Source organism: Acidobacteriota bacterium (assembly GCA_018268895.1).
Taxonomy (GTDB): domain Bacteria; phylum Acidobacteriota; class Terriglobia; order Terriglobales; family Acidobacteriaceae; genus Edaphobacter.
In genome coordinates, this window is the sequence record JAFDVP010000001.1 from 401,872 (window position 1) to 458,651 (window position 56,780).

General features: G+C 59.3%; 51 protein-coding genes (2 of these 51 only partly in view). 24 read left to right on the forward strand and 27 right to left on the reverse strand.

Annotated elements, in window-relative coordinates; all coding sequences use genetic code 11:
- Positions 1-920 carry the 3' portion of an FAD-dependent oxidoreductase gene (locus JSS95_01740; GenBank protein ID MBS1798526.1) on the forward strand. 637 nt of this gene lie to the left of the window's left edge, so the window shows 920 of its 1,557 coding nt (coding positions 638-1,557); its start codon lies beyond the left edge, outside the window; its stop codon occupies positions 918-920.
- Between the two features lie 39 nt (positions 921-959).
- Here the strand turns inward: JSS95_01740 and JSS95_01745 are convergent, their stop codons facing one another.
- Positions 960-2,348 (reverse strand): dipeptidase, encoded by a 1,389-nt coding sequence (locus tag JSS95_01745; GenBank protein ID MBS1798527.1) that lies wholly within the window; start codon positions 2,346-2,348, stop codon positions 960-962.
- A 244-nt stretch (positions 2,349-2,592) separates the two neighbouring features.
- Here JSS95_01745 and gnd point away from each other — a divergent pair, with 244 nt between their 5' ends.
- Positions 2,593-4,053 carry a decarboxylating NADP(+)-dependent phosphogluconate dehydrogenase gene (gene gnd / locus JSS95_01750; protein ID MBS1798528.1) on the forward strand — a complete coding sequence of 487 codons (1,461 nt, stop codon included), beginning with the start codon at positions 2,593-2,595 and terminating at the stop codon, positions 4,051-4,053.
- A gap of 100 nt (positions 4,054-4,153) precedes the next feature.
- Here the strand turns inward: gnd and JSS95_01755 are convergent, their stop codons facing one another.
- Both JSS95_01755 and JSS95_01760 read right to left on the reverse strand, forming a co-directional pair.
- Positions 4,154-4,426, reverse strand: a complete 273-nt coding sequence (locus tag JSS95_01755; protein ID MBS1798529.1) for a hypothetical protein — start codon at positions 4,424-4,426, stop codon at positions 4,154-4,156.
- Positions 4,427-4,610: 184 nt separating this feature from the next.
- The gene (locus JSS95_01760) at positions 4,611-4,787 is read right to left on the reverse strand and encodes a hypothetical protein (GenBank protein ID MBS1798530.1); all 177 of its coding nucleotides are present in this window, start codon (positions 4,785-4,787) and stop codon (positions 4,611-4,613) included.
- 253 nt (positions 4,788-5,040) lie between these two features.
- On the opposite strand from JSS95_01760, the gene JSS95_01765 reads away from it, so the two are divergent.
- Both JSS95_01765 and JSS95_01770 read left to right on the forward strand, forming a co-directional pair.
- On the forward strand, positions 5,041-5,427 hold the full coding sequence (locus JSS95_01765; protein MBS1798531.1) for an iron-sulfur cluster assembly accessory protein: 387 nt from the start codon (positions 5,041-5,043) through the stop codon (positions 5,425-5,427).
- Positions 5,428-5,573: 146 nt separating this feature from the next.
- Positions 5,574-6,773, forward strand: coding sequence for a type II secretion system F family protein (locus JSS95_01770; protein MBS1798532.1), 1,200 nt, complete (start codon positions 5,574-5,576; stop codon positions 6,771-6,773).
- A gap of 174 nt (positions 6,774-6,947) precedes the next feature.
- On the opposite strand, the gene JSS95_01775 is transcribed toward JSS95_01770, so the two are convergent.
- A complete protein-coding gene (locus JSS95_01775; GenBank protein ID MBS1798533.1) occupies positions 6,948-7,880 on the reverse strand; it encodes a cupin-like domain-containing protein in 933 nt (310 codons plus the stop codon).
- Between the two features lie 237 nt (positions 7,881-8,117).
- Positions 8,118-8,678: a DUF308 domain-containing protein gene (locus JSS95_01780; protein ID MBS1798534.1), complete on the reverse strand. Its 561-nt coding sequence runs from the start codon at positions 8,676-8,678 to the stop codon at positions 8,118-8,120.
- Positions 8,679-8,980: 302 nt separating this feature from the next.
- Here JSS95_01780 and JSS95_01785 point away from each other — a divergent pair, with 302 nt between their 5' ends.
- The 6 genes from JSS95_01785 to JSS95_01810 are packed head-to-tail and all read left to right on the forward strand — an operon-like array spanning position 8,981 to position 14,668.
- Positions 8,981-10,615: a type II/IV secretion system protein gene (locus JSS95_01785; protein ID MBS1798535.1), complete on the forward strand. Its 1,635-nt coding sequence runs from the start codon at positions 8,981-8,983 to the stop codon at positions 10,613-10,615.
- A 48-nt stretch (positions 10,616-10,663) separates the two neighbouring features.
- Positions 10,664-11,689 (forward strand): hypothetical protein, encoded by a 1,026-nt coding sequence (locus JSS95_01790; GenBank protein MBS1798536.1) that lies wholly within the window; start codon positions 10,664-10,666, stop codon positions 11,687-11,689.
- Positions 11,689-12,438, forward strand: a complete 750-nt coding sequence (locus JSS95_01795) for a PilN domain-containing protein (protein MBS1798537.1) — start codon at positions 11,689-11,691, stop codon at positions 12,436-12,438. The genes JSS95_01790 and JSS95_01795 overlap by 1 nt, the downstream gene beginning before the upstream one ends.
- Before the next feature lie 5 nt (positions 12,439-12,443).
- On the forward strand, positions 12,444-13,130 hold the full coding sequence (locus JSS95_01800; protein ID MBS1798538.1) for a hypothetical protein: 687 nt from the start codon (positions 12,444-12,446) through the stop codon (positions 13,128-13,130).
- Entirely contained in the window at positions 13,127-13,723 is a 597-nt protein-coding gene (locus JSS95_01805) for a hypothetical protein (protein MBS1798539.1), read from the forward strand. Before JSS95_01800 ends, JSS95_01805 begins: the two co-directional genes overlap by 4 nt.
- Positions 13,724-13,735: 12 nt before the next feature.
- On the forward strand, positions 13,736-14,668 hold the full coding sequence (locus JSS95_01810; GenBank protein ID MBS1798540.1) for a type II secretion system protein: 933 nt from the start codon (positions 13,736-13,738) through the stop codon (positions 14,666-14,668).
- A 7-nt stretch (positions 14,669-14,675) separates the two neighbouring features.
- On the opposite strand, the gene JSS95_01815 is transcribed toward JSS95_01810, so the two are convergent.
- From JSS95_01815 to JSS95_01830, 4 genes are all read right to left on the reverse strand, one after another.
- Positions 14,676-15,035, reverse strand: coding sequence for a VOC family protein (locus JSS95_01815; GenBank protein MBS1798541.1), 360 nt, complete (start codon positions 15,033-15,035; stop codon positions 14,676-14,678).
- 322 nt (positions 15,036-15,357) lie between these two features.
- Complete coding sequence (locus JSS95_01820; GenBank protein ID MBS1798542.1) at positions 15,358-15,702, reverse strand: MmcQ/YjbR family DNA-binding protein; 345 nt, start codon at positions 15,700-15,702, stop codon at positions 15,358-15,360.
- Between the two features lie 18 nt (positions 15,703-15,720).
- A complete protein-coding gene (locus JSS95_01825) occupies positions 15,721-17,307 on the reverse strand; it encodes a DHA2 family efflux MFS transporter permease subunit (protein MBS1798543.1) in 1,587 nt (528 codons plus the stop codon).
- 211 nt (positions 17,308-17,518) lie between these two features.
- Entirely contained in the window at positions 17,519-17,854 is a 336-nt protein-coding gene (locus JSS95_01830; GenBank protein ID MBS1798544.1) for a hypothetical protein, read from the reverse strand.
- A gap of 289 nt (positions 17,855-18,143) precedes the next feature.
- On the opposite strand from JSS95_01830, the gene dnaK reads away from it, so the two are divergent.
- From dnaK to JSS95_01860, 6 genes are all read left to right on the forward strand, one after another.
- Entirely contained in the window at positions 18,144-20,054 is a 1,911-nt protein-coding gene (gene dnaK / locus JSS95_01835; GenBank protein ID MBS1798545.1) for a molecular chaperone DnaK, read from the forward strand.
- Positions 20,055-20,308: 254 nt separating this feature from the next.
- Positions 20,309-20,479, forward strand: coding sequence for a hypothetical protein (locus tag JSS95_01840; GenBank protein MBS1798546.1), 171 nt, complete (start codon positions 20,309-20,311; stop codon positions 20,477-20,479).
- Positions 20,480-20,603: 124 nt separating this feature from the next.
- On the forward strand, positions 20,604-21,488 hold the full coding sequence (locus tag JSS95_01845; protein ID MBS1798547.1) for an Fpg/Nei family DNA glycosylase: 885 nt from the start codon (positions 20,604-20,606) through the stop codon (positions 21,486-21,488).
- An 86-nt stretch (positions 21,489-21,574) separates the two neighbouring features.
- Positions 21,575-22,792, forward strand: a complete 1,218-nt coding sequence (locus tag JSS95_01850) for a J domain-containing protein (protein MBS1798548.1) — start codon at positions 21,575-21,577, stop codon at positions 22,790-22,792.
- A 41-nt stretch (positions 22,793-22,833) separates the two neighbouring features.
- Entirely contained in the window at positions 22,834-23,238 is a 405-nt protein-coding gene (locus tag JSS95_01855; GenBank protein MBS1798549.1) for a helix-turn-helix transcriptional regulator, read from the forward strand.
- A 59-nt stretch (positions 23,239-23,297) separates the two neighbouring features.
- On the forward strand, positions 23,298-24,485 hold the full coding sequence (locus JSS95_01860) for a glycosyltransferase (protein MBS1798550.1): 1,188 nt from the start codon (positions 23,298-23,300) through the stop codon (positions 24,483-24,485).
- A 210-nt stretch (positions 24,486-24,695) separates the two neighbouring features.
- On the opposite strand, the gene JSS95_01865 is transcribed toward JSS95_01860, so the two are convergent.
- Positions 24,696-26,537, reverse strand: coding sequence for a glycosyltransferase family 39 protein (locus tag JSS95_01865; protein ID MBS1798551.1), 1,842 nt, complete (start codon positions 26,535-26,537; stop codon positions 24,696-24,698).
- 130 nt (positions 26,538-26,667) lie between these two features.
- Positions 26,668-28,554 carry a glycosyltransferase family 39 protein gene (locus tag JSS95_01870; GenBank protein MBS1798552.1) on the reverse strand — a complete coding sequence of 629 codons (1,887 nt, stop codon included), beginning with the start codon at positions 28,552-28,554 and terminating at the stop codon, positions 26,668-26,670.
- A 167-nt stretch (positions 28,555-28,721) separates the two neighbouring features.
- Here JSS95_01870 and JSS95_01875 point away from each other — a divergent pair, with 167 nt between their 5' ends.
- Positions 28,722-30,287, forward strand: a complete 1,566-nt coding sequence (locus tag JSS95_01875) for a Ppx/GppA family phosphatase (protein ID MBS1798553.1) — start codon at positions 28,722-28,724, stop codon at positions 30,285-30,287.
- On the opposite strand, the gene JSS95_01880 is transcribed toward JSS95_01875, so the two are convergent.
- The 7 genes from JSS95_01880 to JSS95_01910 form a co-directional block, all read right to left on the reverse strand.
- On the reverse strand, positions 30,239-30,775 hold the full coding sequence (locus JSS95_01880; GenBank protein ID MBS1798554.1) for a histidine phosphatase family protein: 537 nt from the start codon (positions 30,773-30,775) through the stop codon (positions 30,239-30,241). The genes JSS95_01875 and JSS95_01880 overlap by 49 nt on opposite strands.
- 77 nt (positions 30,776-30,852) lie before the next feature.
- On the reverse strand, positions 30,853-32,049 hold the full coding sequence (locus JSS95_01885) for a hypothetical protein (protein ID MBS1798555.1): 1,197 nt from the start codon (positions 32,047-32,049) through the stop codon (positions 30,853-30,855).
- Positions 32,050-32,081: 32 nt separating this feature from the next.
- A complete protein-coding gene (locus tag JSS95_01890; GenBank protein MBS1798556.1) occupies positions 32,082-34,106 on the reverse strand; it encodes a M1 family metallopeptidase in 2,025 nt (674 codons plus the stop codon).
- Between the two features lie 65 nt (positions 34,107-34,171).
- Positions 34,172-34,831 (reverse strand): class I SAM-dependent methyltransferase, encoded by a 660-nt coding sequence (locus JSS95_01895; protein MBS1798557.1) that lies wholly within the window; start codon positions 34,829-34,831, stop codon positions 34,172-34,174.
- The gene (locus tag JSS95_01900) at positions 34,828-35,655 is read right to left on the reverse strand and encodes a hypothetical protein (protein ID MBS1798558.1); all 828 of its coding nucleotides are present in this window, start codon (positions 35,653-35,655) and stop codon (positions 34,828-34,830) included. The genes JSS95_01895 and JSS95_01900 overlap by 4 nt, the downstream gene beginning before the upstream one ends.
- 51 nt (positions 35,656-35,706) lie before the next feature.
- Positions 35,707-37,626, reverse strand: coding sequence for a DUF1957 domain-containing protein (locus JSS95_01905; protein MBS1798559.1), 1,920 nt, complete (start codon positions 37,624-37,626; stop codon positions 35,707-35,709).
- A gap of 108 nt (positions 37,627-37,734) precedes the next feature.
- Positions 37,735-38,856 (reverse strand): BON domain-containing protein, encoded by a 1,122-nt coding sequence (locus tag JSS95_01910; GenBank protein ID MBS1798560.1) that lies wholly within the window; start codon positions 38,854-38,856, stop codon positions 37,735-37,737.
- 460 nt (positions 38,857-39,316) lie between these two features.
- Between JSS95_01910 and JSS95_01915 the strand changes: the two genes are divergently transcribed.
- The gene (locus tag JSS95_01915) at positions 39,317-39,706 is read left to right on the forward strand and encodes a YtxH domain-containing protein (protein ID MBS1798561.1); all 390 of its coding nucleotides are present in this window, start codon (positions 39,317-39,319) and stop codon (positions 39,704-39,706) included.
- A 76-nt stretch (positions 39,707-39,782) separates the two neighbouring features.
- Positions 39,783-40,340, forward strand: coding sequence for a hypothetical protein (locus tag JSS95_01920; GenBank protein MBS1798562.1), 558 nt, complete (start codon positions 39,783-39,785; stop codon positions 40,338-40,340).
- A 9-nt stretch (positions 40,341-40,349) separates the two neighbouring features.
- Here the strand turns inward: JSS95_01920 and mnmA are convergent, their stop codons facing one another.
- The gene (gene mnmA, locus JSS95_01925) at positions 40,350-41,471 is read right to left on the reverse strand and encodes a tRNA 2-thiouridine(34) synthase MnmA (protein MBS1798563.1); all 1,122 of its coding nucleotides are present in this window, start codon (positions 41,469-41,471) and stop codon (positions 40,350-40,352) included.
- 106 nt (positions 41,472-41,577) lie between these two features.
- Between mnmA and JSS95_01930 the strand changes: the two genes are divergently transcribed.
- Both JSS95_01930 and tsaE read left to right on the forward strand, forming a co-directional pair.
- Positions 41,578-43,164, forward strand: a complete 1,587-nt coding sequence (locus JSS95_01930; GenBank protein MBS1798564.1) for an NAD(P)H-hydrate dehydratase — start codon at positions 41,578-41,580, stop codon at positions 43,162-43,164.
- A complete protein-coding gene (tsaE, locus tag JSS95_01935) occupies positions 43,161-43,628 on the forward strand; it encodes a tRNA (adenosine(37)-N6)-threonylcarbamoyltransferase complex ATPase subunit type 1 TsaE (GenBank protein ID MBS1798565.1) in 468 nt (155 codons plus the stop codon). The genes JSS95_01930 and tsaE overlap by 4 nt, the downstream gene beginning before the upstream one ends.
- A gap of 119 nt (positions 43,629-43,747) precedes the next feature.
- Here tsaE and JSS95_01940 read toward each other — a convergent pair whose 3' ends face one another.
- From JSS95_01940 to JSS95_01965, 6 genes are all read right to left on the reverse strand, one after another.
- Entirely contained in the window at positions 43,748-44,320 is a 573-nt protein-coding gene (locus JSS95_01940) for a redoxin domain-containing protein (protein MBS1798566.1), read from the reverse strand.
- 117 nt (positions 44,321-44,437) lie between these two features.
- Complete coding sequence (locus JSS95_01945) at positions 44,438-45,172, reverse strand: class I SAM-dependent methyltransferase (protein MBS1798567.1); 735 nt, start codon at positions 45,170-45,172, stop codon at positions 44,438-44,440.
- A 57-nt stretch (positions 45,173-45,229) separates the two neighbouring features.
- Positions 45,230-45,601, reverse strand: coding sequence for a metal-sulfur cluster assembly factor (locus JSS95_01950; GenBank protein MBS1798568.1), 372 nt, complete (start codon positions 45,599-45,601; stop codon positions 45,230-45,232).
- 27 nt (positions 45,602-45,628) lie between these two features.
- Complete coding sequence (locus tag JSS95_01955; protein MBS1798569.1) at positions 45,629-46,567, reverse strand: polyprenyl synthetase family protein; 939 nt, start codon at positions 46,565-46,567, stop codon at positions 45,629-45,631.
- Between the two features lie 40 nt (positions 46,568-46,607).
- Complete coding sequence (locus tag JSS95_01960) at positions 46,608-48,386, reverse strand: hypothetical protein (protein MBS1798570.1); 1,779 nt, start codon at positions 48,384-48,386, stop codon at positions 46,608-46,610.
- Positions 48,387-48,399: 13 nt separating this feature from the next.
- The gene (locus JSS95_01965) at positions 48,400-51,165 is read right to left on the reverse strand and encodes a penicillin acylase family protein (GenBank protein MBS1798571.1); all 2,766 of its coding nucleotides are present in this window, start codon (positions 51,163-51,165) and stop codon (positions 48,400-48,402) included.
- A 115-nt stretch (positions 51,166-51,280) separates the two neighbouring features.
- Between JSS95_01965 and JSS95_01970 the strand changes: the two genes are divergently transcribed.
- Positions 51,281-52,885, forward strand: a complete 1,605-nt coding sequence (locus JSS95_01970) for a Na+/H+ antiporter (protein ID MBS1798572.1) — start codon at positions 51,281-51,283, stop codon at positions 52,883-52,885.
- Here JSS95_01970 and JSS95_01975 read toward each other — a convergent pair.
- Complete coding sequence (locus tag JSS95_01975; protein ID MBS1798573.1) at positions 52,878-53,912, reverse strand: CPBP family intramembrane metalloprotease; 1,035 nt, start codon at positions 53,910-53,912, stop codon at positions 52,878-52,880. The genes JSS95_01970 and JSS95_01975 overlap by 8 nt on opposite strands.
- Before the next feature lie 148 nt (positions 53,913-54,060).
- Here JSS95_01975 and JSS95_01980 point away from each other — a divergent pair, with 148 nt between their 5' ends.
- Both JSS95_01980 and JSS95_01985 read left to right on the forward strand, forming a co-directional pair.
- Positions 54,061-55,050, forward strand: coding sequence for a phosphoesterase (locus tag JSS95_01980; GenBank protein MBS1798574.1), 990 nt, complete (start codon positions 54,061-54,063; stop codon positions 55,048-55,050).
- A 48-nt stretch (positions 55,051-55,098) separates the two neighbouring features.
- Positions 55,099-55,254, forward strand: coding sequence for a hypothetical protein (locus JSS95_01985; protein ID MBS1798575.1), 156 nt, complete (start codon positions 55,099-55,101; stop codon positions 55,252-55,254).
- Positions 55,255-55,465: 211 nt separating this feature from the next.
- Here the strand turns inward: JSS95_01985 and rseP are convergent, their stop codons facing one another.
- Positions 55,466-56,780 carry the 3' portion of an RIP metalloprotease RseP gene (rseP, locus tag JSS95_01990; GenBank protein ID MBS1798576.1) on the reverse strand. 38 nt of this gene lie beyond the right edge of the window, so 1,315 of the gene's 1,353 nt are visible here — the last part of the coding sequence; the start codon falls outside the window, past its right edge — the gene reads right to left on this strand; the stop codon is at positions 55,466-55,468.

Here is a 56,780-nt window from a genome sequence, read left to right on the forward strand (position 1 = left end):
ACAGCGGCAGCAAATACAAGGGCTCCGAGCGTTCCCAGATCACTCGCTATCCCGGAGCCGGCCCTCGGACGCTCATCGTCGACGAGAACATCCTCGGAATCCACGACCTTCTCGACGGCAACTTCTGGGACGCTGAACTCTACGAAGAGGCGATCGACTGGCAGGCAACCATGTTTCAGCCGGTCAATGGAATGCAGCAAATATCCTTTGCATTCGCCCGGTTGCTTAATCCTGCCATCGTCTACGACGCTCCTGTCACTGAGATCGCCAAAACCGGCAAGAGAGTTCGAGTCGGATATTCCAGAAAAGGGACGACGAAGTACATCGATGCGGACTACGCCGTATGTGCGATGCCGCTGACAATCCTCAAGAAGATCAAGGCAGACCTCGACCCTGAACACCGTGGAGCCGTCGATCGCGGCGGCGATACCTATCAGGCTGCCTGCAAGATTCCCTGGGAGTCGCGACGCTTCTGGGAGATGGATTACAACATCTACGGCGGCCTGTCCTTCCTTGCCAGCGGGCCCAGCCCCGTCTGGTATCCCAGCGCAAACCTATTCTCCGACCGCGGTATCGTCGTGGCGGGTTACATGATGGAGAGCGAAGGAGGCTTCGACAAACTCTCCCTGCAGGAGAAGCTCGATGCCTCGCGCGCCTCGATCGAAAAGCTGCATCCCGGCCACGGGAAGGAGCTTGAGAAGCCCATTTTCTGCGGCTGGAAGCACGTCAAGTGGAACGAAGGCTCATGGATCGGTCAGATCTCACAGGCTGACTACGACACCATCACGCAACCCGACGGCCCAATCTACTTTGCCGGCGACCACACCAGCCACGTCGTTGGATGGCAGGAGGGTGCAGCCCTGAGCGGCAAGCGGGCTGTGCAGATGATCTGCGACAAAGTAAAAGCCGCTCGTGCTTGAGAGTAAGCTGCCGCTACCTCCAGCCCGCGCGATGTCTCCCTACTTTTTCGCTACGTCCGACTCAATCGCCGGAGTCCCCTTCAACTCCCGCGCCCGTTGTTCCACTGCGCGCATCACACGCAGCAGATTGCCCCCATAGATCTTCTTGATGTCCTGAGCGGAGTAGCCCTTTTCAAGCAAAGCCCGCGTCAGGGCAGGGAACTTGTTATAAGAATCAAGGTCCGGCGGGACGCAGCTCACGCCATCGAAGTCCGTGCCGATGCCGACATGGTCGATGCCGCCAACCTTGACTCCGTGATCGATCTGGGCCACAACATCCGCCAGCGTTGCGGGAGGAACCTTCTCTTTGAACTCGGCCTGTAGCTTCTCCATCGCAGCCGCTTTAGCGGCAGGGTCCTCGATCTTGCGCGCAGCCGCATACTGGTCGCGCATCGACGCCCGCACCGACTTCGACTCGTCGTAGTAGCGCTCCGAAAGAAACTCGCAGCCGAAGTTAATCTGCATGACGCCCCCCTTCGCCGCCAGTGCCTTAATCATCTCGTCAGTCATGTTGCGCGTGTAGTTCACAACGGCCCGGCACCCCGAATGCGATGCAATCAGCGGTGCCGTCGAGGTTTCAAGCGCATCCCAGAATGTCTTGTCCGCGGTGTGAGAGATATCGACCATCATGCCGAGGCGGTTCATCTCTCGCACGACATCTTTGCCAAACGGTGTAAGCCCATTGTGGTGCGCCACCTTGGGGTTGTCGGCATCGCCCTGGGAGTCGGCCCAATTGTTTGTGTTGAAGTGCGTCAGCGTCATATAGCGCACACCGAGCGCATAGTAGTCCCGCAGCAGCCGCAGCGAATCCTCGATGGCATGGCCGCCCTCAATGCCCATCAGTGCCGCGATCCTATGCTCCTTGTGGGCGCGAACAATGTCCGCTGCTGTTGTCGCAAAGACGAACTCGTTCGGGTGCTTGGCGATGACGTCGGTCCGCACGGTGTCGATCATCTGCAGAGCGCGATTGGCGGAGTGGTTCCCGTTGACGTAGTCCGCGCTCACGTACACGGCAAAAAACTCCGCCCCAAGAAACCCCTTCATGCGCGGCAGGTCAGTCTCACCCTCCTTGTTTGGCGTGGCAATGTCGTAGCCATCCACCGTGAGCGATGGAATGTCGTTATGCGTGTCGATCAGGATGGCGTCGCGCGTAATGCGATCGACCTCTGCCTGCGTGACCTTGCGCTGCTGCGCGGCAAGGGGAAGTGCAACGAGCGAGAGAACGGCAAAGCTGTACACATGGCGGCTAATCGGCAAGGCGAAACCTCTTCCGTTGAAGTGAGTACCTTCCACAATAAAAGCAAAACGTCTGTCTGAGGCGGGCGCGGAAGAAAAGATATCTGCTCGCCAAAAGATTTCTCTCTGGAACAATCGTTCGTGCAATTCCATGGTGAATCGATAAGGTTCTCGTTTCAGTGCCGATTCGTAAGCGCTTCAGTTGACAGTGGTAGAACCTGTTGGCTAAAGTCGCAATCTAACGGGTTCCGCGAAAAGAACAACGCATAAACGGGGCATCGAGCTTTGAAAGCGAAGCCTCCGCGGGGCCGTCTATGCAACATCATGCAGGTATATTCCAACTAAGACCACATTGTGGAGCAGTTGCCGGAGTTGATCTCCCGCACGGAGGAGTTTGATGTCTGAAGGAACTTGCGATATCGGTTTGGTGGGTTTGGCGGTCATGGGCCAGAACCTGGTTCTTAACATGAATGACCATGGCTATAAGGTTGCGGTCTTCAATCGGACGACCTCGAAGGTCGATGACTTCGTCAACAACGAGGCCAAGGGAACTCAGGTTGTCGGCGCACACTCGGCAGAGGAACTATGCAAGCTCTTGAAGCGCCCTCGCCGCGTCATGCTGATGGTCAAGGCCGGTGACGTCGTCGACCAGACGATTGAACATGTGCTGCCCTATCTCGAGAAGGGCGACATCATCATCGATGGCGGAAACTCGCTCTTCACCGACACCAACCGTCGCACCAAAGAGCTCGCCGACAAAGGCATCCTGTTCATCGGCACCGGCGTGTCGGGCGGAGAAGAAGGGGCCCGTTTCGGCCCATCGATCATGCCCGGAGGAAACGCCGCTGCCTGGCCTCACGTAAAGGAGATCTTCCAGGCCATCTCGGCCAAGGTCGAAGACGGCACTCCGTGCTGCGACTGGGTCGGCCAGGATGGCGCCGGCCACTACGTGAAGATGGTGCACAACGGCATCGAGTACGGCGACATCCAGCTCATCTGCGAGGCATATCAGCTCTTGAAGGAAGCGCTCGGCCTCTCCGCCGACGAACTTGCAGAGATCTTCGCCGAGTGGAACAAGGGCGAACTGGACAGCTACCTCATCGAGATCACCGCCGAGATCTTCGCCAAGAAGGACGACGACGGCAAGCCTCTGATCGACAAGATCCTCGACACCGCCGGACAGAAGGGAACCGGAAAATGGACCGCAATCTCCGCGCTCGATCTTGGTCAGCCGGTTACGCTGATCGGCGAGAGCGTCTTTGCGCGCTGCCTGTCGGCGCTCAAGGACGAGCGAGTTGCGGCTTCCAAAGTCCTCGAAGGGCCGAAGAAGGTCCTTACCGTCTCCGAGAAGAAGGAGTTCATCGAAGACGTTCGTCGCGCTCTCTACTGCTCCAAGATGGTCAGCTACGCTCAGGGTTACATGCTGCTGCGCGCGGTTGAGAAGGAGCAGAACTGGGACCTGAACATGGGCGGCATCGCGCTGATGTGGCGCGGCGGCTGCATCATCCGCAGTGTCTTCCTGGGCAATATCAAGGCGGCGTTCGACAAGAACCCCAAACTCGAGAACCTGCTGCTCGACGGCTTCTTCTCCGGCGCGTTGAACAAATACGGCTGGTCGTGGCGCAAGGCCGTCATCCACGCCATCGAGATCGGCATCCCCATGCCGGCCTTCTCAACCGCGCTCTCCTTCTACGATGGCTACCGGACAGCGAGCCTTCCTGCAAACCTGTTGCAGGCTCAACGCGACTTCTTCGGTGCGCATACCTACGAGCGTGTCGACAAGCCGCGCGGCGAGTTCTTCCACACCAACTGGACAGGCCGTGGTGGAAGAGTGTCGTCAACCACCTATAACGCGTAAACGAGAGACGTCCCAACAGACAAAGGGCGGGCCATGGCGGCTCGCCCTTCTGTTCAGCTCATCAGGCCTGGGCTCCTGATATCTCTAAAATTCTTTCGAGTTACTGCAAACGCTGCCAGGCGTCGTAGGTAAAGATGCCCACAATGGCAACCGTCATCGCGGCTGCTGCAACACCCAGCACACGAACGATGGGTTGAATCTGGTTGACCTTCCGAACGATCTCGTTCTGTTCGTGTTGTTCATGAGATTCGGTATCGCTCAGAAAGAGTTGGTCTTCTTCATAACGTGTAAGTTGACCGCGGTAAGCGAGTAGCGCGAGAAAACAGGCTGCCACTACTCCCCAGATGATGAGCATGATTGGAATTGCACTCATAGATGCTTCCTCCACCCTTAAGGGTCGAACGACATTGGGCGATCCCGGAACTGGCGGGTACGGGCCGGCAGCATGCTCGTATCGACAGCGGGGGTAGCCGTCCGACGGAATCATACGCCTGCCGGGAAACAATGAACCAGCTTTTTACAACCAACGAACTCAGGAAGTGACAGTTCGGCGCCTCCTAGTGACGGGCCAGCAGGTAGATAGCGATACCTGCAATCGCCGCCACCAGCAGGATGACCAGACCCATCAAAGTAGCGATAAACTTCGCCGCGCGATCCCGCGCCTCCGCAGAGGGCTGCGTGATGCCAAAGGTATTGATAAAGGCATTTGCGAGAAAGAGCAGCGGTTTCATCATCTTCCATTCCAGACCTGCGCCATGTTTTTGCGGTCGTTTGTTGCACCTGCATCCCCTTACAGGGTGGCGCATCTATTTAAGATATCAGGCAGATTCCGCTATGGAACAGTTGCCTGGCAGCTCGGTAGCGGGATCGGCTCGGTTTTGTTAAGGGCACGGCTTCAGCCATGCCGCAAAGACCTGGTGGTTTTCGACTTGCTCCTCCCAATAGCTGGGGCATACACTTAAGAAGGTTCTGAATTAAGGAGATTCAATGTCTACTGCAACCGTTACCCCTACCGCTGAAGTTGTTACCGGTGCCCCTGTTTCGACGCAGCCGGTCACCCTTACCCCTGCGGCAATCGCCAAGGTGAAGGAGATCATGGGCGGGCAGGATCCGGTTCCAGCCGGCCTGCGGATCGGCGTTGTAGGCGGTGGCTGCTCCGGCTTCCAGTACTCCATGTCGTTCGAAAACCAGGCTGGCATGATGGACAAGGTCTATAAGTTCGACGATCTGAAGGTCTTCGTCGACGCCACCTCGGCCATGTATCTGCAAAACTGCACGGTCGACTACGTGGAAACCCTCGAAGCGGCGGGCTTCAAGTTTGAGAATGCAGCCGTGAAGTCAACCTGCGGTTGCGGATCCAGCTTCAGCGTCTGAATGATTGAACGCTTTGATCGAAGCGGGGCCCCGGCGATGCCGGGGCTTTTTGCTGCCCTAAAAGTGCAAGCGGCGAATCTGTTACGTCAACGTCTAAGATTGGGACAAGGCAATATCCTGCTGACAGGAGCTTTTAATCACACGGTATGAATGAGTTTGTCGTTCGGCTGTCGGATGAGCGGGGTCGCATTCAGGAGCAGACCTATTCGGCTGCGACCGCCGAGGAGCTGCGCGCGCGCTTCACCCAGGCAGGCTACTATGTCTACTCGGTCAAGGCGAAGGGCGCACTGTCTTCCGCCGGACGCAAAAAGGTCAAACTCGATAACTTCCTCATCTTCAACCAGCAGTTTCTGACGCTCATCCGCGCCGGCCTTCCCATTCTCGGTTCGCTGGAGTTGCTGGGACGGCGGCAGAAGGTGGCGCACTTTCGCGCTCAGCTTGAAGACGTCGCCGCGCGCGTAAAAACCGGCGAGTCGATCTCTCAGGCATTCGAGGCGCAGGGCGGGTTCCCGGTCGTCTACACGACCACGCTTCTGGCAGGGGAGCGCTCAGGCAACCTCGAGGAGGTCCTCGATCGCTACCTCAGCTTTCAGCGTGTCTCCCTCACCTTCCGCAAGAAGTTAAAGGCGAGCCTAATCTACCCGGCTCTACTGGTCATCGTCGTTATAGGGCTGTTTATTTTTCTCATCACATTTGTCGTCCCACGTTTCGCGCAGCTCTATGAGCAGCTCGGAACGCAGCTTCCTGCGTTGACGACTTTTCTCCTCAGTCTCGGCCAGAACGCCCAGCGCTACGGCATCTACTTCGCAGCCGTGCTCGGCGGTCTCGGCTTCCTCTTCTACCGCTGGACAAAGACCGATGCAGGGGCCAACGCTGTGGACAGAGTGCGCATCGGTCTTCCAATCTTTGGCCCTGTCTGGCTCAAGTACCAGGTAGGACTCTTCTCTCGCACGCTCTCCACTCTGCTGACCGGCGGCCTTCCCCTGGTCCCCTCGTTGGAGACGGCCGCCAAATCCATCGACTCGCGCCAGGTTGCGAATGCCGTCTTCAAGTCGGTAGAGACCGTCCGCGAGGGCAAAGGCCTTGCAAGAAGCCTAGAACAGACAAAGGCATTCCCTGAACTTGCAATCGAGATGATTGAGGTCGGCGAATCGACCGGAGCGCTCCCGCAGATGTTGAACTCCGTGGCGGAGTTCTTTGAAGAAGATGTCCAGACCAACCTGACTGCGGCAATGAGCCTGATCGAGCCGCTGATCCTCATCGTCATGGGCGTTGTGGTCGTAACAATTTTGATTGCCCTCTATCTGCCCATCTTCAGCCTAAGCGCCGGTGGAACAACAAACTAGAGCAGTTTCCCTTGAGGTGCAATCGCCCGTTTTATATCAGCCCAGGCCGAAGGCCTGGGTCACTGGCAAATCACGCACTGAGGGCTGAAGGTCCGCCCCAAGAACCCTTCAAATATAGAAATGCCCGCCAAGGTTCATCTTCGGCGGGCATTTTATTCATTGGGGACAGCACAGTCAGCGAGCGCGCACCGGATTCCCCTTCAACTTATGGACAAACCGGTTGGCGGCTCGCGCCGGGGCATACGTCACCGCCATGAAGGTATTCTTCATTCCATCGCTCAGCGCCGATTCAAAAGGCGGGCGCGGATTGAAGTTGAGGGGCTTCAGAAACCGGCGCAGGTAATGATTCGCGCGGTAGATGTTGCCCCGCTCTGAGTCGTGCCATGTGAAGTTCACGCTCAACGAGACGGAGATATTGTTGTCGTTCTTCAACCAGTGCGGCCAGTTGATCGGAATATGGACACCGTTGCCCGGCTCAAGCTGGTACGACGTCGCCCTGTCCTGCAACTCCGGCTTGTACCGGGGAGCGTTGTTGTCCACCGTCCAGAAACGCTCAATCTCCTCCTGCGGCAACACCTCGCTGTCCTTGCTGTCGAAGATATGAATCACCTTCGAGCCATGAATCTGGAGCAGGAAGTTGCACTCGCGGTCGATGTGGTAAGTTGTTACCCGATTCGGCGACGTAATAAAAATCAGCGCATCTTTTACCCGAATGACTTTCTTGAAGTCCACTCCGCTCAGATCCGAGAACTCCGACATGCACTGGTCGTAGACCGCCGCATATTCAGGGTCGTGCTGTGCCTGGTGTATGGCGATCCATGCGCCATTGTTCTCAATCCTGTCCAGTGCCTCGTCCAGCGGGGGAGCCGGTGCAAACTCATCCCACCGGGCTCCGATTGCAACATCCTTGCCGGCGTCGTAGTAGAGATCCTGCTTATGGGTCCGCTGCGTCTCTTTGGCCAGCTCCATCAAGCGGGGCAGCTTGAACAAAGGGTGCTCCGAAAGTTTGTGATGGAACATGAATGCTTCGCGATTGAACTTTTGCGGAAACTCAGCGCTCGGAATAATTGTTTGTGCGGAAGAGGTTGCCTCTGTCAGAACCGGCATAACCGTACACTCCTTCGAAATCGTCGTTCTAGGGCCCAGGGGAGGTGACCTTAATGTCTCACAGTCGTTCATCGCTTGTTAAGCAAGTACCCTGCATCTAAAGTCGTGTGGCGATACTGCGATATCGCCATTGAGTGGTCTGAAACGTGCTCAACAAACTCCCGAATCGAAGAGTGCATTTTGTCTTGCGAGCTGGAATCTCTCTCCAGATAGATCAGGATCGATGTGGCAATTTGTCTAAGCAGTCGCCTTTAAAATCCTCTTTGCGCTCATTGCCAGCATCAACCGAGAAAATCCGCTCAAGAGCATACTGATTCCCACCAGCGTTCCAATGGCCCATACCGAACTGAAGGGCCACGACCTCCAGATCATGAACGCGAGGATAAACGTGATCAAACCATCCACCAGCAACCACCCGGCTCCGTTGCGGGGCCTTACCTGGAAGAACTGAACCACCTCGAAGACTGCCTCGAAAAACAGGTAGAAGGCAAGCAGAAGCGTCAGCGAAGCCAGCCCCGCAAGCGGGTGGGCGATCAGATAGAATCCGGCCGCCAGGTAGACGAGGCCGGCAAGCAGCTCCCACAGCAGGCTCCCTTTCGTATGCGTTTTGAACGCGAAGACGATGTGGGTGATGCCGCTGACAATCATCGCCCAGCCGACAAAGATGGCGACCCCGATACCTCCAACAAAAGGGATCATCAATGTAAAAAATCCCGCCAGAATCAGCAGGATGCTGAGGAAGATCGACCAGTTGACAGTTTTACGCGCGAAATCGTGCATCGTTGCGGCGCTGCTCATCAGAGAGTCCTCCAAAAGATGTAGATTTTCGGGGCCTTATAAATCGGAAAATCAGCTGCGACAGATAGTACGATAAAACAAAGCTGCTATGTATAGCCCTCTGAATGTGCCTGTAAAATGATTGGCGTTGCCATGTAATTTGTTGCAGTTACGGGCCCATGCGCTTCCTTCCCTGGTATCGGCAAATGGGGCTGAGCAGGTTAAGGTCCATAGAGGGTCATTCCTTTAGCACCCGATCGTCTGCAAGATGTGTTCGGAAGCAGGAATGAGTAACGGTTAGGCAGCACGGGAGTCTTACGGATATGGCGAATATTCCGCTGGCAATTCCGGTAGGGGAGCTGGGTGTCGACGAGTTCGAGCGCGCCCAAACCCTTGCGCGCCGGTATCATGCCGAGTTTGTCGATCTGAAGAACTTCAAGATTCAGCACGACCTCTTCAAGCGCGTTCCCGTCGACATGATGTTCCGCTACAGCTTCGTCCCGCTGGAGCAGGTAGGGCAACGACTGGCGATCGCCGTCTCCGACCCCTCGCGGCTGATGGTGCTCGACGAGATCTCCGGCCTGCTCGGTACCCGTCTCGAAACCCGCGTCGCCACCCTCTCGCAGATTAACGAGTTGCTCAAAAAGACCGAGCAATCCCAGCGTGTGCTCGACGAGGCCAGCGAAGGCCTCGCTTTCGACGTCCTCTCCAGCGAGGACAACGCCGACGAGAACATCTCCATCGAGCGCCTCACCAGCGAAGACGACATCTCGCCGATCATCCGCCTGGTCGACACCACGATCTTTACCGCTCTTGAACGCCGCGCCTCCGACATCCACCTCGAGACCTTCGACGACTCGCTCCTCGTCAAATACCGCATCGACGGTGTGCTGCAGCAGGCGATGGCGCCCATCGCGCGAGAGCATCACCAGACGATCCTCTCCCGCATCAAGGTCATGAGCGAACTCGACATCGCCGAACGCCGCGTCCCGCAAGACGGCCGTTTCCGTGTTCGCTACAAAGGCCGCCTGATCGACTTCCGCGTCTCGATCATGCCCACCGTGCATGGTGAAAACGCCGTGCTCCGCGTGCTCGACAAGGAGTCGATGTCGGAGAAGTTCACCAAGCTCTCGCTCGACGTCGTCGGCTTCGCCGAACGCGACCTCGAACGCTTCCGCCGCTACATCAAGGAGCCCTACGGCATGGTGCTCGTCACCGGCCCCACCGGCTCCGGCAAGACGACCACACTCTACGCCGCGCTCAATGAGATCAAGTCGGAAGAGGACAAGATCATCACCATTGAGGACCCGGTCGAGTACCAGATTCGCGGCATCACGCAGATTCCTGTCAACGAGAAGAAGGGCCTCACCTTCGCCCGCGGACTGCGCTCCATCCTCCGCCACGATCCCGACAAGATCCTCGTCGGTGAGATCCGCGACGCGGAGACCGCGCAGATCGCCATCAACTCCGCGCTCACCGGCCACCTCGTCTTCACCACGGTCCATGCCAATAACGTGGTCGACGTCCTGGGCCGCTTCCTCAACATGGGCGTCGAGCCGTACAACTTCGTCTCCGCGTTGAACTGCATTCTGGCGCAGCGGCTGGTTCGTCAGGTCTGCGACTTCTGCGTGCGCGATGTGCGTTACGACGAAGCCACCCTGATCGCCAGCGGACTCGACGTCAATGAGTGGCGTGACTTCCGCTTCCGCGAGGGCGCGGGCTGCATCGAATGCGGCGGCACAGGCTACCGTGGCCGCTCCGCCATCCACGAGTTGCTTGAGCTGGACGACGAAATCCGCGAGATGCTCCTGGCGAAAAAGCCGGGAAGCGAGATTCGCAAGAAGGCGCGCGACAAAGGAATGGCCTTCCTGCGCGACTCCGCGCTTGAGCGCGTCAGGGCAGGCATCACCACGCTCAAAGAGATCAACAAAGTCACGTTTATTGAAGCGGGACGCTAACCGCAGATCGCGGTTTCTATGGCGGAGAACAGGATAAGCTGAGACGGAATGGAGATTCTTCCGAAAAATCTTGGAACCAGGCCCCGGCTGGCCGTGGAGATCAAACCTGAAGGTGTGATCGCCGCCCGCGCCGAGGATGCTGCCGCCGTATTGACGGCTGTCGAGGAACGCCCCCTGCCGCCTGGCACCTTTACCGTTGGCCTGAAGCACGGCAGCATCGCCGACCGCGCGCGCATGACCTCCGCGCTCCGCGAGGCGCTTGACGCGGTTGCCAACCGTGGCGGCGAGCGCATGCGTTACGTCACGCTCGTCGTTCCCGACGCGACCACCCGCGTCCTCCTGCTCGACTTTGACGAACTGCCGGACAAGCCTGCCGAGGCGCTTCCCATCGTCCGCTTCCGCCTGAAGAAGCTCGTCCCGTTCGACGTCGACCACGCCATGGTCAGCTATCAAACAATGTCCGCTGAGCAGGGAGTCGTCCGCGTCCTCGCCATCGCCATGCCCGGCGATGTGCTCGCAGAGTACGAGGGCATCGTCACTGCCGCGGGCTACATCCCCGGGGCCGTGCTTCCCTCAACCCTTGCAGCGCTCGCTGCACTCGATGAACAGACGTCGCCGGTGCTTGTCGTGAACGCCGGCCAGGGCAGTGTCACCACCGCCATCGTGCGCGGCGAGACCCTCTTGCTGCACCGCGCTCTGGAGTTGGCTGCCGATCCCGATCATCCTGATGCACATGCTGCGGAATATCCCGCAGGTTACGAGCGCATCGAAGCCGAAGCCCGCATGGAGGCAAGGGTCGTCGAAGACGCAGCGGCATACATGACGCAGCGTGAGATCGCGCAGTCCGTCAGCGTGGCGGCCGCGTACTTTGAAGACACCCTCGCTTCCACTCCGCAGGAGATCGTCGTCGCCGGTACCATCGGGGCCGATGGCCTCAGGTCACTGCTCGAAGAGAACGGCATCTCCGGCCTGAAGGCGCGCGAGATGGTCGGCGTCGATGCGCTGTCTTCCGGGGCATCCGGCCGTGTGCCGCGCGGATGGATAGCTGGCGTCAGAGGAGCATTGAGAAACTGATGCGTATCTCCGTCAATCTGGCGACGCGCCCCTTCGTTGAGCTTCGACCGTTGTTCGCAAAGCTGCGGCTGGTGGCCGTTGGCCTGGCCCTGCTTGCAGTCGTCCTCGGTCTGACGCTCCGCTCGCTCAATGCCAGGGCGCGCACCGCCGAAGCCCAGATGAATGCGCTCAAGGCCCGGACGCTCGGCTATCAGCAGGAGCGTCAGCGCAACGAGGCCCGTATGCGCCAGCCGCAGAACATGGCCGTCCTCGAGCGCAGCCAGTTCCTCAACGCGCTCTTTGCCGCCAAGAGCTTCAGTTGGACCGCCGTCATGATGGACCTCGAGCGCGTCCTTCCATCCGGCGTCCAGGTCACCAGTATTGAGCCGGCGACCTCCAAGACCGGCGAGGTCAGCATTCGCCTGCGCGTCAGCGGCGACCGTGATCGCACCGTGGAACTGGTGCGCAACCTCGAGCACTCGCAGCGCTTCATCAATCCCCGGATTGCAACAGAACAGACACAGGCTCAGGAGACAAGCGGCCGCGTCGGCTTCCAGCCGGCTGCGCCCGGGGCGGTCGAGTTCGACATCCTCAGCGGATACAACCCCCTGGCCACGGAGACAGCCAGGGCATCGAAGGACGCCGCGAAGGAAGACACTGCTGCGAGTGACGCAGCGACCTCGGCCACTCCCCTCACGGCGCCTCGTCGCGCTCGCGGAGCAAAGGCTGCTCCCCCGAAACAACGGCACCTGATTGGCGGTGCGCGATGACGACCATGTCACGGACCGCAGCTGTGACACAGAGCATTCAGGGGGTCTCCGACCGTACCCGCCGCCTCATCACCCGGCGCAACATCTATTACTCCGCAGTGGCCGTGCTTGCCGCGCTTAATCTTTACCTTCTAGCCCAGATGGCGGTTGCCTGGCGCGCGGCGAACAGCGAGAACGCCGACGCGCTCGCCCAGCAGACCGTCGCCATGAAGACCGCTGAGATCTCCAAAAAGCCGCTCGAAGGCCTCGATGCCAAGCTGGAAGCTGCCACTGCCGACGCCGACAAGTTCTACGAGGCGCGTCTGCCCGTCGCCTACTCCGACGCTTATACCGAGCTTGGCGCACTCTCGAAGAAGCAGGGAGTCAAGCTCACCCGTGTGCAGTATGCGTATGCTCCCGTACTTGAAGGAGGCAAGACCCTCACCGAAGTCCGCATGGACGCCAGCCTGAACGGCGACTACCGCCCACTTGTGCTCTTCATGAACTCCGTTGAGCGCGACAAGATGTTCTTCCTCATCAGCGCCGTCACCTTGACCGGCCAGCAGAGCGGCACCGTGGGCCTGCGCCTGCGCCTCACCACCTACCTCCGTCCGCCTTCGTCCACGGATGCAAAGACCACCACGAGCGCTGCTCCCGCAAAAGACACCAACGCGGTTCCCGTAAAAGAGAACAACAGGAGCGCCGCGCGATGAAGATGACTCCTGACAACCAGAAGAAGGCCATCGCCATGGGCCTCTTTGCGCTGCTGGCCGGGGGCATTCTTTACTACCAGCTAAGCGACAGCAGCCCCGCTCCGCGTCCCGTCGCTCCCCCAGCTCAGACAACACCGCCCAGCGCGTCTGCTGAGCGCTCAGGCACCTCCGCGAAGAGCCTCGGCACAACCTCCGCCCAGCTCGATCCCACCTTGAAGATGGGGCCAATGCTTGTTGCGGAAAAGCTCGTCTACACCGGCAGCGGCAGAAACATCTTCTCCGCCAACTCTGTGCCCGTCGATATCCCCAGGCCCATTGCACCGGCAAGGCCGAAGACACCTGCTCTGCCAGTCATCATGGCCCCGCTGGGGCCACCTCCCCCTCCCCCTATCGACCTGAAGTTCTTCGGCACGGCTACCTCTGCAAACGGCAAGCGGCAGGCCTTCCTGCTGCACGGACAGGATGTCTTCCTCGCCACAGACGGCGAGATCGTCCAGCGGAAGTACCGCATTATCAGCGTCTCGGCCAACTCTGTCGTAGTGGAAGACATGGCCAACGATAACCGTCAGACCCTTCCGCTCGTCGGACGTTAAGAGATCCCCGCGATGTTGAAGAAGGACAGAACAAACAGCGGCAAAGGCGAAGAGGGCTTCATGCTCCTCGGTGCTGTCGTTCTCGTCTTCCTCGTCCTGCTGGCCCTCAGCATCGCCGCGCCCAGGGTCGCACGCGACCTCCGCCGCGATAAAGAGGTCGAAGCGATTCATCGCGGAAACGAATACGTTCAAGCTATCCGGCGCTATTACCTCAAGAACGGCCACTACCCCGGCAACATGGAGCAGCTCGAAAAATCGAACAACATCCGCTTTCTGCGTCAGAAGTACGTTGACCCGCTCACGGGGAAAGCCGACTGGCGGCTGATTCACCAGAACGAGGCGAAGACCACCGTCAAAGGCTTCTTCGGCCAGCCGCTCGCTGGGCTCCCGGGAAGCTCAGGCGGGCTGGGCTCGGCAGCATCCATGGTCTCCTCTGGGCAGGGAGGAGCCGCCACGGTCAGCTCTCCGGCTGGCAGCACGGGGCTCGGCAGCTCAGGCCCGGGCAGCTCTGGCCCAGGCAGCAGTTCAAACTCAGGTGGATTCAGCCTAAGCTCCGGCATGAGCAGCTCGCCTTCAACGGTTTCGGGTACCGGCAGCTCGTCGGCAACAGGATCCAGTTCATCCAGCGGGGTTAGCAGCCAGTCCGCTACCAGCTTTACCGGGGGGGGAGCACCGATCGTGGGTGTGGGTACCTCACGAACCGGCGATTCCATCACCATTCTGAATGAGCAGACTACCTACCAGACCTGGGAGTTTCTCTACGACCCGCGGATCGAGCAGATGAAGGCGAAGGCCGCCCTGCTCGGAGGCGCGCAGAACTCTGGCTTCGGCTCCAGCTCAGGAAGCGGCTTTGGCTCCGGGACCTCAACTCCCGGGGCGACGAGTCCGCTGGGCGGAGCTCCAACTACTCCCTCGCCGACCACGCCCAGCACGACCCCTCGCTAGCGCTGCCCTACTTCGGCTGCCACAAAGCGATATTTGCGCCGGTAGGGTCAACCAGCATCGAAAACCATCCGTGTCCTGGAACCTCCTGCTCGCGCATCATCACCGTTGCGCCCAGCGAGATCGCCTTGTCGGTCGCAGACTTTAGATTTTCGACGCCGATGTAAGGCAGCCATGCTTTCTGCGTAGGAGCGCCGGCCATGACAAAGATACCGCCTCCGGGACCGCTGGACGGCTTGAAGGTGGAGTAGGTGCCGGACGGCCCCATATCCACGTCGTCGAACTTCCATCCGCAGAGTGCGCCGTAAAAGCTCTTGGCCTTGGCAAGGTCCGTTGTGTTGAGTTCCAGATGTACGAAGGGTTGTGACATTTCGATTTCTCCTTGGAGATGTATTCCTGGCCGGGAGATGATGCTACGCGCCGCATGTGTTCGCTGAGTAGGGAACGCACCCTTCCGCGAAAGATTTGTGACGAGCGGAGAGAACGACGCGCGCGCATCTTCTCCATTCGAGGAGCGTAATGGCTCCCTGCTGTCAGCCTTCCGTCAGCAGTCTTAGGGCTGTCTTCTGATTGCTGTGCATGGTAAGACGTCATCGTGATGATAAGACGTCGTCATTCTGCTGAAGGCGAAGAATCCCTGTATTTGCTCACTGCCAACACTTTGACTGCAAGAGACCAATAAGAAAACTGCGCTACGTCTTCTTCGGCCTTCGCGTCGGCTGGTTCTTCCTGAGCCGGAGGTTATAGGCTGCCAGCAAAGCCCCGGCCAACACATCCTCGGACGCAGGTTTCAGACGGATATGGGTCATGCCCATCCTCCCCCACCCCCCTGCGATGGGAAGAAAGACCTCCGGCTGGTCTGCGATAAACGCCTCCTGCAGCTCGGGAGTCAGCATCAGGTTGCCGTAACCCTGTGTTTGCGAGGCTAGCGTAGCGAAGATGCGCCCTCCAACGCGGAAGTCAGGGGAGCCCATGTGTGAGCCCTCCTCGGTGCCTGCAAACGAAAGAGCGATACGGCGAAAATCGGAAGCGGTCATATGGTTATGATGTTGTGTCTAATGGGCCCCGGCCGGGCCCTTGCCCGGTTTGACCTTCTTCAGCATCCAGACGGCAAAGACGCAGAAGAAGCTCAGTAGCGAGAGCCAGCGGAAGACATCGACGAACGCCCAGCTTGAGGCCTGGCGCAGAAGCTCGCGGTAAAGTGTGGCTGCGGCGGGTGCGGCAGCGTTGGCGTGGCCGTAGGCGCCTGTCAGGTATCCTGTGGTGTTCTTGAGCGAATCCTGAAACTGCTGCCCTGTGCGTGGTACAGAGTTGACGATCAGGTTCTGGTGCACTGCTGCGCGCCGGATCAGTAGGGTTGAGGCGACTGAGATTCCGATGGATCCCCCGACGTTGCGCATCAGGTTGAAGAGACCGCTGGCGTTGCCGATCTGTTCGTTGGGAAGCGTGCCATAGGCGGCGGTGGTGATCGGGACAAAGACAAAGCTGAGGCCGAACCCCGTGATGAGGATTGGAACCAGGAGGGTGTCGGGCGAGATGGAGAGGGTGATCTCGCCGAAGTAAAAGGTCATCAGCCCGAAGAGGATGAAGCCGAACGTCAGCAGGTAACGGGGATCGACCTTATTGGAGAGATACCCAATGATCGGCATGCCGCAGATGGCCCCGATTCCGCGCGGGGCGACGACCAGGCCGGCCGTGAAGGCGGTATATCCCATTAGCTCCTGGTAGAAGAGGGGCAGTACCGTAACCGTCGAATAGATCGCCACGCCGAAGAGAAAGATCAGCAGGCAGCCGATCGCGAAGTTGCGGTTCTTCAGCACTTTGAGGTCGACAAGTGGATGCTTGTAGGTCCATGAGCCCCAGCACCACCACAAGAAGGCGGCGATCATGACAGGGAAGGCGATACGGATCCAGGTCGCTCCAAACCAATCATCCTCCTGTCCCTTGTCGAGGATGATCTGGAGAAGGCCGGTCCAGACAACGAGCGTGGCAAACCCCAGATTGTGGAAGGGTGGGACCTTCGCGTTCTTGATATACGGGGGGTCATGGACGAAGCGGGAGATCATAATCACCGCCAGAACACCCACCGGGATATTGATATAGAAGGCGTACCGCCAGGAGTAGGTGTCGGTGAGCCACCCACCCAGGGTCGGCCCGAGAACCGGAGCAACGACCACACCGAAGGCAAAGACAGCCGCCGCGGCTCCGCGTTTGGCTGGCGGAAACGACTCGAAGAGGATGGCTTGCGACAGCGGCTGCAGCGCGCCCCCTCCTGCCCCTTGAACGATCCGAGCCAGGAGCATGAAGCCGAGGGTGGGGGCGGCCCCGCAAGCGAAGCTGGCAATGGTGAAAATGATCACGCAGGCGACGAGGAAGTTCTTGCGTCCGAAGCGGAGCGAACACCAGTTGCTGGCAGGCAGAACGATGGCGTTGGCGACGAGGTAGCTGGTGAGCACCCAGGTCGCCTCGTCATTGGAGGCCGAGAGCGATCCGGCGATGTAGGGGAGGGCGACGGAGGCAATCGCCGTGTCCAACACCTCCATAAAGGTCGCCAGCATGACCGACGCGGCGATCAACCAGGGATTCACCCCTTGGGTGACTTCGGAGGAATGATCCTCAGGTACGGTTGCAGTGCTGGACATGGACGCCTTTCGGCTTCATCGATCTTCTGCTTAGGGTTGATCCTAATGCAGGTAGAAGCAGAATGGACGTTTCAGGATGCTTGCCAGACACTTTGACGATTTCTGGCACAAAAAATACGGCGCGCTCACCCAGGAGTCGCGCCGCGAGTGGAGAAAGTTTGCTTCCGGGCGGCAGGTCAGTGCCTGCCAGCCATCTAATAAAAGCAGAAGGCTATTGCCCACCGTAGTGCGGCGCATCGTAGTGGTGGCCGATGGCGTCGAATTCACCAGCGAGCGCATAGGATGCACTGCTGGAGCGCTGGGGCATCACGGGCTGGTTCCGGTGGGGGGTGGGTGCCCGGCGAATCTCCGGTGTGCGGCGGTAATCGAGATTCTCAAAACGACGCGTGGCGGTCAGGGTACTGCCGTCGTCGTTGCTCCAGGCGGAAAAACGGGTCACTGAGTTGGAAGAACAGCCTGCGAGCAGGCCGAAGAGGAGGCCAGTGAAACCGAGGGTGGCTACTTTGAGGAGACGGCGGGCAGTGCGGGCAGGCTTTCTGGAGGACATGTGAATCTCCCGAGGCGAAATGTCATTCAAAATGCAAGGCTTCAAGGACTTTCAATGGAGGAAGGTTAACTTCAATGGTTCTTGATGGCAATGACCAGATGGTGGCAGAACGTTACCGAGGGTTTGGCTAAGGAATTGAGTCGGGGCAGTTTGCAGATAGTGCATCCTTCGTGAATTCGTTTACATCAGATAGATTGACAGTAAGTGACTCAAAGTGTGAAGATGGTCAGGTGAGTCGCATGATTCGACCCGGGTGGATGCCCGTGGTTTTGTAAGAGGGAGATAAGTGATGGGAAAGATTATTGGAATTGACCTCGGAACGACCAACTCGTGCGTCGCCGTGATGGAAGGCGGCGAGCCGAAGGTGATTCCGAATGAAGAAGGTGGGCGCACTACCCCTTCTATCGTCGCGTTTACGAAGAATGGTGAGCGTTTGGTCGGCCAGGTGGCAAAGCGCCAGGCGATTACGAATCCTGAGAACACGGTCTATTCGATCAAGCGCTTCATGGGTCGTCGTTTTGACGAAGTCAACGATGAGATGAAGATGGTTCCCTACAAGGTCGTCAAGCAGGGCGACCATGTGGCCGTGATGGCCCAGGGCAAGGAGTACACGGCGCCCGAGATCTCGGCGATGATCCTTCAGAAGCTGAAGAAGGCTGCCGAGGACTATCTTGGCACCAGCGTCACCGAGGCCGTCATTACGGTTCCCGCATATTTCAACGACGCGCAGCGCCAGGCGACCAAGGACGCGGGCAAGATTGCTGGCCTCGACGTCAAACGCATCGTCAACGAGCCGACTGCGGCTGCGTTGGCCTATGGCCTCGACAAGAAGAAGGATGAGACCATCGCCGTGTACGACTTTGGCGGCGGTACGTTCGACATTTCGATCCTCGAAGTCGGTGAAGGCGTGATTGAGGTGAAGTCGACCAACGGCGACACCCACCTTGGCGGCGACAATTTGGACCAGCGCATCGTGGACTGGCTCATCAAAGAGTTCAAGGACGAGACCGGTCTCGACCTGACGGCGAAGGGTAATGAGATGGCGCTGCAGCGTCTGAAGGACGCAGCCGAGCGCGCCAAGATCGAGCTTTCGACCGCGCAGGAGACCGAGATCAATCTGCCGTTCATCACGGCCGACGCCAGTGGGCCGAAGCACCTCGTCCGCAAGCTGACCCGCGCCAAGCTCGAGAGCCTGGTCGACGATCTGCTGCAGAAGTCGGTCGGTCCCTGCAAGCAGGCGCTGAAGGACGCAGGCGTGGACGCAAGCAAGATCGACGAAGTTGTTCTCGTCGGCGGACAGACTCGCATGCCCGCGATTCAGGAGCTGGTGAAGAAGCTCTTCGGCAAGGAGCCGCACAAGGGCGTCAACCCAGATGAGGTCGTCGCGATCGGCGCGGCGGTCCAGGCGGGCGTTCTGGCAGGCGATGTGAAGGACCTGCTTCTGCTTGACGTGACGCCACTGACCCTCTCAATTGAGACGATGGGCGGAGTCGCGACTTCGATGATCGCCCGCAACACGACGATCCCGACCAAGAAGACGGAGACCTTCTCGACGGCTGCCGACTCGCAGACCGAGGTTGAGGTGCACGTGCTTCAGGGCGAGCGTCCGATGGCGGCGCAGAATCGCACTCTGGGCAAGTTCAAGCTGAGCGGCATCCCGCCTGCACCGCGCGGCATCCCCCAGATCGAGGTGACCTTCGACATCGACGCCAACGGTATCCTGAACGTGACCGCGAAGGACAACGCCACCGGCAAGGACCAGAAGATCACAATCACCAGTTCTTCGGGTCTGAGCAAGGACGAGGTCGAGCGCATGGCCAAGGAGGCCGAGTCGCACGCCGCCGAGGACAAGGAGGCGCGCGACACGATCGAGGCCCGCAACGGTCTTGACTCGCTGGTCTACAACGTCGAGAAGATGCTCAAGGACGCCGGCGACAAGGTCTCCGGATCGGACAAGAGCGAGGTCGAATCGGCTCTCGAGGAAGCAAAGAAGACGCTTGGCGGAACTCCCGGTGCAAGTGAGCTGAATTCGGCCAAGGAGCGTCTAACCACAGTGAGCCACAAGCTCGCCGAGGCGATGTACAAGGCAAACGCGGCTGCCCCAAATGAGGCCACCGCTCAGGCCGCAACCCCGGAGGAGCCGAAGAAGGACGAAGGTGTTATCGACGCGGAGTATGTGGACGTCGACGATAAGAAGTAAGTCGAAGTCCACATCGGGAAACAGAGCAGAATCCATAACCGTGGAGTCTGCGTAGATGGAGTAAAAGAGGGGCGTTCCTCAGCGGGTGCCCCTCTTGCTTTACAGGGTCCGATGGATGGCATGACGTGTAGCATTGCGGCTTACTCCCAGGAAAGGTGTTGAACGTGAATAGCAGTAACCGAAGTGAAGAAGAAGTCTCCGATCTGTTGTGGCTAGAGGACCTGGAACTCAATCGATATACAGGAGGCAAGGCAATGACCGAGACGATGTGGAGATGCGATCAGGTTCGTGCAGGCCAGCTCTATAACCGAATGATGTTTGACACCAGGGAAGAGGCAGAGAGGTTTGCGCGCAAGATGCAGCAGATGGAGCCAGACCAGATGTTTTCGATCGAAGCCATCGAAGCGAAGCAGGTGTGGAACTGAGAGGGTGCTCTGTTTAGCAGGAGATACGCGTTATTAGATTCGGTGGGTGGTGAATTTCAGGCGACGGTAATTTCTGGTATTGACCAGTACCGTCGCCCGTTGTTTGTGTGGAGCGGAGAGACCGATGCCAGAGGGAAACGAGATTCATCGCTGGGCGGAGCGACATGCGGAGACATTTGCTGGTAAGACAGTTCGCGTGGATGGACCGCAGGGCCGCTTTACCGACTCGGATGCGATCGATGGCCGCAAGCTGGAGCGTGTTCACGCCGTGGGCAAGCATCTTGGCTATGACTTCGGCAAAGACAGAATTCTTCACATCCACCTTGGCTTGCAGGGCGATTTTACGGAGGGCTCGGGGCCGCTGCCAGAGGTCAAGGGCGCGCTTCGCCTGCGTATGTGGAACGCTGCCGCGATCAGGAAGCCCGCGGTACCCGGCGAGAGCAAGCGGCACGCTTGGTACTCGGAGGATGACGGCACCGGGCACCTCACACCGGAGCAGATCGCCTGGGTGGAGTTGCGTGGGCCCATGGACTGTTCGCTCTACTCGCAGGAGAAGTGGGATGCTCTCGTCAAAAAGCTCGGCCCCGATCCGCTGAACGGCGATGGGCCTGAAAAGATGCTCGCCAAGGTGGCAAAGAGCCGCAAGCCTATCGCAGAGCTGCTGATGGACCAGACGATGTTTGCGGGGATCGGCAATATCTTCCGTGCAGAGCTGTTGTACCGCGCGCGGCTGAGCCCTTTCCGTCTGGGTAAGGATGTCGATGAAAAGACGCTGCGCTCGATATGGAAGGACGCGGTCGCGCTGATGCCCGCGGCGATGATTGATCGGAGGATCGTGACCACGAAGCCGAAAGACCGTCCTCACAAGCGTGGCCAGGCATTGAAGGAAGAGGCGCACTACGTTTACCGGAGAAATGGCTTGCCGTGCTTCATCTGCGGGACAGTGGTGAAGAAGCAGGAGATGGCAGGGCGGAACCTGTTCTGGTGTCCTACCTGTCAGGCAGAATAAGGCTGAACGAATTTTCGAGGCGCAGATAACGCGCGCTGGTTGCAGAATAAAGAGAGAACAACGTAGCGCGAGAAGATCAGACGATTATGGCAACGACGAAAAAAGACTATTACGGAGTGCTTGGGGTCAAGAAGGGCGCGACGGCGGACGAGATCCGCAAGGCGTTTCGCAAGGCCGCGCGCAAGTACCACCCCGATGTGAATCCCGGCGACAAGAAGGCCGAGGAAAAGTTCAAGGAGATCTCCGAGGCGAACGACGTCCTGAGCGACGAAAAGAAGCGGAAGATCTACGACCAGTTCGGCTTCTACTCGGACAACATCGACCCGGCAGCTGCTGAAGCAGCGGCTCGAGGAGGCTATGGCAGCGGTTTTGGAGGCCATGCGGGCGGAGGGCAGGAGGTCCCGTTCGACTTTAGCGGATTTGACTTCTCCGATTTTCAAGGCGGCGGAGGAAGGCGCGAACAGGCGAGCGGCGGTGGCGGAGGCTTCCGCGACATCTTCAACCAGATGTTTTCCGGCGGGCGTAACACGGCATCGCGAGGTCCGCAACCCGGCACGGATCTCGAGTATCAGGTCAGTGTGGACTTCTGGACGGCAATTCGTGGCGGTGTGACGCGGCTGGAGATTCAGCGCCAGGAGATGTGCCCCACGTGCAAAGGCAAATCGACGACCGGCGGAAGCACGGAATGCCCGGAGTGCCACGGTTCGGGGCAGGTGACGCAGATGGGCGGCAGGATGAAGTTCAACATCCAGTGCCCGCGTTGCGGAGGCTCCGGCAAGGTGCAGAATACGTGCCCTACCTGTGGCGGCGAAGGCGTGATTACGAAGACGGAGCAACTGGAGTTTCGTATCAAGCCGGGCACGCGCGACGGTCAGAGGATTCGCCTTGCAGGGAAGGGAAATGCTGGAACGAATGGTGGCCAGGCGGGCGACCTCTTCCTCATCATCAAGGCAGGGACAAATCCGGTGTTTACGCGGACGGGCGACGATATCTATGTGACTGTTCCGGTAACTGTGGCTGAAGCGGCATTGGGCGCGAAGATCGATGTCCCGACGATCGACACGCATGAAGGCGGAGGCCGGACGCAGTTGAAGATCCCACCGGGGACGCAGACGGGCCAGAAGCTGCGACTGCGCGAGAAGGGGGTGCCTTCGGCGGTGCAAGAAGGCAAGCGCGGCGACCAGATCGTCGAGGTGAAGATCGTCGTGCCGAAGGTGCAGGATGAACGGTCCAAGGAGATATTGCGCGAGTTGGCAAAGTTGAATCCCGAAGACCCGCGCGAGGAGATATTTGCAAAGGCGTAAGCTCAGGGATAGAGAAAGGATCGAAAGAAGGTTTCTCCACGATGGCGACGAAGCGCAAGAGCAAAGGAGCTTACATGATCTCGGCGGTTGCCGAGATGTACCAGATTCATCCGCAGACATTGCGCCTGTATGAGCGTGAGGGGTTGCTGCGGCCGTCGCGCAGCGAGGGAAACACCCGCCTCTACACCGATGAAGACCTCGAGCGGCTTGAGTTTATTCTGAACCTGGCGCGCGATCTTGGCGTGAACATCGCGGGGATTGGCGTGATCCTGCAGATGCGCGAGCGCATGGAGGAGATGAACCGTCAGATGCAGGGGTTTGTCGACTACGTGCGGACGGAGATGTTGTCGCGGATGCAGCAGCAACAGCAGGCATCGTCGGCGGGGCTGGTTCCGATGCGCAGGTCGATGGTGACTCCACCGGCCGTTCCTCTGAAGAAGCGATAGCGTTTCGTAATAGACTTAAGGTTTGTGAGTCGCTTTTTGCGGCTCCACTTAAGGCTGAAATGAATGTATTGCTCCATGTCCTGTTCTGGGTTGCGCTTGCGGGCACAATCACCTCTTCCATCTACTGCCTGATGGTACTGGCTGCCGCTGTGCGCTTCGGCGTTCACCGTCGCCGTGAAGAGGCTGCGGCAGCGGTCTCCAGCTTTCTTCCTCCAGTCAGCGTGCTGAAGCCACTGCACGGGACTGAAGACGGTATGGAACGCAATCTCGAAACCTTCTTCGAGCAGGACTATCCGGAGTTTGAGCTGCTCTTCTGCGCGCGTCACGATGCCGATGCCGGCCTTCAGCTTGCGCGCAAGGTTGGTGAGCGCTACCCGCATGTCGACGCCAAGTACCTGACCTGTGGTGAGCCTCCGCCGCAGTTTCATAATGCGAAGGTCTTCTCGCTGGCGAAGCTAGATTCCGTGGCACGTCACCCGCTTTACATCACGAGCGACGCCGATGTCCGCGTAACGCCGGATTATCTGCGGAAGATGGTGCAGAACCTGAAGGATCCCCATGTAGGTCTGGCGTCGAGCGTGTATCTCGGTACGGTGCATCGAGGACATGCGGCTGGATTGTCGTCCCAGGTGGACGCGGTAGGAAAGAGTGTTGAGATGACCTCGGGCGTGATCGTTGCGGACATGCTCGAAGGCACAAAGTTTGCGCTTGGCGTGACGATGGCAGTGCGCAGGCAATCCTTCGTTGACGCCGGTGGCTTTGAGGAGCTTGGCCAGTTTTATGCGGACGACTTTGTGCTGGGCAATCGCCTGGCTGCGCGCGGCACTGGAGTGCGGCTGGCGACGCATGTGATACGGCTGCTGGTGGAAGATACCCCGTTCGGGCTCTCTTTCCGCAACCAATTGCGCTGGATGCAGAGTACGCGGCGGTCGCGTCCGTGGGGACATCTCGGCACGGGGCTTACGTTCGCTCTTCCTTTTGGGTTGATGGGTCTGCTGTGGGGGCTTCTCAGCGGCCACGCACTGCTCGGTCTGGCATGGCTGGCGGCGATGGTCGCAAACCGCTGGTTGCAGGCCGGTGCGGTCCTTCGAGTCATGGGCGATTCGGATTGGATATACGGCATGCTTATCTACCCATTACGCGATCTGCTTGGCAGCATCTTGTGGCTTGGCAGTTACGGCGGCGACCGCTTTTACTATCGCGGGCAGACGTATCGCCTGCGTGAAGGCGGCCGCGTGGAGCGCTGAACGGCGTTCCTTCGCGCTTAACTGGAGAATTTTCCCTTGAGGTGTAGTTCATCTCCGTGAACGTGTGTCGCGCTTTGAGTGCACTGGTTGATCTTCGGCCTGTAAGCCCAGGCCTTCGGCCCAGGCTGGTATGTTGGCGGGCCTTCGGCCCTGAAAGCAAGAACTACACCTATGAGGACATGCTCAAGGAGCATCGCATTCCCAGTCGCGTCAGTGGTTGGAGAGCACAGTCTTGCCGCCGGCTGAGGCAATCGAATGGACTTCGCCATACGGTGCTAGATAGCGCGAGCGTCTTATGGGGTCAGAGGTGAAAAGAAAAACCCTGCCACTGCTGCCCCAAAGCTGGCGTAACGTCTCTTCGCTTTCGAAGATGTGCGGCGAGTCGGGCCAAAGCCCACCATACCAGAGACCGTTCACGTTGCCGTTGATCAGGTGGAGCTGATGGCGCGTGTAGAAGATAAGCGAAGAGCCGGAGGTAAGCTCTCCGTCGAGAATGATCTGGTCTTCGGGTTTGATCCCCGCCTGGTTGATTGAGAGAGCAAGGCCTTTTGAACCGATGATGGGATAGAAGCGGGCGAGCCCTTCATGCGCAGCCATCAGGGTAACGCTCATCGCGGCACCGAGCATGATGTTTGCGGCGTAGTTCAGATTGCGCTTACGCAACGCGTAGCTTCCCAGACCGATTGCGAACATGCTGACGGCCACCGCGCTAAGAGGGCCGCGGAAGAGTCCCATCGCTGCACCCGTGAGGTCGAAGAGATGACCGAGCGAGAGGTTATAGAACTCAGGGTTTGCAGCGAGGAGCGAAGCAATGTCAGCGCCCGCTTTGGGATGCGGCGCCGTGATCGCAAAGTAACCACAGACGACTGCGATAAGCGTGGTGAGCGGCACGAGGAACCACAATGACCATGTGAGCGCGTTACGTTTGGCGGAGATATCGCTGGGCCTGTGTCCATCTGCGCGTGCCAGCAGACCTGCGGCCATCAGCGCCAGCGCGGGCAGGGCAGGCAGATTGTAGTACTCCTGCCGGCTCGACAGGGTGAAGAAGCCGAGCACGAGCGCGGCCCACAGCAGCAGGGACAATGCGGTTTCATGCTGCTGCGCGGTGACGGAAGCCCGTTTGCGGAGGGCGCGGATATGGTCTCGAATCGCAGGAAATAGAAACGCAGTCCAAGGCATAATCCATAGTGCGCTGAGCAGCCAGAAGAGCGGTATCGGGACCTGGCCGTAGTCGTGCGGAATGCGTCGGCCGAGGAAGCGGGCGATGTGCTCGTTGTAGAGATAGAACCACGCCCAGCCGCCGTGCGCGGGAAGTCCCATACCGGATGGTAGTGAAATGGGCGGTGTGCGCAGAGCGGCAAGAATGTGCCACGGTGCTGCGATGGCGAGGAAGACGGCGGTGCTCGCGAGCAGGTGAAGTTTGAAGAGCAGGCGAAGCTGACGGGTGATCGCAAGGTATGCAAGAACGAAGCCGATGGGAAAGACGAGCCCGATCAACCCTTTTGTCAGTACGTTGAGCGCCATGACTGCGGCAAAGCCGGTTGCGGGAAGCAGCGTGGAGCGATGGTCGCGGATGCGATCGAGAGAGATGAGGAAGAGATGCACACCCAGCGTCATCCACAATGCAAGCAGGATGTCGGGGATGTAGAAGCGGGTGTAGAGATATGGCCCGATGCTGGTTGCCATGGCGAGGGCAGCGTAGAAGCCGCCACGATCCGGAGCATTGGCGGGAGAGGATGCACGAAACAATCGGATGCCCAGCGCATATACAGAGAGCAGCAGCGCCAACATGCCGAGCGCCAATGGAAGACGCGCGACCCAATCATACGCCCCAAAGACGCGCATGGAGGCGGCGGCCATCCAGTACATCAATGGAGGCTTGTCGAAGAAGCGCACACCGTTGATATAGGGCGTCACAAAGTCGTGCCGGACCAGCATCTCTCGCGCGATCTCTGTGTAGATCGAGTCGACGTCGTCGAGCAGGCCCGGAGTAAATAGCCCGCCTATCTGGAGCAGCAGCCATGCAATGACGATGATGAGGATCGAACGCAGGTCCCATTGGTGGGGATGCGAGTCGTAAGACGAAGCTGTCGCAGCTTCAGCGGCAGGAGCGTGAGTGACGGCGAATTGGGTTGAAGTATCCAAAGCTATGTCGTGGTTGCGCGTTGATCTGGAGAAGGCCTTAACGGTCGAGGGGGCGATCGGTGAAGAGCGCCTTGCCTGAGGTCTCCTTGAGAAGGGTTTTGTGATTGCCGAGCAGCTTGTCGACTTCGTCTCGCTTTTCGAGGGGGACGAAGAGGATCTTACGCTCCCCGATTCCCCATATGCTCAATAGATCGTTGTGTGTGAGAAAAATGTGCGGGGCGTCAGGGAATGTAGATCCAAAGAGCATTGAAGTGGAGCGCCCATCGACCAGGAAAACATTGTGACCAAGGTAGAAGGCTATCGACGAGCCGTAGGACTGATCTCCGTAGAGCAACACCTCGCTTGAGCGCGAGACGGAGCCGTCATCCTCAAGCTGTTGAATTTTCGCAGCTAGATTGGCGGATGACAACATGGGAGCGAAGCGAATGAGCGCTATGTGAGCCGCGATCAGAAAGACGGCGCTGGTGAATGCGATTGCCGTGGTTGCAGCGAGATGCCTTCGGGCGATGCGCAGTCGCCAAGCGATGGGGGGCCCGAAGGCAAAGGCGATGGCAGCCAGCGATGCCGGGAGCCGCAATGCTGCAAAGCTGGGTCCGGTGAGATCGAAGAAGTGCGACATCGAGAGGGTGTAGTCTCCCACGCCGCGGTGGGCCAGCATTTCGCCGATATCGGGGACGAAAGGAAGTCTGCGCGAGCTCCAAAGACCATAAACGAGTGCTGTTGCAATGATGACGCCTGCGACGGTATAGACCGCATGTGCAAAGGCTACCCATCGCCTGGATATGGGGTCGTCTTCGTAGCGGCACTCGGCGTTTGCAAGAGCGGCCATGGTAAGCGCCAGAAGAGCAAGGTAAGCAGGGAAGGTGTAGTACTCCTGGTTGGTGGAGAGGGAGAAGAAGACCAGAATGAGCGCTGCGAACAGGAACAAGATGAGAGCTGTTTTTCTGGCGAACGGTGCGGCGGTCAGGTTCCTTCTGCGCGACTTCCATTGGATGACGGCAGCAGGCGCGAAGAGGCTCCAGGGGAAGAGCCAGACGAGGTGCAGGCTCCAGAAGAGGTAGCCCGGCAGCTTGTTGTAGTCCTTTGGATAGCGCTTGCCGAGGAAGCGAAGGAAGTGCTCATTGACGAAATAGAACCAGAAGAAGCCGTGGCCGTTCATGCCTCCGGTGTTCCTGAGTCCGGCAAGGATGTGCCATGGGGCAGCTATGGCGAGAAAGAGAAGAAGGCCGCTGAATGGCTTCAACTCGCGCCATCTTTTGTAGTCGCCGGTTAGCGCGAGATAGGCGATCGCGGTGCCGAAGAAGAAGACCAATGCGACGAGACCCTTGGTGAGCACGGCGAGGGCGAGTACGGTCCACATCCCGTATGCGTACCGGATGGGCTTGACCGTTTCGCGTTCGAGCACGCATAGCAGACAGTAGAGGGCTGTCGACAGAAACAGAGACAGCAGGACCTCGGGGATATAGATGCGCGTGAAGAGAAAGACCCCGGCAGAGGTGAGAACCGCAAGTCCTGTGTAGAAGGCCGTGCGGTTGCCCCAGGCACGGCGGGTCCAGTGATAACCCAGCAGCGCCAGCAGTAAGACACCGATTGCCTGCGGAAGGTGCGCGGCGAAGGTATTGAAGCCAAAGATGCGGAAGCTGAGGGCGTCGAGCCAGTAGGGCAGGGGAGCTTTTTCCAGGTACCGTATGCCGTTGACGGTGAGCGTAACAAGATCGCCAGAGGTGACCATGTGCCGCGCGGCGTTCGCGTGCGTAGCGTCTGCGTCGTCGAGCAGCGGCGGAGCAAAGATGGAGGCGAAGAAGATGGCTAGCCACAACCCAGTCAGCGTCAGCAGTGCAACAGAACGGCGTGGTCCTTCGCCTGGAGCCGATTGGCGTTGAATAGAATCGTGCGAGATGGAGCTTATGGGCGGGCTGGTCATTATGGAGACGGCTTATTCAAGGATAAACGGGAAATCGATTATCGAAGCCTATTGTCGTAAATGCTTGTGTTCGAAGTTCTGTACTGGCGATGGCAGGAGAAAAACAGGGCAATGGATGTATCTTGCTTGTGGCAGAGACTTTTCCTGTGTGAGGTGTTGAAGACGCGATGCCGACCTTTGCGGCCATTGATATCGGATCGAACTCGTGTCGACTTAAGATTGCGTCGGTTCAGCAGCATCGTCTGAAAACGCTGTATGAGGACCGCGAGGTCACGCGCCTGGGAGAGAGCGTCTTTCAGACGGGCGTTATCTCGCCGGAAGCCATGGCAGCGACGATTCGCGCGCTGAAGCGTTTTCACAAAGCTGTGCAGATGCATGTTGTCGATAAGGTTCGCGTCGTGGCTACCAGCGCTATGCGCGATGCGCGCAATGCGGAGGCATTCACGGAGTGGGTCCTCTCGGCAACAGGCTGGAACGTCGAGGTAATCTCCGGTCTGGAGGAGGGCCGCCTGATCCATCTTGGTGTGGTGACGCATGAGGTGGGTGCCCGCGGCCGATGTGTCTTGATCGACCTTGGCGGAGGGAGCTGCGAGATTACCGTCTCCGATAAAGGACGCATCAAGTCGACGGTCAGCCTGCCGCTTGGAGCAGTACGGCTTCAGCAGGAGTTTCTGCAGGTCGACCCTCCGCCGAAGGATGATATAGCGCGGCTGAAACAATATATCGATCGAGAGTTAAAGAAGGCTGAACGTAAGATTGGCGCGCCTCGTGCGGCGCTGGTGATTGCGACTTCAGGCACGGCCTCGGCGCTGGCCGAGGCGAGCGGTTACGCGCGCAGGAAGAGTGCAGGCGGCAGAAAGACGCTTCAGAAAAAGCGGCTGGAACATGTCGGCTCGATGACTGCCGACGCAGGGGAGGTTCGCGCACTGGCCGACCGCATGGCAAAGATGCGCAACGAACAGAGAGAGGCGGTCCCCGGCATCGGGCCGCGCCGTTCGGAGATCATCGTAGGCGGAGCGTTTGTCTACGCCAGCCTTATGGAACGGCTTGGCCTGAAGTCCTTCCGCTATTCGTCGCTGGGTCTTCGCGATGGAATACTTGCGCAGATGCTGAGCGATGTGGATCTGCGCGCATCGGTGCATCAGAAGATCGAGAGCGAGCGCTGGTCGGGAGTGCTTGAAGTCTGCGACCGATACGCCATTGAACTGCGGCGCGTGGAGCCAGTGCGGCAACACGTGGTTGAGCTATTCGACTCCCTTGCGCGCGTCCACGAGTTGCCCGATGAGTACAAGCTGTGGCTTGAGTCGGCAGCGATGATGCAGGAGGTTGGCAAGTTCGTGAACCACCAGGGACATCATCGCCATGCGCAGTACATTATTGCGAACTCCGAGATTTTTGGCTTTTCGCCGGAGCAGCGAGCAATCGTCAGTGCCCTGGCGCGGTATTTGGGGAAGACACGGCCTGACCCCATGGATCGTATTCTACGAGGGGTTCCTGTTGAAGATCATCCGCATATTATTCGGGCAGTTGTCCTGCTTCGCCTGGCGGTTGCGCTCAATCAGGATCGCGCGAGCGCCGTCGTGAGGATTCGCACGCATGTTTATCCGAAACGCGTCCTGCTGGAGATCGTGCCTGGCCGTGGAGGCGCCGAACTGGAAGCATGGTCGCTCAAGAAAGAGGCTGCTTACTTCCGTGAGATTTTTCGACGCGAACTCTTCGTTGAGGTTGTATAAAGCGCGCGGATCGTGCGCGCATCCAGCAGCCACTGCATTGTGGCCGGTGCGCGCACATACGACAGCCGAGCCAGCGACCCTTTACGCATCCTGATTTGCGGTTGCGAGGTTGCGGATGGCGATACCAGCAGCGATGCAAGAAACTGCGGCAGGTTTGGGTTGTGGCCAACGACCAGCAGGTTCTCGTAGTTGCGGCATTCTGAGAGCAGGCGCTGGAAGTCGCGATAACTAGCCTCTGGCGCAAGCGCCTTCGAGATAAGTATCTTGCTCTCGTAGCCCGTTTCGGTACCCACAAGCGAAGCCGTCTGAATGCTGCGCTTGAGCGGACTGGACACGACGAGGTCGAACTGAATGTTCAGTGCATTCAGCGTGTGCGCCAGAAGAAGACAATGGCGCTTGCCATCTTTATCGAGCGGGCGCTTGACGTCGAGAAGAGGATTGGCGCGTCGAACTCCAGCAGAGGCGTGCCGTAGAACAAATAGATTCATAAGCAGGAGCTTTATTTTAGTGCAATCGGTGTAAATCTTTGTAAATCGAGGCAGACAGGCGCAAATATAAAAAATGTTTAGCCCGGCGGTTTCTGCGGGTCGTGGTGAAAGACTCCAGGATCTGGTTCATCTAACGACGGTGCGGCAGGCTCGGGATTCGGGATCGGGTCGGGCATGTTGGCCGTCTGTTCGCCAGCGGTTGCGCGCGTGAGTGTGTCGTCTGTTGATAGAGGCGCTGGATAGAGCGGAGTCAGCGGATCGGGGTTGTAGATCATCTCGATATGATGCGGACGATCAGGAAGAGGAGGCGGGGCGGGCGGTTGTGTAGCGGGCTTTGCCGATCGAGCAGCAAACGGAATTGCAGGTCTCTCTCGAAGAAAGGGGAGCGGGTGTTGAATGACCAGCGACACTTCCGCGCCACGCTGCCAGAAGCGCGTGAAGAGCATCGCCATCAGACCGAGTTGTGACACCAGAAACATGGGCCACGCATGCGGTTGTGCGAGCATGTGCATTGCAGTGCGCGCAGAAAAAAACGCGGCTGCTGCCCCCATGATCGCCAGCAGAAGAAACACAAGCCATGCGCGGAAGAAGTGTTGCCTAAGCAGCCGGAAGGCTGGTTCAAGTGTGCGCCGGACTCGGCGGTCGGGCCGGCTATTGCGCTCGTGTTCGACTGCAAGCTGCACCGTGTACGCTTCAACCAGATCGAAGTAGAGTCTGAGCAGCGATGCAGCAAGCAGAACGACCAGCATTCCTGCCAGCCTGAGCAGCAAGGATGTCCTGCCGACGAAGTTGTCATCGATAAGCGCAGACCAATGCCCCTGCAACACCACGAATGGGCCGAGCAGGAACAGTGCGGCCAGAAGCGTGAGGAGCGCAATTCGCACAAAGCGCCAGAAGTAGATGACTCCCTGGCGAAGGAGTGTGCTGAGATGTGCGCGTGTTCGTGTGATGTAACAGAACAGCGTTCCCGGTACCAGCAAGAGGTAGAGCAGCAAATAAGCAGGAACCGCGCCGTGGCTGGTCAGCGCGAGTGCCTGTCCTGCTGGACCTTCGTGCACCCGCATGGCGGCATCGACCGCAGTTCCAACATCGAAGCCCGAGGAGAGGCGCTGTGCGGCCAGTGAATGGTCGAGGATATTTGAGAGGCCGATCTTAAGCGGATAGCAGAATCCAAGCGCAAGCACGAGGCTGAAGAGATACGTCCAAAGAAACGCCGGCAACCGCCGCAATGCTAGACCCAGGCCGTGAAGAAGAATGCTGCGGGTTCGTGGCATGTGAGTGGAAGCCTTTCAGTTGCCGAAGATTTTTATACCACCCATGCAAGGAGCTGTTGGCCCAGTTGTTGCAAGGCAAGCCAGATTGCAGAAAGCTTTCGCGCGGGGAGTGGGTTTGGATGCGTGGTGAAGCTATTGTTAAAGACATTGCGATCGAGCGGAATGAGATGGCCGGGATCAATCTCCACCGATGTGATTTTGCTGTTGCGTGTATAGGTAAAGCGAGTCCAGCGGTCCACTCCATCCCAGCGCTCGTGCACGCGGGAGCCGTCATCGAAGATCACATCGGCGGTGACGGGCAGAATGAAATCTCCCTTACGCCGAAGATAAACGGTGGAGAGATACTGCTTGCTGCCTGGACTCACCGGATCGGACCAGGCGCTATCGACAGCGTAATCCAGCATCTGTGTTCCGTAGACCGCCTGGTCGAAGAAGGGCCGAAGACTTGAATGGATCGCGGGCAGGGATGAGGTCTCGGGCATTCCGTTGACATTCAGTGGAGGCGGGCCGTTCAGAGATATTGCGTCGTTGGATGCCGTGGCTTTCCCATTGCGTACCGCGACCTCTTCCACGGTGCGCAGGAAGTCTTCCGTCGTAGGGTGCTTGAAGCGGAAGCGCTGGAAGTAGGTGCGCATGGCCTCGTTCATGGTGTCGCGCCCGATCAGGCCTTCGAGCGTTGCCAGCAGAGTCGACGACTTGCCGTAGGTGACGGCGCCGTATGAGGTGATATTGCGGAACTTCCACCCCACGCGCGTTACCGGATCGAAGTCGGGAGAGAGCAGATATTGAAGGCGTTGCAGCGAAGCGTCGCCCATGTTGGCATAGCGTTGGTTGATGACTGACCGATTGCTGCCGGAGATGTCTGCCAGCGTCGTGACCTCGGTAAAGCTGTTGATTCCCTCGTCCAGCCACGGCTCCTCAAACTCGTTGCTTGCCACCATGCCATACCAGTACTGGTGGCCGAACTCGTGATTGACCGTAAGCTCTGGCATGTTGAAGACGCCCGTCCATGTACCGTCGCCGGTCACGAGCGTGGGATATTCCATCCCCGCTATCTCCGAGCCGGGCTCAGGATCGACGACGGTGAGGATCTTGTACGGATAAGGCCCATAGCGCCGTTCAAACGCTGCGAGTGAAGACCGCGTGATATCGAGATAGCGTTGACCGATGCCCGGATGAGCGGCCAGCGCGAGGATATGAATCTGTACGGGGCCAAGCGAGGAGAGGTAGATAGAATCGGTGACGACAAAGTTCGGGCTGGCGGCGAACGCGAAGTCGTGAATGTCTTCGCCGACGAAGGTGAGCGTCTTCGTTCCGTCGGCATTCGGTTGTTGCGCGGTGGGAACGCCGCTGGCACCCACTGTGTAGTTGCGAGGCACAGTCAGCCGTACGTTGTACGTACCGAAGTCGGAGAAGAACTCCGTGGTGGCATGGTACTGGTGGCAGTTCCACGCCCCATGCGAGAAGACCCCGATCTTGGGGAACCACTGTCCGCCCATGATGAAGTCGCGCTTATAACCATTGCGCGCGACGGATTCGGGAAACCGATCGTGGAAGACAAAGTGAAAGGTGACAGAGTCGTTGGGAGCGAGAGGGCGCGGAAGCGTGATCTCCACAACCGTGTGGTCCTGAGCATTGCCATCGTCGGGCGCGGTGAAGCGCATGGCCGATGTGAGGTCGCCGTAGCCATCGGCGTCGACCCGCGAGACGGTAATTCCGCCGATCTTCTCCCTGGCGTAATCGCTATCGATGCTTCCGCGAACGCCGCCGCCAGCGCGAGTCTCTGCGCTAAATGTCGACTCCGGGCGAAAGGCATTCAGATAAAGATGAAATGGAAATATGGCAAGCGGCTGGCCGGAAAGGTTGCGGTATGTCAGCGACTCGGTGGCGTCCAGCGTCTTTCTGATCGTATCCAGACGCGCATCGATGGTATAGGCGACCACGCGCTCCGAAAGTGGAGCGCCGTTAGGAGAGTTGGTAGCGATGCTCTGCGCGCCCATGGCGAGCGGACTGAGAACGAGGATGATGGCAGCGATCGAAGGTCCCTGCATACGCATTTGTCGTTTCATTCCATGTGATGCCAAAAAGATAAGCCGTGTCGGGCGGTCTTCGCTACAAGGTTCTATGGAGCCCCGTCTGCGCCATTCTGCCACACCTCGGTGATCAGCATTCCAGCAAGCAGGAGTTGCCTGTCCACACACACGAAGCCCGCATCGCTCATGGCTGTTGTATGGTCGGGCAACCGCGTCGTTCTCAGTCCGGTCAGGATGCGAAAGCACAGGTAGAGTCCCCGAACGTAGAGCCATGCGGGCAGCCGCAGACGGCCTTCAGGAACCCTGAGGTCTGAGACAACATATAGCGCACGGGGGGCAAGCAGAGGCTTCGCGCGTTGCACAAGATCGAGAAGCTCATCCTGCGTCAGACAGTCGAGAAAAAAATGTGCTGCTACCAAATCGTATGGTTCGTCTGCTTTGGGAAGTGCCTGCCGGGCATCGGCTTGCAGTATCCGGAATCTGTTGCTGTAGGGGTTGCACCTCTTGCTGAGGAGCGCGAGCATGGTGGCGCTGGTATCGACAGCAGTGGCATGCAACTGCGGATTGGCGCGGAGCAGCTTGGCCAAAAAACGTCCATCGCCATCGCCCAGGACCAACGCATTGCGGCAGGCTTTGAGCTGCGGAAGAAAGTGCTCGCGTGTGCGTTCCAGCATGCGCCCAAGAGTGAGATATTCGAGCGCGCGGTACGGTCGTGCGATCCAGTCGAAATCTGCCTGTTTTTCTGTCATAGCAACCCCGCCAGAAGCGCCGGCGTCAGCAGGACAAAGTCCGCGATGGCGCGCAAAGTCAAGGCATCGAGCCGCCCACGCTCTCGATGAAGCGACACCAGGGCAAATGCAGAGAGAGCGATGGCGGTCGATATGGGCCAGAGCGTGTGGCGATGCAGAAGGGCGACCACCGCGCTTGCAGTCCCTACCGCGGCGGCAAGGGAAGAGAGGTGGCGCAATGCAGCTGCGGTTAGAGCATGCGGTTGTTGTTGTGCGGCTCTCGAAGGATGCTCCCACGCATAGATAAACAGGCAGTTCAGGCTGCAAAGCGCTGCGAAGAGCAACGCGGAAGGCAGCAGTGTACCCCTGAGGTTTGGCTGGCGTGCAACCGTTGGAATAAAGACCGCCGCAGCGAAGCAGATGCCGACAGCAATCTCCTTCGGGAGCCTGTGCGCGCTGCTGGTTGCGTGAATGACGACGAAGTAGCCGAAGACCAGCCCGCCGAGAACGAGATACAGCCTGATTGCCTCTATCGGAATGCGTGGAAGAAGCAGCGCCAGCACGATTGATGCAATCGCTATCCCGGTTAGGAAGGCGTTGCGATGGCGATAGTGGAAGTGATGACGCGCCTCAAGCGCGTCCGTATGCGACGTCGCCTGTCCGTCGAGCAGACGGTCGGCGGCATACAACATCCAAACGGCTGCAGCCATTGCCAGCAGAGAGCTTACGTTTAGATGAATATGGTTGACGCGGGTGATGAACCAGGTCCACAGCGTGGCTACCGTCGGAGCGTCCAACGACAGCAGGTGCCAGAGGTGGAGCGGAGATTTCTTCTTACCAGCCACCTATCCATTTTAGGGAATCGTGTCATCGATGCCCCATCGGAATGGAGATAACTACAGGCCCGAAGTTGTCAGCGTAGGATTTGCCGCGACGGCCGACTGCGATGGAGCTGCTTCGCGCGTCTGTTTCGCGCCAGCAGCCCACAAACGCGGATCAATGTCGGGGAAGACATTGTCTCGCCTCTCGATCTCGATCAGCCGCTCTTCTTCGCCCGGTGATAGCTGGCCATTCGCTTCAAACGCCTGCCAGATGGCCTTGACCTCGTTGAACTGGTCCTTATGGGTCGTGAAGCGTGCCTCTGCATAATCGCGGGCCGCTCCAGTCGTAATCAGGAACTGCCAGTCCGAAGACTCCAGCAACAGTAACTCGCGGCAAAGCTGCTTCACGATGCGTGTCCCCAGGGCCGACTCCAGCCATGCTCCTGCAGTTGCAACTTCGCGCGTGTACAGCTCGGCAGGGTAGATGTAGGTGTAGGTCCAGCTTGTGTCCGGATTCATCCAGACCTCGTTGTGACCTCCCGCTCCCCATGATCCTTCCTGCAGAGCAATAAAGCCTGCTCGAGGATAGAGATCCAGATACTCGCTGCATGAGATCAGTTGAATGCCGGTGTCATACTGGTGCAGTGTCCGCGCGATCGCCTCCAGCCAAAGGGCCCCTTCAAACCACCAGTGACCAAACAACTCGGCATCGAACGGCGAGCAGAGGATTGGCGGAATGGCATCGTTGAAGCCCGACTTCAATGCCTCGTAGACAAGATGAACGAAGTGCGATGCGTGCGATTTGACGCGCTCCGCAGCCTCCTGCGGGTAGTAGGGCTGCTTGTCACCCATGTCTACCTTTGAACCGGTGACGCGCCAGTAGCGATGACCTCCTGGCCAGCGCTTCTTGTGGAAGTCCAGGTAAACGCCATCGCCCGGATAGCCTGAGTCCCCCGACCAGACCTGGACGCCGGTGCGCGGATCGCGCGGAAAGATCGTCGTTGCGTATCGCTTATCGTAAGGCCCGTCGACGTAGTAGGGCTGGTACAGAGAACGATGGCCGGTATGCGTCATGGCGATCGTCTGCTCATCGGTCGGCACGGCCCCGTTCAGCAGTTCGTAAGGTGAAGGGACGCGATTGCCTTCTTCAACCAGGTGCGTGTCGACGAAGAAGAACTCGATGTCGGACTCCGACAGCGCCTGCTCCACGCCGATGCGGTCGAACCCAGGGGCCTTGCCGCCGTCTGCGAATGGCACCGGGTAACTCCAGAAGCCTGCTGGACGATAGCCGCACTCCGGTGCCCAGATGCCCCGAGGGTGCTTGCCGATGTGGCGTATGTGGGTCTTCACTGCGGTGCGAATCTGTGCGCGTACGCTCTCGTCTGTCCCGAGCAGGGGCATGAACCCATGCGTCGCCCCGCAGGTGATGATGTCAATCAGTCCAATGTCATTGAAGTGACGGAACCCTGCGATGATGTTGCCGTCAAGGGCGCGGAAGTCCTCAAGCGCCTGAGAAAAAAAGCGGTGCCAGAAGCGTGCCGTCTCCGCAAGATGCGCTTCGCCAGCTTGCAGGAAGTAGGCTTCATCCTCGCGTGCGGCGACGATCTTGCGTGTCAGATACTTTGGGAACTCCGTGATAAAGACTGGGTGCGAGAGTTGTTCCAGCAGAATGGGAGAGAGATTCAGATTGCACTGGAAACGGATCCCGTCGCGTTCCAGATTTCCCAGCACGCGCAGCAGCGGCAGATAGGTCTCGGCGGCTGCCTCATGCAGCCATTCCATCCCATGCGGCCACGTTCCGTGATTCACGACATAAGGCAGATGCGCGTGCAGCGTGAATGTCAGATATCCAGATGGGCGTTTTGCCGCGTTCAATGATGCTTTGGTCAAAACCAACACCTCAAGCCGTTTCGGCCGGTGAGACTGCTTGGACTGCTCCGAACTGCTATATCGTTCGCCTGTTGAGATGTGCGTGGCTGAGAGTCTACCACCCATTTTCTCAGACGACGAACTCTGCAATTTACGGTGGCAGACCTTTTAACCAGCCTGCCACCTTTGGTTTGGATGCTTCAATGGAGAATTCAGCTAAACGTCTTCTGCGAATTACTGTGGCTGATCGGTGGAATCGGGTGGGTTCATAGGCCGGCGGCCGCTGCCGTGGGCCCCAGTCGTGCTCAACGTGTTTGCGGTGGAGACCCGAACCGTAACAGTGTTCGTGAGCTGGAAGTTCACCAGGCTCTCTGACGGAATTCTTACCTGTTCGCCGCGCGTGACGGTATTGGCACCGGCTCCGACGCCTGCTCCGGCAGCCGAGCCAATGGCTGCGCCCTTGCCGCCGCCAGCAATAGCGCCGATAATCGCGCCGATCGCCGCTCCGCCGCCGACCTTGGCTGCCGTGTTCTTGCCGCGTCCCTTTCCTTCGACGCTGTAGGGTTGCGTGCTTACGGCGAGCGAATCGCCATTGCGGTTGATGCTCACCAGCTCAACCGTCAGCAGAGAGTTGCCTTTATAGTGTGCAGCCTCTTGCACAGCCGAAACGCGGCCCGTAACGCCAGTACCCTGGCGAATGGCTACCAGGCCGTCTGCCATGACATCGGTGGCGAGCGTTCCTGAGAACGATTGCCCCTGCTGCGTCGTCGCGCTATCAAGCGTCTGCGTGATGCGTATTGGGATGGTAGTACCTGCGGGAATGGTCACCGTCTTGAAAGCCGGTGGCGGCGGAGGCGCGGGAGCAGCTACGGGAGCTGGCGCGGGGGCCGGGGCAGGAGCAGTCTGTGCAACGGAAGGTCTTTCGATCGGTGCCGGTCTGGGGGCAGCAACCGGCTTCGGGGCGGGTTTCTTTGCGGCCTTCGCCACTGCCGGCTCCGGGGCGGGTGCTGGTGTTGGCGCAACCGCAGCTGCTGCGGGCGCAGGTGCCGCAACGGTCAGGTTATTCACGACCGTCTTGATGCCTGTTACCTGGGCTACGTCCGATGCGGCCAAAGACCGCGCTGCTTCGTTGCTGACGGTTCCGTTCAAGGTTACGATTCCGTTGTCGACCGAGCTTTGGATCTGCTCTGAGCTCAGTGCACCGTCGCCTGCCAGGCGGCTATGCACTGCGGTGGCGAGAGTAGCGTCATCCGTAGCCGGGGCTGAAGAACTTTTGCAGCCCGCTGTGCTGAGCGCAAGCGACAGGGCTGATATAGCTGCGAGCGTACGTATTGGGGATGTCACCTGAATAGTCATCGTTTTCGTCTCTTTCCTGCTTCGGCACTCTGGTTGAACTTAATGGAAACGCCAACGGTGTGCGAGTTTATGCGAGTGTATCCGATGCGGTCTATGTCCTGACGCCGAAATTTCGAGGTTTCGCAACAGGACATACGGTTCACTTATTTGACGCTCCATCACACGTTCTGAGAGCAACTTGCAGGCGGCGCCGGAAGGCGAAGGTTCGCTGAAGGCACGCGCAACCTAATGGGGGGGGCGGGCATCCACTGATAGATGGCCGCGTCGGAACCCTTGCAGGGCTTATGCTACAGAAAGACTGTTACAAGCCCGCGAATACCGGAATGGAGTACATTGTTTCGTCAACGGGTTGCGGCGTTCGCCTATTATCTGTAAACCTGAGGAAACACATTATCTGTAAACCTGAGGAAACACAGTGTAGAGCAGCGGGACCATTTGAGGCCCGGGAGGAGAAAGACATATGGCTGATAACGACAACGGAGCAAGCGGACTGGGATGGTTCCTCGCAGGGCTGGGGCTTGGTGCGCTGGTAGGCGTTCTGTATGCGCCCAAGTCCGGAAAAGAGACGCGTGAAGACCTGAAAGCCAGTGCTCAGGACGCCAAAGAGAGGGCCTCTGTGCTCGCGCAGCAAGGCCGTGAACGCGCCTCCGAGTATGCCACGCAGGGCCGTGAACATCTCAATGACTACATTGATCGCGGGCGCGAGTACTACGACCGCGGCCGGACACAGTGGTCGCAGTATGTCGAAAAGGGCAAAGGCCTTGTTCAAGACCAGCAGAGCAAAATTTCCTCCGCGATCGACGCCGGCAAGCAGGCCTATACCAGCGCAACGCAGGAGACATCTTCGTAGCCTGTACATTGTGCAGGGGCCGGTTTGATGAAAAGCCGGACCCTGTCGCAGGTTCATGGTTAAGGAGAGAGACTCCATGATGATTTTGGGAATGTTGCTGCAGGATGCGGATTCGATCTCGAGCGGGAATTCACGTCTGTTGATGTTCTTTGTCGGAATGGTCGCCGTAGCCATGTTGGTTCAGGCGATCTTCGTCATCGTGGGCGTTATCATTGCGGCCAGAACGGCGAAACGTCTGACGGCGATCGCCGAACAGGTTCGTGAGAAGGCCCTTCCCGTGATCGACAGCACGCACGGCATCGTGCACGATCTCCAGCCCAAGATCCGTACCATTGCCGACAACTTCGTCGAGACCAGCCATGTCGTCCGATCCAAGGCGCAGGACTTCGACGCCACCATTACCGACGTCAATCAGCGCGCACGAGCGCAGACCGAGCGCGTCGATGACATGGTCTCATCCGTCCTCGATACGACTGCCGGCATCGCATCGACGATACAGAAGGGCGTACAGGTTCCCGTGCGCGAGTTTCACGGCATCATGAGCGGACTCAAAGCAGGGCTGGATGTTCTGGTTGGACGCGGCGAGAACCATCGCAGCAAGATCTACCCCGACGAAGACGAACGCAGCTTTTAAGTAAAGAAGCTAAACGATCCATCCACCACCGACGACCTCGTCGTCCTGGTAGAAGACGGCCGCCTGTCCGGGCGTAATCGCTCGCTGCGGCTCGTCGAACATAGCGTGAACCCGATCTCTTGCGCCTGTCAGCGTCGCAACGGCAGGGACGTGCCGGTGGCGAATCTTGATGGTCACGCGAAGTTCTTCACCCTCAGCCAGTCCTGGCACCGAGATCCAGTTCAGCCGGTCGGCCGTCAGTTCGCGCGACATCAGGCCCTCATCCGGCCCTACCGTCACCTGGTGCGAGTCGGGGTGAATCGCCAGCACGTAAAGCGGATTCGGTGAGCTGATACCCAGCCCCTTGCGCTGTCCGACCGTAAAGCTATGGATACCCTCGTGGTGCCCGATCACCTCGCCAGTCGTTGAGACAAGCTCTCCTGAAAGATCGGGCATCGGTTCATTCTGCTCTTCGAGGTAAGCCTTCAGAAATACGCTGTAGTCTCCGCCAGGGATAAAGCATATCTCCTGTGAATCGGGCTTTTGCGCAAGCGCAAGCCCGGCCTCGGCAGCGCGCTCGCGCACCTGGGGCTTCTGCATCTCGCCCAGCGGAAACAATGTGCGCGACAGTTGCTCCTGCGTCAGTCCAAATAGAAAGTATGTCTGGTCCTTCGACTTGTCTTCAGGCCGAGAGAGAATCCACCGCCCGCGTGCCTCGTCGTAGCGGTTGCGGGCGTAGTGGCCTGTTGCGATGCGTTCCGCCCCGATCTGCCGTGCTGTCAGCAGCAACTGGTCGAATTTCAGATGGTTATTGCACAGCGTGCAGGGAATGGGGGTCCGACCGGCAAGATATTCGTTCACGAAGGGTCGTACTACATCGGCCTCGAACCGCTCCTGCTGGTTGACGACGTAGTAGGGGATTCCAAGCTGTTCCGCGACCGCCCGAGCGTCGTAAACATCGTCGATCGAACAACAGCGCCCCTGTACAGCCTCAGGCATTCCGTCGTGCCCGGCCAGGCGCCGCTGGTTCCACAACTGGAGCGTCAACCCGACCACGTTCTGTCCTTCGGTGCGCAGCATCGCCGCCACCGTCGAGGAGTCGACCCCGCCGGACATGGCTACAGCAATCGTGTTGGTCGAATCGGCCGCCATACGTCCTCATTGTCTATTTTCGCAGAGTTTGGCCGCTTGCAGTGCCTTCACCAGGCTGGCCGCCGATTGGCTTCAACGCCTTGAATGAGATAGAAGGATGTAAGCGATGAAGATTCTTACATCGGCGGAGATGGGAGCGGCTGACCGGCGCACCGCGGAGGAGGCAGGCACACCGCTCAGCGCGCTGATGGAAGCGGCCGGAGCGGCCGTAGCCGCGTTCTGCCGCAGGCAATATCCCGCAGCGAGGCGCATCGTCGCGCTGTGCGGCAAGGGAAACAACGGCGGCGATGGCGTCGTGGCGGCCCGTCTGCTTTTGCAGGCAGGTCTCGATGTTCGCGTTGTCCTTCTCGGCAAAGCCAGTGAAGTAAAAGGCGATACGGCTACGGCGCTCTCCCGCTTGAGAGCCGAAGCCCCATACACTCTTTTGCTTGAGATAGAGGATGAGAAGGCTCTGACCGGGGTCTTCAAGGATAAAGATGGCGTCGATCTTCTCATTGATGCGGTTGTGGGAACAGGCTTTCGTCGGCCACTGCGTGGGCTTCCTGAAGCTGCACGTTCAATCGTGAACACGCTCGATGCTCCTGTGGTCGCTGTTGACCTGCCAAGCGGGTGGAATGCCGACTCGATGGAGCAGAGCGACGAAGGAGCATACCGCGCCGATGCGGTGGTCACCTTCACTGCGCCGAAGCTCGCGCACGTCTTCGGCTATCTGACGGCGGGGCCAGTCGTCGTGGCTCCCATTGGATCTCCCGATTCTGTCGTGTGCTCCGACAACAACCTGAACTGGACAGGTTCGTCGAAAGCAATTGCAGAAAAGCCCCGCGGCCCCAATTCGAACAAGGGCAGGTTCGGCCACGTTCTGGTTGTGGGAGGAAGCTATGGCACGGCGGGAGCCCCCGCAATGTCCTCCGTTGCCGCTCTGCGTACCGGAGCCGGTCTCGTAACGGCGGCGGTGCCGAAGTCGATCGTCAACCTGGTCGCGGGTATTGCGCCTGAGCTGATGGTCAGGCCGCTGGAGGAAGGGCCAGATGGCGCAATTGCTCTGGCAGACCTCGATGGCGCGAGACTGGATGCTCTGCTCGAACGCATAACCGTGCTGGCGGTTGGGCCCGGCCTCTCGCAGCGTGGAGACGCGAAATCTGTTGCGCGCGAGCTTCTGGCGAAGACGAAGCTGCCGCTCGTGCTCGATGCCGACGGACTGAATGCCCTCGATGGCTGTTCCGATCTGTTGGACGGAGCAGGCAGGACGCTGGTCCTTACGCCGCATCCCGGCGAGATGGCACGCCTTACCGGCCTGACAGTTAAAGCAGTGGAGGCTGACCGCATCGGTCTCGCGCGAAGGTTCGCTACAGAACATAAACTCACCCTGGTGCTCAAGGGATGGCGGACCCTGGTGGCACACCCCGATGGACGCATCGCGGTAAACACCAGCGGTAACCCATCGATGTCCAAGGGAGGGAGCGGCGACATTCTTACCGGCATTGTGGCTGCGATGCTCGCGCAATACTCCGGCGATGTCTCCTCTGCGGTTGAGGCCGCGGTCTATCTTCACGGCCTTGCGGGAGACTTCGCTGCGCGCGCGATGGATGAGCACACCGTTTTGGCAACGGACACGGTCGCGCATCTCTCTGATGCCTTCCGTTATCGCGTGTGCGATGAGGACGGCCTGACGTGGCTATGCGGATTGAGATGACAGAAGGAGAACCGTTGACGAAGTTTACGAGAGAGAAGAGATTCAGGACACGCAGCGTCGCAGGCACGCTCGCGCTGGGCGAGAGGATGACGGAGATTCTGCTGCCAACGCCGAAGCTGGTCGTGCTCCGCGGCGAAGTCGGAGCCGGAAAGACGACGCTGGTAAAGGGAATCGCTGCTGCCCTGGGGGCCGCAGGCGAAGAAGATGTCACCAGTCCGACCTTCACCCTTGTCCATGAGTACGTTGGACCGAAGGTGAAGCTTTATCATCTCGACCTCTATCGCCTCGAAACAGAACGGGAACTGGCATCTTTGGGCGTCGACGAGATGGCGTCAGAAGCCAATGCGCTGGTGCTGGTGGAGTGGGGTGAGCGCTTCGAGAGTATTGCAACGCGCGCCGACGCCGAGATCGCCATGGAACATGGCGAGGGCGAGGAGCGCTCGATGATGGTTCGCTGGCGCTAAGCTGTCTTTTTGCAAAAAAAATCGGCCCACAGGTATGTGTGTGTGAGCCGATGCGAATGCCTTGTCAGGCGAAGACGATCTTTTGCGCAGGTGTAAAGCGCTACGGTCAAGAACGGTCCCTAATTTTTCTGGGAGTGGGTGTTGGCCGTGAGGACGGCGAGCGCATCTGCCGGGGGCGTTTGGTCGCTCGACGTGCGTCCGGTATGGGCGTAGATCACAAAGCCACCCTTGGTAAGCAGAAAGGTGCTTGGATACGCCGTCTGGTTGGCGTCGTTCCACCGCAGACCGTACTGGTTCGTGAAGTGGTAGTCAGGATCCAGCAGGACGCGAACGTTGGACGGCAGGGAAGTGTTGCCGATCATCTGACGGGCATCTTCGACCAGGTTCTTGCTGTCGGCACCGGGATAGACAAACAGTACCTGCGCTCCGAGCGCGGCAAACTGCGCGGCGCTTTGTTGATAGCTCTGGAACTGGAGCTGAGAGAACGGGCATTGGTAGCCCGGGTAGCCGCGGAGGACGATCAGGACGACGCTGCCGGATGCATTTAGCGAGGAGAGCGTCACCTGCTCACCGCCGGGGGTTGAAAGGGTGAAGTCCGGGGCATACTGACCGATGCCGGGAGTCGCAGCGACGCAGGAAAGCGAGACAGCGAGCAGAAGTACGGGGAGGAGAAACAATCTGCGCTTGCTCATGTGGCCGATTATGAAAGCTGGGAAGCCGTCCAGTAATACCACTTTGGAGGCATCCGGGACGGTTGTGATTGGCGTAAGTGTTGCTGGGAGAGGTGTTTCCGCTTTCCCTTGAAAGCGTTACCTAACGTCGCCGCGGCCCGTGTAACGATAGATCGCGCAGAGTTCGTCGCCGGTCGAACCATATTCTTCCTGCTGGGCGATCGCCTCAAGATCGGCAGCGTGGTCTTCGGGAGTCATCGGCACGGGGCCTTGCCACAGGAGCGTGAACGCAGGGTGGCGGTCGAATGTGGCAGTATGCTCCGCGTTGACGTAGAGCACATCCAGCGTGCCGGGCCGTTTGGCGAAGGCCGACTCGATGCGGCGGAGGAAGGCTTTGAGCACGGGTGCTTCGAACGGATGAAAGAGAAAGACCAGTGCCGGGGTCGAGGGAAGATCAAAGCTAAGTGCATCCTCATGTACGATCTGGATCGGGGCAACGGCCGGGGCAGTCGGATCGCCTGTGTGAGTGCGCGCCCATGTATCGACATTTGCTTGCGCAATAGAGGCCATGGCCGCGTTTAGTTCTACGCCGATGACCTTGCGGAAGGGAAACTCGCTGGCCAGCATGGCGGCGCGGCCCTTGCCTGCTCCAATGTCGAGAAAGATGTAGTCGGTGATGTGATGCGGTGGGGCAGTCGCAAGCCAGCGCTCGACCAGAGTGCGCAGGATGGAAGGAGCAACGCCGTAGTACGCAGTAACGTGCTCGTCGTTTTCGTGGCCAGTGACCAGGTCCTTTGCTGGAACCAGGCCGCTGGTGTCGGTGCCGTGAATCTGGTCGAAGGGGTGGATCGGCGTTGCCGTCGCCTTGAGCAGATCGCGTGGGCGTATCGGCTGTACTTTTTTCGTGGTGGTCTTTGATTTCGACATGCGCTAGCGGATCTGGACCAGGTTGGGGTTGCCTTCGAGACCGAGGATGCGGCGGCCAGCAGGGGTAATCTGCTGCGGCGTCCATGCAGGCTCAGTGAGCACGACGACCTCTGTGTCGCCTGCCGCCTCCAACCCCGCCAGACGGTTGCGAATCTGTGCGGTCACCTGAGCCGCGGTTTCGTCGGTCGGGCTGGTAAGGGTAAGCTCTACGCGGATGCGGTGTTTTTGTGGAACGCCTGGAATTCCCGCACCGGGGGCTTCGGGATCGCGAATGACTGAGACGGCCCGGACGAGTCCCAGGTCGACGATGTTGCAGGGGAGCGCTGGATCGTAGCAGTCTCTGAGAGCAGTAAGTATGTCGGCTTCGGTGAGCATCGTTGAACTGAGGATAGACATTTGCGGTCAGTGCTTGCGTTCGACCAGATAGCTGGCAAGCGCCTTGAGTGGGTCGGCGGCTTTGTCGAAGGGCTCCAGCGCGGCAAAGGCATCGGAGATCAGATCCTCGGCGTCCTTGATGGAGCGGTCGATGCCGTAGACGGCGGGCCATGTGGCCTTGATGCTGGCCGTGTCCTTGCCGGCGGTCTTGCCCAGTTCTTCCGAGCTTTGCGTCATGTCGAGAACATCGTCGACGATTTGGAAGGCGAGCCCTGCTTTTTCGCCGAAGGTGCGCAGGCGGCCGATGGTGTCGGCGTGGAAGTCGTGGTCGATGTGAGCCAATCCATAGATGCCCCCGGAGACGATTGAAGTCGTGATGAGCGCTCCGGTCTTGGCGCGGTGGATGGCTTCGACCAACTCGGCGGTCGGTTGCTTCCCCTCGGACTCGATATCGACGACTTGGCCGCCGATCATGCCCGGAGGCAGCGGGCTGTTGGCGCCGACACCTGTGCCGATGGCGAGGGATATCTCACGCACGATGGAGACGGTAGTGGAAGGCGGTGTGGACAGTGCGGCGAGAGTCTGGAAGGCGAGCGTCTGTAGAGCGTCACCCGCGAGGATGGCGATGGCTTCTCCGAAGACGACGTGGCAGGTAGGCTTGCCGCGGCGCAAATCGTCGTTGTCGAGCGCGGGAAGATCGTCGTGGATGAGCGAGTAGGTATGGATCATCTCGAGCGCGGAGCCGAGGTCGGCCGCTCCAACAGGAACCTCGCCTGTGCCTGAGGTCATCCGTGCCGCCTCCATTGCGAGAATGGGGCGCAAGCGCTTACCGCCCGCAAAGATGCTGTGACGCATGGCGCGATGGATCGAATGCGGTGCGGTATCAGGAGACGGGAGAAGGCGTTCGAGAGCCGCGTCGATAACTTCGACGCCGGTGCGGAGCAGATTCTGGACTGAGACGTTCATCTGATGTCGATGATAAATCAGCGTGGCGAACTCGGCCGGTTCAGTCCTGCCTGTTCAATACGTTACGCACAAGCAGCACGGTGAAACAAAACAGCGAGAGCGCGCTGATCAGGTAGCCAAGATCCTGGTCGGTTAGCTCGACGTATTCGATGCCGATGTGGACTGGTCCTGAAGGAAGGGGAACGGCGATGAGTCCGTCATCACGCCGCAGACGCGTATTGACGGATGCGCCGTTCAACGTGATGCGCCATGCCGGGTAGTCTCGGAGGTTGAGGATGAGCGCCTGTGGCGTTGCCGGAGCGAGATCGAGCTGTCGCGGAGCTGGGCCTGGCATTGCGCCGTTCGTAGGCGGGGATGCCGCATCCGCGCTGAGCCAGTAGCCTGGGTTGCGATCGCCAAGCGAGTCGTTGTCCGCGGTAATGGGCGTGTACTCATCGGTGGGATCGGTGCCTGGGTTGGAAGAATGAAAGATGGCGAGGCGCGCGGGTAGCGTGTCTTCGGGATAGCAGCGCTGGTGAAAGATACTGTAGGCGGGGAGGGCAAAGATGGTTGCCGATACAAGTGTAACGACGACTGCCTGTGTAGTCTTCAATGAGAGGCGCGATAGAGCGGCTGCCAGTGCGAAAGCAAAGACGGTTGCGAGTATGGCGACGAGACGCCATGGGAACTGGAGAAAACGAAGCTCCGGAAGATGCTGCCAGAAGAAGGCGGACAGCGGCGTAAGCATGAAGACAATCGCCAGCGCGAGGACGGCGAGAGAGAAGGTGAGCTGAACAGGAGCGGTCGCGCCTTTGTGCGATGGGGCACCCGATTTGGTGGCGGCATCGCGGTCCGTGAGATAAAGCAGAGCCAGAGCCGCGAAGGTAAGAACAATGATAAAGATGGCAACAATTGAAGCCGTTTTGAGGACGGCGTCGTGTTCCGGATTGGCTGTGTGCTGGAAGAGAAAGTTGTCCTGCGGGCGCAGGCCGGGAAGGATGGCAAATGCGATCTGGACGAAGCGACGCTCGTAAGCAGCGGGAACGATGTAGAAGGCGGCGAGACCGAGTCCCAGCAGGGTGCCGGTGACGGTATTAACGGTGAGGTGGAGGCTATTCGTTCCAGCATCCGGTGGAGCTGTGTCACTGGTTGCAGAAGCGGTCGTTCTATTGTGCGATGCCCACCTTAGCGGCAGAAAGCGCCGCATGAATGGGGCACCCGGATTTAAGGATGAGAGGAAGAGCCGGACAGCCGCAAGCAAAGCGAGAGCGTAGCAGCCCATGACAGCAGCAGGCGCATTGGTCAGCCACAGCAAAGCAACAGGAATCGCGATGCGGGGTATGGTGACGCGATCTCTCAGTACCGCATGAAGCAGAAGCGGAAGCCACGCCGCGGCGAGAAGCTCCGCATAGGCGCTTCGCTCGTATGCGGTGTAGAGCGTATACGGATTTGCGATGTAGATCGCGGCTGCCAGCAGAGCGGCGTTAGGTGTTGTGAAGCTTCGAGCCGCGTAGTTGAGCGCGAGGCCAGCGGCAGTGAGGCATATCCATATGTAGACGACTGGGGTCCACGCCCAGGGCATGATAAGGCCGAGCATTCCGCCGATGGCCCACGAGAGCGGAGGATAGAAGACGAAGCGCGGCTCGCCTGCGTTCCAGGCAGGAGTGAAGGCCCAATGCGGATGAATCGTTCCGTGCGCGAACTGACGGGCCGCCTCGAACCAACTGATGATGTGGAAGTCGAAGTCGTGGCCGCACGAGCAGCCGCGAACGATCATCGGAAGCACGGCAATGAACGCTGCGATCGGAAGCAGGATGTACGGTCGGCGGTCACGCAGCATAACGGGCAGGTTCTCAGGGTGTCAGTGTCAGTATGTGTTTTGTTGCTGCATTGGTGGCTGCGGTCGAGAATGGCATAGGGAAGGTATTGCCGTTGTACCATGCAGGCCACTGGTCGAGAAAGAAAGGGCTGGCGGGATTGCCCGACTCGCCCAGCACAACGTTGAGCGTCGAGTTATCGAGGTCCGCCAGATTGGCGGTAAAGCGCTCGGAGGGGCCGAAGGTGCGGCCCACCTGCTTCACCGTGCTGTCATCGCCGCTCTGCGGCTGAACGCCTGTACCGATGCGCAGCCCTATCAGGTAACGCAGCAGGCGCGACTGGCTGTAGATGGGATGTTCGATATCGACAGGATGAGTGTGGCCGTACTTCCAGCGGCTGAGGTCGGACGGGGCCTCCCGGTCGCGTAGTCCGCGATCCACCACCGCAGTCAGCAGGTCATCCCAGTTGGCGTAACCGGATGGCAGCCAGCGCGCTGGCGTGTGCATGATGATCTGCTCGGCGGCGTAGCTCTTCGCTCCCCACGTGTAGAGCGCAGCCTGTGTTGCAGGCGCGGTGGTGTTTTTGGGAATGGACGCAGTTGCGGCAGTCGCCGTGCCGAGCCGCGGATCGAGAATGAGTTCCCACAGCGCAGCTCGTGCGGCATCGACGATGGAGGGAGCCACGGCGTCGATCTCAACCGAGCCGTTCCAGTTGCGCATGATATCGGCAGCCTGGTGGAGGCGGCGGTCTTTCGTGGAGGAGTGGTCGATGGCGTAGGCCAGACGCTGAGCAATGACACGGTCGAGATCGGAGTAGACGTCGGTCTGGAGTGAGAGCATGTCGCTGGGCGCGAGACGGTCGCGTGAGGAGAGCACCTTCCAGATGCGTTCATTGCGGTACGGCGCGGCCCAGTCGAGCGTGATGGTGTAGGGGTAGTTGTCCGGGGTCACGCGCGCGTTGGCGGTGGCCAACACTCCCCCTGGGGGATCGAAGGACTGCGGAAGAGCGACGAAGGGAATGTAGCCGATCCAGTCGAAGTGCCCGGTAACAGCGTCGACCGGCACAGGGCTGACTGGAGTCGGTTGCACAACCTGAACCGGCGCGGGAGGCTGTGCAGCGTTGCCCGGTTCAGCGGGAGGTGCAGGCTGAAGGAGCGCAGGAATTGCGGGTGGCGGAGCAGGCTGATCGGGATTGACGCGTATGGGGATGCGTCCCACTGCGTGGTAGCCAATGTGGCCCTGGTCGTCGGCGTAGACGACGTTCTGCGCTGGGCCGCCGAAGCTGGCGAAGGCCGCAAGGAAGCTGGGCCAGTCGGAGGCTGAGTTGATGTCGAGCAGAGGAGCGGAGAGGGTGGCGGGATCGTAGATGGCCCAGCGCAGAGTGAGCGTGCGTGTCTCGCTTGGCAGCAGCGTTGTGATGACCGGGGTAAGCATCTCGCCGTGCTGTGTGGACGCAACATCGAGTGTCACGTCGGGCCTTCCCTTCACGTGGATCACTTCGGTCTGATGGAGCACGGGGTGCCACTCTCCATTTGCGGACTGAAACTCCGTGGAGGATCCGCTGCCGCGCAGGTGCTCGATGTAGATGTCCTGCACATCGGCGCCGAGGTTGGTGAAGCCCCAGGCGATATGAGCGTTGTGGCCGACGATGATGAAGGGCACGCCGGGAAGGGAGACTCCTGCGGCGTGGAAGTCTCCTGCGGCAGTGGATGCTTCGAGGTCGGCCTCATACCAGACACCGGGGAGGGTGTGGCTCAAGTGCATATCGTTCGAGAGCAGAGGACGGCCGGAAGCGGTGCGCGCTCCCGAGACAACCCAGTTTCCGGAGCCTGCGCGGCAACCTTCGCAGAGGGGAGTGAGCGCATGGGTAAGAGCGATGAGATCCGAGGACGAAGCAGTTCGAGCTTCGCTCGAGTGGCCCACCTTAGCCGTCTTTGACGGCGAAGATGGGGCACCCGGGATTGTTGGGATAGCGAGCTTCGATTGTGACTCGTCCAGCGGAATGTCGGGAAGCTCCTGCGGTGCCGTCAGGTCGACCTGCGGCTGCGCCGGCGGGTGGTCGCGCCACGAGCCGACGGGGTAGAGGTCGGTAACAAGTTCCGGTGCAAGATGCGCTGTGAGCGCCTCGCGGTTAAGTTTAGAGGGAAACGAGTTGGTCAGATCCTGAAACATGACGAGCCCGATGAGCAGGGAGTCGCGTGCGGTCCACGGCGCGGGCTGGTAGCGAAGGACGCGGAACTCAAGCGGAAGGTGAGAGCGCTGCTGTTCGATGGAGGCGTTGACGCCGCGCGCGTAGACCTCAAGGTAGTGCCGCTGCTCGGCAGGGACAGAGGAGATACTGCGGTCTGCCGTGGCGCGAAGTTGCAGGACGCGCTGGATGCGGTCGTGTTGCAGCAGTGAAGGCCCTAGGACCTCGGCCAGCTCGCCGGCGGCATGGCGGCGCATCAGGTCCATCTGGAAGAGACGGTCCTGTGCGGTCGTAAAGCCCTGCGCAAAGACGAGATCGTCGAGCGTGGCTGCATGGATGTGCGGTACGCCGCGAGCGTCACGCTGCACCGTGACGTTGGCCGAGAGACCGGGAGCGGAGAGGGTGCCGTCGATCTGCGGCAGGGAGGCTGTAAGCGTCTGCTGTATCCAGTGCCGTACGCCGACGAAGGCCGTGAGCAGAAGGATCAGAAGGATGCAGGTCGATATCGTCGCAGCCTTGGCGAAGCGGCCGGAGCGCTGTGGGGAGATGCTCTGTTCGGTACGGGGGCGTCGGGGAATAAGGACCGGTTCCGGAGTCGGTTGAGGGAGGCTCATTGCGTTAGCAAAAGTCTAAATGTTTGGATGCAGTTACGTGGAACGTACGGGTTGGTGGCACGAAGAGTTGAAGTTTTGGTTTACTGAAGGTCTAGGTTGATTGAGAGGAGGGCTTTTGGAGTCGGTAGCGAGTCTCCATGCAATCGAACGGGTGGTGCTTCTGCTGCTGGTGATGGTGGCCGCGTTTGCGGTGATCGCCCACAGGTTGAAGACACCGTATCCGATCGTGCTTGTGCTGGCAGGGCTTCTGCTCAGCTTTATGCCGCACATGCCGCGTATCCCGCTCAACCCAAATTTTGTCTTTGTAATCTTTCTTCCGCCGCTGCTTTATTCGGCGGCATGGACTGTCTCATGGAGAGACTTCAGGCGAAATCTTCTGATCATCTCGCTGCTTGCCGTGGGGCTGGTTGGGTTCACGGTGTGGGGCGTTGCGGTGTTTTCCGAGCACTTCATCACGGCGCTCGACTGGAAGGCCGGCTTCCTGCTGGGCGCGGTCTTGTCCACGACCGACGCAATTGCCGCGACATCGGTGGCCAAATCGCTCGGGCTGCCGCGGCGTATCGTCGACATTCTTGAAGGCGAGAGCCTGCTGAACGATGCGACCGGCCTGCTCGCTTTAGAGATTGGGCTGAGCTTGCTTGCGCGCGGCGATCTCCCGACGCTTGGTGAAAGCCTGGGAAGGCTGGCCTACATGATTGTAGGAGGGCTGGGGATCGGCCTGCTGATCGGTCTGGTCGTTGCCTGGTTTGAAAAGTTCGTTGACAACGGCCCGGTGGAACTGGTGTTGAGCCTGATCGTTCCTTATGCGGCATATCTTGCAGGCGAAGAAGCGAAGGCTTCAGGTGTGCTCGCGGTTGTGGCATGTGGGCTCTATGTGAGCCGCCAGAGCGCAAGAATCTTCTCGCCCGCCGTGCGCATACAGGTGACGGGCGCGTGGCAGGCGATGACGTTTGTCCTGAACGGTATCGTCTTTCTGCTGATCGGCCTCCAGATGCCCTATGTGCTGGCCGGAATTCAGGGTGGCTACAGCATGGTGACGCTGTTGGAATACGGCGCCGCCTTCAGCGCCATCCTGATCGCACTGCGGATGATCTGGGTTGCGCCGGCTGTATGGCTGGCGAATTTCAAGAACTGGTTGAAGCAGCGAAATGAACATATCTCGCAACGCGAGACCTTTGTGATTGGATGGACGGGGATGCGCGGCGTTATCGCGCTGGCCGCCGCGGTCTCTGTGCCGGAGATGATCAATGGGCAGGAGTTCGGCCCGCGCAACCTGATCGTCTTTCTCACGTTCATGGTGATCCTGGTCACGCTGGTGTTGCAGGGGCTGACGTTGCCGTCAGTGATCCGCGCTCTCGGTCTGGAGGGTGAGACCGGCATGGAGCCCGAAGAGCGCGAGGCGCGAAGGCTCGCTCTGAAGGAGGCCCTCGGATATCTGGAGCAGGGCCGGCAGGGAAAGAGCGAAGCCTATGCTCACGCGTATGACGACCTGATCGACCGTTACGAGCATCGCCTCGCCGAGTTGATCGAAGACGAATCGGAGCACGGAGCCACCAAATCGCAGGTCTACCAGGAGCTGGTGCGTGCGGCGCGCGGCGCACTTGAAGCGGAGCGCAAGACGATCATCCACCTGCGTGACGAGGGAGCGATCTCCGACGATGTGCTTCGCAAGATGGAGCGCGTGCTCGACCTGGAAGAGAGCAAATACCAGATCAGTTAGCGAGCGCGGTGCCGTCTTCGGCAGAGGATGCTGGCGGAGGCAGGGGCATCTTCGTCGCGTAATCGGAGGCGTTGCGCGGCTGGGTGAAGTGAACGAGCAACGCCAACAACGCAAGCACAGGAAGGCAGTAGACACTGCCTTCGGGGCCAGTGGCCCCACCGCTCAACAGCGGCGTCCCAACGGGATGCGTTGCGAGCAGACGATGTCCAACGAAGGTCCCGCTGTCGGCAACTCCGAAGAGGAATGACTGGCCGTAGTCCCACGCAGCGTGAAGTCCAATGGCCCACCAAAGCGAACCCGTGCGCCAAAGGCTGAAGCAGAAGAGCAGGGAAGCAAGCCCCGCACAAATAAGCCCGGCGGGACTCTCTCCGGGGTTGGAGCCATGCACGGCCCCAAAGCCGAACGAGATCAGTGCGGCTGCGGCCCAGAAACCGAAGGCACGTGGATCAATCTTCGCCGAGATGCGTGGAGCAAGTCCAGCCAGGCCGCGGGCGAGCGTGTATTGCAGAAATCCGCGGAAGAGGTACTCCTCAAAGAAACCGATGGCCAGGAAGCCGGGAATCCACAGCAGAGCGTAGCGGAAGGCGTCGCCGCCGAAGAGAAGCCGCCGGTCGATGACGAGCAGATTCGCCTTGAGCAGAAAGAAAACAAGCAGAGAGATGGCCGCGAGTCCGGTGATGGCGCCACTCAGCAGCCGGACGATCTTTTTATCGTCGCCAAGACCGTAGATGCTGATAGGTCGGTCTTCGATCTTCGCCATCACCCAGGTGACCAGCGCCGCAACAAGGAACCCTGAGACCTCAAGCACGAAGACCGGCAGCGGTCCGGGAGCGTGTTCCATCGTATGTGGCGAGACAAGGTGAGTTGCCTGCAACACACCGTTCATGCACTTGAAGAAGACGACGAGCATGACGATGGCGATTACGATGCTCCATCCGGCGCGAAGGCCATAAGGACCGAAGAAGACGGGCGAGTGCTCGTTGTGCGCGGTCGTGTGCTCTGGGGTGACGGGAAGATCTTCTTGCAATGCTGGACCTCGTGGCGAATGGTGTCGCCTGTCTGTGAGCATATAGCAGTGCGTCGTAGCCCATTCAGCTTGTCGATGGAAGAAGGTGGGATATGCTAGAGGCTTCGAGTGCGAGAGAAAAGACGCTCGCTGACAGGAGCTTCACGGTTTGGATTGCAGAGTTTTCTATCACGACAAGTGTTTCGACGGAGCCTGCTCGGCTTCAGTATTTACCCGCTTTCACCGTGAGTGCGTGAAGACGGCGTCGACGTTTTCCTACCATGGCCTGGTGCATCGCGCGGGAGCTCTCTTCAACGAGAGCGACTTCATCGACGGCGACAATGCGATCGTCGACTTCAAGTACTCCACTTCGAAGAAGGTGACATGGTGGTTCGATCACCACCTGAGCGCGTTCCTGACTCCTGAAGACCAGGCTGACTTTGAGCGCGGACAGGCCAACGGCTCCCAGGCGATGCGGAAGTTCTACGACGCGACCTACACCTCGTGCACGGGGCTGATCATGGATGTCGCCGCACAGAAGTTCGGCTTCCGCACCGAGGGGCTTGAAGAGCTGCGCTACTGGGCAGACATCGTCGATGGAGCGAAGTATGAGAACGCTAAGGCTGCCGTTGAGATGGCTGCTCCCGCGATGAAGCTGACGGCGGTGATTGAGAGCACGCAGGACGATACGTTGGTGAAGCGCCTGATTCCTCTGCTCACGGAGATGCCACTGCAAGAGGTGCTCGATCAGTCGTTTGTGCAGGAATTGCTGGGGCCCTTGATGGAACGCCACTGGGCGGGGCTGGAACTGATCAAGTCCCGGGCGTCTCTCGACAGGGGCGTGATTGCCTTCGACATCACCGACCATCCCACGGAGGGCTACAACAAGTTCATCCCGTACTACCTGTTTCCTGAGGGAACGTACAACGTGGGGCTCAGCAAGTCGTCTTTCCGGACGAAGGTCGCTGTGGGGACGAATCCCTGGACCAGGCTCTCTGAGAAGAAACTGGCGAACCTGGCGGAGATCTGCGAGCGTTACGGTGGCGGCGGGCACGCGCGTGTGGGAGCGGTCAGCTTTCCACCCGACCGTGAAGACGACGCACGCAAGGCTGCCGGAGAGATTGCCGTCGAACTGCGAGCCCGAGAAATATCCGTCTGAGCAACCGCAGAAGGATTACAGTTCTCTGAGATGGAAGAGGGCTGTACCATGAATCCTGTGATTTGGGGCGGTGTGGTGGTTCTTCTCCTGATCTTTGTCTTTGCCATCACGATGGGCAAGACCAGGTGGGGTCGCTCGGAGCTGGATAAACAACCGGGCACTCCCGGTAGTAAAGGTCGCGTGAGCGGCGGAGACGACGACTAGGCAACAGTCTATTGCTGCTTGCAAAAGATAGTGGACTGCCATCAAGCGCTAAAGTCCCCTACTACACCAGCCTGGGTCGCGGCCGCAGGGTTGAAGCCAGTATTGCGCGATATGAGGGCTGAAGGCCCGCTCCATGGCTTTGTGAACACAGATGCAAAAGCAAAGCGGTCAGCGAAGATACCCTCGCTGACCGCTTTTATGCTGGCTCAAATCAGGGTCTGAGCTTCGCGAACAAACCCAACTTGCTGATGTCGTTGAAGATCACCATCGCCGCGAAGACCAGGATGCAGACAAACGCAACCTGGTAGACGCGCTCCTTGAGCTGCTGGTTCAGGTCGCGGCGCAGCAGGGACTCCACCAACAGGAAGAGGATCATTCCACCGTCGAGGATCGGGATCGGCAGCAGGTTGAAGATACCGAGGTTGATAGAGATGTACGCCATCAGTCCAATGATGGGCATCCAGCCCGGCATCGAAGCGGCCTGGTGAATCTGCTGTCCAATACCGATGGGGCCGGAGAGCGAGCGCACCGAGACCTGGCGGGTGAACATCCGCTTCATGACCTCGATGATCAGCAACGAGCCCTTCTTGTTGTACTCCCACGAGGCAGCGACGGCCTTGGTGAAGGGAAGCCGTTCGATCTTGACTGGAGGCTGCACGGGCCGGAAGCCCATCTGGTAGTACTTCGTTCCATCGCCGGCATCGCCGAGAACGGGAGTGAGATGCATCGGAATCAAGGTGCCGTTTCGATTGATCATGAGCGAAACGGGTTTGCCGGCGGTGTCCTGCAGGTAAGCCAGCAGGGCTGAGACGGAGTGAAGCTGGAGGCCGTCGATGGTCTGGATCTTGTCACCCGGTTGCATCCCCGCGCGAGCCGCCGGCAGACTCTCCTCACCGGAGAGGTTGTTTACCTGGACAGGCCCATTCTGCATCTTGGGGATCAGGCCGAGCTTATCGAGCGAGAAGTTGTCAGCGCCGCCTTTGGACTCGACGAAGAGCTTGGTGTCGACCCGCTGGCCGTCGTGCATGTAAGAGAAAGCGACGTTCTGGTTGATGTTCAGCAGCGATCGAATGGCGACCTGGTCCCAGGTCGGGTTCTCGACGGTGTCGTAGTGGACGATGAGATCGCCGGATTTTATGCCCGTCTGTGAGGCCGGAGTACTGACCGGGATGTAGTCGGTGAGCGCGAGGCTCGAGATGTACTCCTGCACCTCGTTGTGCAACATGGAGACGCCGGTCATCAGGCCGAGGGCAAGAATAAAGTTGGCGAAGGGGCCAGCCAGCGCGACGAGGATACGCTGCCACCGTGGATGGGCGTTGAAGTCGCCGGGGTCGGTTGGGGCTTCGCCGGGATTGTCGCCGGACATCTTGACGTAACCGCCGAGCGGCAGCAGCGAAAGGCGGTAGTCGGTATCTCCGCGTTTGAAGCCGAAGAGTCGCTTGCCGAAGCCGATGGAGAAGGTTTCAACACGGATTCCGCAGAGCTTTGCCACGGCAAAGTGGCCGAACTCGTGGACAAGAACCATG

Excerpts from the sequence above, each read along its gene's own strand:
- JSS95_01905 (MBS1798559.1), bottom strand. The coding sequence starts at position 37,626 with ATGGGTGGTAGACTCTCAGCCACGCACATCTCAACAGGCGAACGATAT.
- JSS95_01870 (MBS1798552.1), bottom strand. The coding sequence starts at position 28,554 with ATGACCAGCCCGCCCATAAGCTCCATCTCGCACGATTCTATTCAACGC.
- JSS95_01755 (MBS1798529.1), bottom strand. The coding sequence starts at position 4,426 with ATGAGTGCAATTCCAATCATGCTCATCATCTGGGGAGTAGTGGCAGCC.
- JSS95_01915 (MBS1798561.1), top strand. The coding sequence starts at position 39,317 with ATGGCTGATAACGACAACGGAGCAAGCGGACTGGGATGGTTCCTCGCA.
- JSS95_01965 (MBS1798571.1), bottom strand. The coding sequence starts at position 51,165 with ATGAGCCTCCCTCAACCGACTCCGGAACCGGTCCTTATTCCCCGACGC.
- JSS95_01930 (MBS1798564.1), top strand. The coding sequence starts at position 41,578 with ATGAAGATTCTTACATCGGCGGAGATGGGAGCGGCTGACCGGCGCACC.
- JSS95_01845 (MBS1798547.1), top strand. The coding sequence starts at position 20,604 with ATGCCAGAGGGAAACGAGATTCATCGCTGGGCGGAGCGACATGCGGAG.
- JSS95_01855 (MBS1798549.1), top strand. The coding sequence starts at position 22,834 with ATGGCGACGAAGCGCAAGAGCAAAGGAGCTTACATGATCTCGGCGGTT.
- JSS95_01775 (MBS1798533.1), bottom strand. The coding sequence starts at position 7,880 with ATGCCGGTTCTGACAGAGGCAACCTCTTCCGCACAAACAATTATTCCG.
- JSS95_01770 (MBS1798532.1), top strand. The coding sequence starts at position 5,574 with ATGAATGAGTTTGTCGTTCGGCTGTCGGATGAGCGGGGTCGCATTCAG.
- JSS95_01815 (MBS1798541.1), bottom strand. The coding sequence starts at position 15,035 with ATGTCACAACCCTTCGTACATCTGGAACTCAACACAACGGACCTTGCC.
- JSS95_01790 (MBS1798536.1), top strand. The coding sequence starts at position 10,664 with ATGGAGATTCTTCCGAAAAATCTTGGAACCAGGCCCCGGCTGGCCGTG.
- JSS95_01785 (MBS1798535.1), top strand. The coding sequence starts at position 8,981 with ATGGCGAATATTCCGCTGGCAATTCCGGTAGGGGAGCTGGGTGTCGAC.
- JSS95_01875 (MBS1798553.1), top strand. The coding sequence starts at position 28,722 with ATGCCGACCTTTGCGGCCATTGATATCGGATCGAACTCGTGTCGACTT.
- tsaE (MBS1798565.1), top strand. The coding sequence starts at position 43,161 with ATGACAGAAGGAGAACCGTTGACGAAGTTTACGAGAGAGAAGAGATTC.
- JSS95_01895 (MBS1798557.1), bottom strand. The coding sequence starts at position 34,831 with ATGACAGAAAAACAGGCAGATTTCGACTGGATCGCACGACCGTACCGC.
- JSS95_01795 (MBS1798537.1), top strand. The coding sequence starts at position 11,689 with ATGCGTATCTCCGTCAATCTGGCGACGCGCCCCTTCGTTGAGCTTCGA.
- JSS95_01840 (MBS1798546.1), top strand. The coding sequence starts at position 20,309 with ATGACCGAGACGATGTGGAGATGCGATCAGGTTCGTGCAGGCCAGCTC.
- JSS95_01910 (MBS1798560.1), bottom strand. The coding sequence starts at position 38,856 with ATGACTATTCAGGTGACATCCCCAATACGTACGCTCGCAGCTATATCA.
- JSS95_01950 (MBS1798568.1), bottom strand. The coding sequence starts at position 45,601 with ATGCTCACCGAAGCCGACATACTTACTGCTCTCAGAGACTGCTACGAT.
- JSS95_01960 (MBS1798570.1), bottom strand. The coding sequence starts at position 48,386 with ATGCTGCGTGACCGCCGACCGTACATCCTGCTTCCGATCGCAGCGTTC.
- JSS95_01955 (MBS1798569.1), bottom strand. The coding sequence starts at position 46,567 with ATGAACGTCTCAGTCCAGAATCTGCTCCGCACCGGCGTCGAAGTTATC.
- JSS95_01800 (MBS1798538.1), top strand. The coding sequence starts at position 12,444 with ATGTCACGGACCGCAGCTGTGACACAGAGCATTCAGGGGGTCTCCGAC.
- JSS95_01830 (MBS1798544.1), bottom strand. The coding sequence starts at position 17,854 with ATGTCCTCCAGAAAGCCTGCCCGCACTGCCCGCCGTCTCCTCAAAGTA.
- JSS95_01940 (MBS1798566.1), bottom strand. The coding sequence starts at position 44,320 with ATGAGCAAGCGCAGATTGTTTCTCCTCCCCGTACTTCTGCTCGCTGTC.
- JSS95_01820 (MBS1798542.1), bottom strand. The coding sequence starts at position 15,702 with ATGACCGCTTCCGATTTTCGCCGTATCGCTCTTTCGTTTGCAGGCACC.
- JSS95_01890 (MBS1798556.1), bottom strand. The coding sequence starts at position 34,106 with ATGCGTATGCAGGGACCTTCGATCGCTGCCATCATCCTCGTTCTCAGT.
- JSS95_01760 (MBS1798530.1), bottom strand. The coding sequence starts at position 4,787 with ATGATGAAACCGCTGCTCTTTCTCGCAAATGCCTTTATCAATACCTTT.
- JSS95_01745 (MBS1798527.1), bottom strand. The coding sequence starts at position 2,348 with ATGGAATTGCACGAACGATTGTTCCAGAGAGAAATCTTTTGGCGAGCA.
- JSS95_01920 (MBS1798562.1), top strand. The coding sequence starts at position 39,783 with ATGATGATTTTGGGAATGTTGCTGCAGGATGCGGATTCGATCTCGAGC.
- mnmA (MBS1798563.1), bottom strand. The coding sequence starts at position 41,471 with ATGGCGGCCGATTCGACCAACACGATTGCTGTAGCCATGTCCGGCGGG.
- JSS95_01860 (MBS1798550.1), top strand. The coding sequence starts at position 23,298 with ATGAATGTATTGCTCCATGTCCTGTTCTGGGTTGCGCTTGCGGGCACA.
- JSS95_01810 (MBS1798540.1), top strand. The coding sequence starts at position 13,736 with ATGTTGAAGAAGGACAGAACAAACAGCGGCAAAGGCGAAGAGGGCTTC.
- JSS95_01825 (MBS1798543.1), bottom strand. The coding sequence starts at position 17,307 with ATGTCCAGCACTGCAACCGTACCTGAGGATCATTCCTCCGAAGTCACC.
- JSS95_01780 (MBS1798534.1), bottom strand. The coding sequence starts at position 8,678 with ATGAGCAGCGCCGCAACGATGCACGATTTCGCGCGTAAAACTGTCAAC.
- JSS95_01765 (MBS1798531.1), top strand. The coding sequence starts at position 5,041 with ATGTCTACTGCAACCGTTACCCCTACCGCTGAAGTTGTTACCGGTGCC.
- JSS95_01850 (MBS1798548.1), top strand. The coding sequence starts at position 21,575 with ATGGCAACGACGAAAAAAGACTATTACGGAGTGCTTGGGGTCAAGAAG.
- gnd (MBS1798528.1), top strand. The coding sequence starts at position 2,593 with ATGTCTGAAGGAACTTGCGATATCGGTTTGGTGGGTTTGGCGGTCATG.
- JSS95_01805 (MBS1798539.1), top strand. The coding sequence starts at position 13,127 with ATGAAGATGACTCCTGACAACCAGAAGAAGGCCATCGCCATGGGCCTC.
- JSS95_01885 (MBS1798555.1), bottom strand. The coding sequence starts at position 32,049 with ATGCCACGAACCCGCAGCATTCTTCTTCACGGCCTGGGTCTAGCATTG.
- dnaK (MBS1798545.1), top strand. The coding sequence starts at position 18,144 with ATGGGAAAGATTATTGGAATTGACCTCGGAACGACCAACTCGTGCGTC.
- JSS95_01880 (MBS1798554.1), bottom strand. The coding sequence starts at position 30,775 with ATGAATCTATTTGTTCTACGGCACGCCTCTGCTGGAGTTCGACGCGCC.
- JSS95_01985 (MBS1798575.1), top strand. The coding sequence starts at position 55,099 with ATGAATCCTGTGATTTGGGGCGGTGTGGTGGTTCTTCTCCTGATCTTT.